Genomic DNA, 55311 nt, shown 5'->3' with positions numbered 1-55311 from the left:
TTCTTTCCATTCGCCAAATTTTTCGGCAAAATAGATACGTACAACCGTTCCAGTTGCTTGTGTGCTAAGATAGTGGCGCAACTTGCCATACCGAACATTTAACGCTTCTTGAGCGTCTAAATTAAGTGTTCCAGTCATGTTATCCCCTTGCTTGCTTACATAGCCACTTTTCGCGATTTCATCACGTAAAGCTTGCATTTCAGTTTCTAGCTCTGATTGCGTATTCTGTGCGTTCAAAATAGCATCATTAATATCAGCAATTGCAGTGTCATATTTTTGGTTCATGTCTTGTATGGCTTGCTGAAGGGCATCGAAATCGCTTACCCAAGTTTCTGCCTCAACCGAATTTTCAGCAGGATCTGATTCAACTCTATACTGGAACCGAGCCATTTTAGAAATTTCAGTTCCGTCACTGCTGACGATGTTAAATCTTGCTGTTGTGTAGTCACCTGGCACCTTGGTAGCTTGCATCGGAAATGTATAGCTAAATGTCCCATTTTTCAACCCTTCTTCAGTCGAGGTAACGTTAGTACTATCAAATATAAATTCCTTCGTTCGCGGGAAATTTGCAAAGAAACTTATGGGATAGCCTGTCAAGTCAACAGTCGTTCCCTTCTGTATCACTGTGACGAGTATTCGTAAACTCCTGTTATCGCCTTGCATCATTTCAATAGCGGGGTAGTAGTATTGTCGTTTATCTAAATCTAATGTGATTTCAATTTCCCTTAACATTCCTTTTCACCTCGTCCAATTCTTGTTTTAACTCTTGTACCGCTCTCCATAGATAAGCAGTTGTTTTGTAATTATCCACCCCGTTACCTTCATCAGACAACATACCGCGTGGGGACTGTTCTGCTATGAATCCAATTTGTTTATTAGAATCATTTTTATATTTAAATTCATAGATTGGCGTTTCTAGAATAATTTCAAGTGCAGAGGTTTTATAAAAATCTGCTTCTGTAATGGGCTTTATATCCTCTTTCGCTTTTTCAGTTGATTGCTGAATAAATCCCTTAGCGCGGATATTTCCATATGTGTAATTTAGCGGGTCTGCTCCGCTGTTTGGTAGCCCTTTTTTATCAACCACGCGAACCTCTCCGCCGCTTGACGTGTCAACCCCGATGTAAAAGCCTGCCAGCCCCCAGCCGTTTCGGTCGTAAGACGGAACTGAAATTCCGTGACTTGTAACAATTTCATCAGACACACCCCCAACTTGGCGACCTTGGTTGTCCAAGATGTAATACCCGCCGTAATCCATGATTAATTTACCTATCACGCCACCGCTCGCATTTCTCAACTCAAAACTTAGATTATCACCGTTGACCGTGAATTGACTCTCCCCTTGTTTTATCCAATCCCCCGGTGGGTTAGGAACAATCTTGTCAACAATCGCACTGAATTCATCAGCTTGAATTCTTGATGATGTAATATTTACAGATTCAATATCAATTGACTTGAGTGTCCCAACTGCGATTAAATCGGCGACAATTTTCCCGTCCTGTGTTAGACCAATCGTATATTCTCCGTTGTACCCTGAGCTCGAATGTCCAAGTCCTGCCTGATTAAAACGCCAGAGGTTAACCGCTGTATCTATACTCTCCGTATCCATGATAAGCAGTTCTCCGGGCTTCTCTTTCGGACGTATAATCAAATTCCCGCCCTGATTACCTGTAATCTGGTCTGTTAAATCATCTACATACATTTGTAAACGGTTATTTCCTGCATCTATTTCATCTTTTGTGGCTAAACCAGCTGTTACGGTTGATTTAAAATCTGATTTTATGGAACCTAAAATACAGTTAATATATTCGCCTTTCAAACTATCCATGGTGAACTCAACCATGCGAGAAGTGATATTAGTATTTAAATCCTCATGAAATGCAGATAAGGTATCTCCGATAAAAACCTTATTCATATTTTGAAAGTTCTTATATTCCTCTGTCTGACCCAAATCTTGAAAACTGATATCTAAATCCAGTTTTGGTTTATCGATTTCACTGCCAGTAAAATAATTTTTCGCCGCGTTTCTCAAACTCATCTCATCTACAACAGATTGTTCTGATGAAAAATCAACCTCAACCGCATTAATCTCATCACCTGTTTTATAATCAGGGGAATAAATATAATTCTCTTTTAGTGAAATCACTGTCTCGTTATCATTATCCGATTTAATAGCATAAGGTAGAATGGCGTTAACCATATCTAATGTATCCACATTGACGTTTAATCCCGTCATATTTTTTTTAAAAGCAATAGAAACCCCGCTATCAGTACCTCTTTTTGCCAGCATGGAAATTTTATTCGTTGTTCGTTCAATTTCACCTCTCCAAGTATCTAAAATCGACCCCTCTACACCAGCTATGCACGACAAGGCACTTTTAAACCTTAACAATGTGCTATTTTGTGTGGCAATATCCGAATAAAATTGAATATGCGTAGCTTCAAGTAACGACTCTTTCAATTGATTCATGGCTGTTGTGCAAGATACATTTTCTACTTTAAATTCCTTTACCATTCGTTTGCGTAAAACATTCGTCTGATGAGAAGCTTTGACAATAAACGTGTCTTCAAACATATTCTTTTCTACTGAATCAATCTCGAATGGATTAAATCCGCGTTTTTCATCTACAAATGCATAAATAAAACGTCCATTTAACAGCTCGGGCGCTAATTTTCCGTTCACGGGGTATTCTAATTCTAATTCAAATTCAGCATTTAAGACTTCATGCACTTCACATCGTACGCTTTCAGCTAAAGAACCTATACCTGCATGGAGAAATTGCTTTTCATTGCTTTCATATAGCAATGGTATATTCATATGACTTCCCCCCATCTTGGTGTTAATTTAGCTGATGTGACATTTCCCATCCATGATATAGTGTTTTGCCCTATTTTAAGTTCAGGAAATTGACTTTTGCTATAGTACTTGGAATTGATAGAGAGATATTGATCATCTATAATTTGATAAACTTCTTTAACTTCGCTATCGATACCATATTCACCATTTAATAGTCCTTTAAAGACAAATTCATTCCCATTAATCAAGAAAGTAATATCTCCAGCGCCCACAAATTCAATAAGAGGCTGAGATATGATTGTGCCTGCATTGTAATACTGACTTGGATTATTGAATGATTGGGGGTAAATACCTGATAAATCAAATTTGATAGGTGAACATTTCACTTTTGCGGTAAATGGAACTCCTTCTATATATTGTGTTTGGTACGAAAGATTAATTTCTGTAAATTTAACAGAATAATAATACCTTTCGTCAAAATAAAACTTGGCCAACTCATATGTGGATGTCCTCAATTGGGAACTTATCCAGTTATATTCCTCAATGGCTTGTTCCGGATTGGTTGCTTTCAAGAATAAAGAGAGTGTGAACTCAATAGGCAAATAGGTATTATCCCATTTGGTTAATGGGAGGTTTCGACCAGGTATAGAAATTTCCGTTTCATTTCTTTCTGCTTTTGCAATTTCAGGTCTTTCCTGAATATAAACTCGATGTTCGTAAAAATTTATGTTATTGAAAATAAACTCACCACTCCTCAAAGTGTCACACCTCCTAAGTTACTGTCTTTGCGTCTTGTTTGGTCAACAAGCACCTTCTGCATTTCTTTCTTAAGCAGTGCAATCATTTGCTTATCGATATTTCCGTTTACATTGAAAGTAAATTCATAGTTATCACCACTTTGGGGCATCGTTTCAGCAATCATTTTACCAATCGCGCCCAAATTTTTAGAGTTTAACGGTAGTACAGCTTCATTTCCGGCTTCGCCTCCCGCCATGACGGAACTTCCGTTCATACCGAACGCGGTAGGTTTTGTCAGGATGCCTCCTTTTGCGAACCAGTCTACTGATAGTTTGGGCACAGTCATATCTTTTAAGCTGAATTTACCTTTAAGACTAAAATGCGGTAATTTCGGCATTTTGATTTTCGGAAATTTAAGGTTAAGCCCTTTGAAAAAAGCTTTTATGCCGTCTAGAATAGACTTTATTTTATCTTTCGCTTTTCCTATCGGATCAGTCATGAATTCTTGAATGGATTTAAATTTCCCTTTGACCCAGTTCACAATGCCGCCTATGATGCTAAAAAAGAATTCTCCTAAATTGTTCAACTGACCCACTACATAATCGACTCCGATTTTTATTAAGCTTTTAACTGCATTCCACAAGCTCGTCCAAATTTTACGAACCCCTTTACCCATGCGCTCCCAGTCGCCAGTAAAGAGTCCTGCAAATACGTCAATAATTCCACTTATAACCCCTATAGCCGCTTTAATAACCGTAACAATAACGTTCCAAGTGGCTTTTAAAACTGTCCCTATCACTTTCCAAAAAACAGACCAAACTGGTTGTAACCATGAAATAAAAGAAGCTATTTTCTTCCATATAGCATTAAGAGCCGCTATGATAGTTGGACCATACTCTTTCCAAAATTTCTGCAATTCATTAGCTATAGCATCTAATCCGGGCTTTATTGCCGCCCACATCGTTGAAAAAACACCTACGATGGAATTCCATACATTTATCCAAAATTGGCGAAAACCCTCAACGTTATCCCACAAGTACTTGAATCCTGCAACTAACGCTACTATTGCCACAACAATTGCTGCTACAATAGCAACGATTGGAAGTGCGGCTGCTACAAGACCTGCTATACTTACTTCGGCAGCTAGTGCCGCTGCCTGTAGCGCCATAAAAACAGGTAAGAGCGTACCTACCACGACAACCAAAGCCCCTAGGGCTAATAAAACCGTTCTCAGAGGTGCAGGCAAAGCACTGAAAGCTTCTGCAATCATTTTAACGATGTCAACGAGAGGCATAAGTGCTTTTAGGATATCAGTACCAATAGGAATTAGGGCTGATTTTAGTTCGTTCCATGCTTGCGCTAGTTTTTGAGTGTCATTTGCTTTTGTTAATTCAGCCGCCGATCCTTTCACGTCATCGTAGCTTCCTTTTACTCCTTTTACGGACTTAGATACTCCTCCCATTGCTTCCATGACTTTTACGCCAGCGTCTTCACCCATAGAACCAAAAATCGCTGAAATAGCTGCAGCTTTTTCTTGTTCAGTTTTAAGCTTCGAAACTTCGCCGACAAGTGCCTTAAATATATCTTTATTACTAGCTCCTGATTTTTTCATTTTCTGGAAGTTTTTTTCAAAGCTTCCGCCCATTTCAGAAACTGCTTTTTCGATTGAGCCATCAGCGATTCGAATTCCAAATTCTTTTATGAGATCATTTACTTTGTCAAGATTATAAGCTCCGCCCTTCAAGCCAGAGTCTAAAATCTCAAACATCTCTTTAGCGGAGTATCCATTTTCTTCAAACAGCGTGGCATATTCAGCCAAATTGTCGCCGAGTTCGTCTGTTTTATTTAGTCCATGTTGAGCCCCAACCGTCATTAAATCGAAAGACTCCTCTGCACTCATTCCGTAAGTTGTCATGAGTGCATTTGCTCCTCTGAGGGATTCAGTCATGTCAGAGTCGAATGTTTTAGAAAAAGCAACAGCTTTCTTTGTTACGTCATCAAGCGATTCTCCATTTAGCCCCCGAAGCTGGTTACGTGTTTGTATCATCATCTCAGAAGCTTCTTCGTATGAATCAACTAGACCTGTGTTATATAGATCCGTGATTTTATCTTTTGTTTCGGCTGCTTCTTTCCCGGTCAATGCAAAGCTTTTATTATACCGCCCTGCTGCTGACTCCAAATCTGTTGCAGCTTCTAACGCATTTTCACCAAAATCAAGAAGTTTATCTGACACCGCAGAAGCTTGTTCAGAGGCTTCCATGAGGTTGCCTGTGTCAAGCTTATCTCCCATAGCTTCTAAAGCGTCAGCCGTCTTGTCCGATTGAGTTGATAGCCCACGTAGGTCGCTCTCAACATTCTGAATGCCTGCGCCGTCGTCGATCGTATCAAGTGCATTTTTCATTTTGCCGATATCCACATCCGTACCAAGCGCAGCACGACCAATTTTATTGATTGCCTGTTCAAGTTGTTCCGAGGTCGCTGTTCCCGCCTTAATTGCCGTTGTCAGCCGTCCGCCCAAAACATCCGCGTAATCATCTACGTTCGAACCTGTAGCTTCAAATAGCGTATTTATTCGCTTCGTATTTTGCGCAAGATTTTCTTGCTCTGCTTGGACCTTCGAAAGCTGCCCTTTGTACCCATTCAGTGCCCCTTCTGTGTACTCAATCTCTCGCTTAAATGCACGATACTGCTCTTCTCCGATTTCGCCCGCATTAAATTGCGCTTCGACTTGACTCTCTGCCTGCTTCAGTTGTCCAAGTTTTTGTGTTGTTGCCTCAATCTGCTTTGTCAAAAGTTGCTGTTGTTGTGCAAGAGCTTCCACATTTCCCGGATTGAACTTTAAGAGTTTTTCTACGTCACGGAGTTCGGTCGTGAGCTTTGAGGATTGCTGATTAACCCCTTTAAGTGCGTTGTTCAATCCCTTTGTTTCACCATTTAGCTCAATTGTAATTCCTTGAATTCTTCCTTTTGCCAAATCATCTCACCCCTTTTCTAAAACGCATCAAAATCAGCTTGTTTAGCCTTACGCGCTTTTTTCTTTTTATCAGGATTTTGTGCTTCCTCATATTCTGCAAAATAATCTAAACATGAACCTAGTGTCATCATGTCTAATTCATCTACACCCAAACCAACCTGTTTACAGATATAAAAAAACGCCTCGGACGTAAGTGGTTCGTCACTCGCATCTTGAGACGTATCTGTTACTTTTTTTTCGTTTGAATGCTCGCAGAAAGTAAATCTTCAATTTCTGGCAAAATATCCATAATTGGGAATGTATCGAATGAATCAAGCCATTCAATCGGTTCTGGTATTTCAGGGTCAGCTGTTTTTGCAAGTACCCAAACGAAATTATAAATTACTTCAAAATCAAGCAATGATAAATCTTCTGCGTTCAACTCATCTAAATTATCATTTTTATTTGACCTCATTGGCTCAATAGCTTTGGTCATCTTAAGCAATTCACTAAAATAGTCTTTTCCAAATTGTTGCTTATACCGAAGTACTGTAGCACCAGTTGATTTCAGGCGAACGTCTACATTATCGATTTTAATTGTTTTTTCCATGTTGATTCCTCCTCAAAAAAGAGAGCCTAGAAATTCTAGGCTCCTGCTGGTGTCTTCTCATATACTTTTGCATACCAAGCGTTATAGACTGTATCTGATACACCTGACGAAGTACGCGTCTTAACCGTTTTATCCGTTGAACGTGGACTTGCTGAGAATGTTAACTCATTTGTATTCGGTTCAGTGGAATCCGTTTTCGTAGACGACGCAACAGTCGGGCGGCTCGCTGTACAATTGTATAGAACATGGCGCACTGATTTAATATCCCCGTCGAATTCGAACAGCAATGCAAACGATTTTGGTTTGGAATTAGATTTTTCGTGAATAACTCCATCTACAGAATCTAATTCCTCACCTAAACAATCTGTCGCAAAATCTTCTGTGATGTTAGCGATGGTAAGTGTGCCTTCATACCCTTGGTTGTTAGGTGCTTGATAATACACGATATTATCAGCATAAAATTTCACCATATCCCCTTGCGGTTCAATTGAAATTTCAACGCCTCCTTTCAACGGCTTCGGTACGTCATAAGTAATTACTCCATTTGTCTCTGTGAATGTTGCATAATGTACATTTTCTAATCCAAATTGCACTTTGTTTTCTTGAGTTTCTGGCATTTAAATCATCCTCACATAATAATATTTCACAAACATTTTTTCGTCATCAATCCAAATAGTTTCAGATGAGTTGAAAGGTAGTTTGTTTACCAATAGTATTTCTTCCAACAGGTGCTCTGTAGTAATATCTTTCTTTGATGAATAAAACTCGATAGTATAATCATTTACGTTCTTATAAATCGTGTTATCCGCCATGAAATTATCACTTTCAGATTCTAAATAGGTGATATAAGGAAGTTCAGGGATTGGCGTCCTGTCTGTCTCAGTGAAATGGTTATAAGCCACAGGTAAATGTGTTTGGTCAAGAATTTGTTTAAGATTCATCGTTTTACCACTCTTTCTGTTTCTTCAATAAATTCCTGAATTGCTTCTTGCTCAACTGGTTCGATATGCTTAACACCTTGCACTCGACCCCCGCCTCGTTTGGCGTGACCAAATTCTAAGAGATGAGTCTTTCCCGCATCAGTAGCATTATAGATAACTTGACCTTTTGCTGTTTTTTTCATTCGCCAGCCTCTCGAATAGCTTCCTTTTTTCTTCGGACTTCGCTGTTTTAATTTCTGAATAGCATTCGTTGCTACTTGTTTTTTTACTTTTTCAAGGTCATCTTCTACTTCATGCGTATAATTCTTTAACGCGTCAGCAATTGCATTATTTAATTGCGATACTTTAACCATGTCGGCTCACCTCTCCCCTAGGTCACGTTCACAGGTCAATTCTAAATGCTCCATGTCAATCAAGTAAGTGCGAATAACTTTATATTTGAGATTTTCAAATATAACTAAAGTTTCGTTACTATACTCATACGGGTGAATGTTAACGACAAGAGATGGTTTGAATCCGCTGGAACTTGCTTCATAGAATTCCTGACGAGTTACATTTTTCTTCTCGCATAAAATTCTTATTTCACTAGTTTCAGGGGTTTGGTTCCCAACCTCGTCCATTGTCATTGTGGTAGACACTAAGGTAATTTCATCATTCCAGTTCATTTGCTGTTACCTCTCGATACTGGATAATGAGATTATGCAAACGATACTGCAAATGTCGTGGCATATTTTCAACGTCCCGATTGTTATAACGCCATGATGCATAGTCAACTACAAACATGAGATGATTGGGGTCATTTTCCATTAAAGCGATTCCTTTTTCATCTTGAAGCTCTCTGATTACACCTTTCACAATTGAGGTAAGGTAGGAATCCCGTATATTTGTCGAGATTCCTTCTCTTGCCTTAACAAGTTCTAATACAGAGTTTTCGAACATGCAATATCACTCCTCAACTTGTTTAATAAGAGGTTCGTTCCGTTTATTATTTCTAGAAGAGAGTTCTTGAATTCGTTCTTTTTTTCCTTGTCCTTTTCGCGGATACTTATTGTCTTTACGGTACACATGGTTACCATCTTTTAAATCCGTAAAATCTTTCAAAACAACATACTTCATTCAAATCACGCTCCTGCTGGTGTAGTGGTGTAAGTCAAGAAATACCCTGCTTTTTCATCAGCTTTTTTCACATCAAAACGAGTACCAACTTGTAAATATTGACCGTAAATTTCATTATCTACCCAGCGCGCCGTGATATCCACACGGTCAGCAAAGAGTACCGCACGTCCCAAATCTCCTAAGAACGCATGCGCTTCACCTTGTGCGCCCAGAAGCTCATCTTCCACGACCTCTACTTTATAGCCAAATAGAACTTTTCCGCTCGGAGATGTGATATCTTGTTGTAAGATATATTGTCCATTCGCATCTTTCAAGGTATCAATCCACTGCAAGAAACTTTGTGAAACTACCACTTGACGTTGATATGAGGTATCTAAGTCTACGTTTAGAATTTTTTTAATGTCGTCTGTAGTCGCCACACTTTTCGCTGCAAAAGTTTTAAGCACTTCGGAAATTGCGAAATTTGTTGTATTCATTTTTTGTTCCATTGCGTTCTGACTAACAATTGCAATTAAATCAGTTGCGGCATCGTCAATAGACTCTTGAGAAATTGGAATAGCACCTCGGTAAGTAACTACTTCCCACGCGATTTGACTAAATTCAGGTTTAGCAAGTTCTGGATTCGCCGCCAGTTCCGCAACTGAATTCAAGCGAGATGTTGCTCGTTTTAAAATTGGATAAGAGCCAGACGCTGTACTGACTTTTGTCTTTGTGACGAATTGTGATAAATCCGTTACTGTTTTAACTTCTTTTTCGGGTGTGTAGATAATTTCTTCTGGGATAACAACTCCAGCTTCTAATGATGTCAACCCCGCACGCGTCTGCCCTTTCGTACGAATAAATTTATCTACTGCGCTTCGTACTTCATTTTCTTTATAACCTTTCATACGTTCTTCATCTCCTTCTTTCGGTTGCGGTTCATTGCTTGATTTATCGTTTAAAGCAGTCAACTCGTCTTCTAATTTTTTAATTTCCTCATTTAGTTCATCACGTTCTTTTTCAAGCTTTTCTTTTTCCGCCTCTAAATCATCAACATTTTTATCAACTGTATCTACTTCCTCGTCTGTCTTAGCTTCTTCCAAAGCACGTGTTAACTCGGTTTCGCGTTCTGTTATTTTTTTAAAACGGGTCTCCATTTCATTCAGTTCACTTCGTTTCGAATCAATCTTTTTTTGAATCATCAATTGTTTTAATGCCATTTTCCAATCTCTCCTTTAATTGTTTTTTTCGAGCTTCTAATTTTCTTTGTTTGTGCCTATTAACGTCATTATGGCGTGCCTCGACACCTGTATCAGAATACGCAGGGAATGTACATACCGAAACTTCATGTAACTCCACTTCTTGCAATGACCATTTCACAGAACCATCATCACGCCATTCCTCAACTTCTTTGATGATGTTAAATCCGAAAGAGCACTGACTAACATCTCCGCGTTTTACGCGTTCATATAAATTCAAAGCATCTGAATCAAATTCATTTACTTTAATACGCCCCCACAATCCTTTTTCATCTGTTCGTAGCTCCAAAGTTCCAGAAGTATTACGACCAAGCACAAGTGCCGTGTCATGATTAATCAGTGCGCGCACATCGTTTTCTAAGGAATTATCAAATGCATTTGGTAATATTTCTTCAAAAGCACCGGGGAATAATTCCGTCTCAGAATTAAAAACAGCGAAATAGCCTTCGATGACTTTTTCGCTTTCTTCTGATTCATTCGTATTCAATTCTGCTCGTTGATTAAAGATTTTACGTGCTTCAAATCGACTCGTCATTTTCATTCTCACCTCCTTCGAGTTTTTTCTGGTCTTTTAATTTTTCCGAAGGAATATAATTTTCTAAAGCAAGTAACTCTTCCATGTCTTCACGAGGCGCCATTCCAATCCAATCACGGAGTTCATTCCTTCCCATCGCAATACGGTCAACCATCGCTCCACCTGCATTTACTAATTCCGTAATGTCGTAGGCGTATAGGCTACGAGGGTTCAATTTGAAATAACGAGACGGGCTAATTAATAAATCGCGAGTCAGAGTTTGCGATATAATATTCGCAATCGACATAATACGTGTATTAATGAAATTGTTATATTCTTCCTTGTTAAACTCACCAACTCCAACAAAAAAAGCAGGTACTCCCAAGAGTCCCGCTACCGTTTTTTTATCAATATTAACTGCATCGTTGATTGCAATATCTGTTAAACTTAGAGGTTTAACCTGTTCGATTTCAAGCATATCAGCGGGAACAATCCATGGTTTACCTTCTTCCGAACGTTTTAAGTACATATCTTCAATTTTATTTTTACCCTCTTCTGATGCTAATTCAGCGGCGTTGGCATCCACTTTGACAACAATGTTAGGCATAAACTTGCTACTCATAAATGCTTTTTTAGTCGCAGTAGCTTGACTTAGATTATCCACAAGTGATTTTAACGCTATTCTATATCCTGTTCCGATAAAAGGATATTCAGGGTCAGGGTTAATAACAAAATGCACAAATTCATTAGGTTGATAAGTCGTATCCTTGTAATTCATTACATATTTATCATGATTGACTTCAAAGTTAATTAGATTCGGATTTAACGGTTTCAGTTCAGCAATAATCCCATTTTGAAATTGAGGTAAAACAACCGCATTCCCGTCACCATACAGTAATAGATTAGCGACTATATTATAAATCCATGACTTACGAGTCATCTTAGAATAGGGGTTGATATCAATTTTTTGAGAAAGAGCATCGCGTATTCGAATATCCCCATTTTCCGTATTCTCCATTAGATGAATGGTCATATTAGACACTAAATCGGCTATTTTATCAATTGCAATTTTCACCTCTGGGTTGTCGGAAAGCTTAGTGTAACCCGCTGGTATTTTAAAATCATAAGCATTTCCGTTCCAAACAAATCCATACGTACACTCACGTTTTTTTTGCCATGGAACTCTTAATCTTCGTTTCATTTGTTCACCTCCCTCAGTTTGAATTCAACCATTTGCTTGCTACTGCGCTCATTTGAATGTCTTCAAGCATCTGAACAGCCCCAAATACAGCCGCATCAAATAAATCAATGCGCTGTGTTCCACCATCACCGTCCGCTTTTTCGTATTGAATCATGTCATCTGTTTTTTCAATGGCTCGGACGTTTTGCACACAGTATTCAAATGACTGGTTATGACAGTAGTACAAATGACCATCTTTTGCTTTTGTTTCAATTCGTCTGAAACCTTCTGATTTTTTATAAAAATATTGCGGTTGATCCACAATTTTAATTCCACTTTTTTTCATCAAATAGAAAAACTCACGACCGAATTTTTTATCGAAACCAACAAGCTTAATATCAAATCCCTTTGCCTTCATTTCTTTAAACCAATTCACGATGACTGCAAAATTAGTCGTTGGTGTATTTGTCATCGTCAGAACCCCATCATCTTGCCAACCAAACAACGGAATGTTATCTTCGTCTGCTTTTTGAGTTGCCATGACAACTGGGAAAAAGGCATGAGTAATCACAATATCCACCTCAACGTCTTCTTTTGTCGTATATTTACCGTAAAGCGCTGCCGCTGTTAAGTCATGAAGCTTTGCCAAATCGGCACCACCGTACCATTTAATAGGCAGTTTAGCTAACTCCTCAAGTGACCAATTGTATTTCTTATCAGATGCCTTAAATTCATCGATATTGAAGTAAGCTTTCATGGCACTTGTATAAATATTAAGCGACTTTGAAAGAAAATCTTTACGCTGTTGTGGGTCATTTTGCGCTTGAAGACTATCATTTATCATATCCTGCGGACGAATCGTAACATTATAGTTCGGATTTGCCTTTTCGTGCTGAACAGGGTCTGTATAATCCACTTCGCCTTTTTCATTTTCGTCAGCTTTTGCAATAAATACGAAATATGACTCATCTGTTACCGTTTCGTCTAAAATCTTTTTACAGTATTGTAAGCGCTGATAGCAAAACGAACTCATATTATCGCCTGCCGTAGTAATTCCAATCATCAACTTGTTTGTATAAGCCTTCATAGCTTCTTTAATGATGTTGTATTGTTTCGGCGTTTTATATGCATGTAATTCATCTGCTATTCCCACATTACAGTTGAGAGAGTCCTGCCGGTCAGGGTTCGCCGCAAGAGCTTTGATGTATAAAGAGCCATCCCCCAAGTCACCAGAAATACTATGCTCTTGGTTATTATCTAAAATTCGGAAAGAGCTTTCTTCACCCATTTCACGTATGTTGAAATTGATAAAATTAAAGCTTTGCAAAGACTGTTCTAATGCTGCCCCTACGATATAAATTTTAGAACCAGACTTCCTTTCTAATAAAGCTAGTGCCCATGATAGTGCAGCGACGAAACGAGTCTTCCCATTTTTTCGTGGCACAAAAATAAACGCCTCTTTGAAGCGTCTAATGATAGTTCCTTTTATATAAAATCCTAATAGAGAATAGATGATAAATTTTTGCCAATGCTCTAATAAAAATGGTGTTCCTCGAAGTGGATTTCCATCTAATTTTTCCCCTTGATCATGAACGAAAGTCCTTTCAATAATTCCGATAACGAATTCTGCATCTTTAGGGTCAAATTCATATTCTTTATTTTTTAAGTCCTTTTTAAACCGTTTTGCTGCCTGTTTGATTTCTTTTCCTGCAATCTTTTTACCACTTGAAACATGGTTAATATAATCCATGACACATTCGTAATTAGGAAAATCTTTTACGCTCATCGCATTTCACTCAATATGTCCGCCAAACTGGACTGTTTTTTATTTTCGGTGGTAATGTTTTCGATTGCTCGTGGATTCAGGCAAAGTCGGTCAGAATAGGCGATAATATCTTTCCGCAAGTTTTCAAGAGTTGCTACTATAGCAGATTTTTTTGTCCCTCCTGCCGCGGTTGGCGATTCATATTGATAATTAGACTCTATAAACTTTTGTTGCGCATCATCATATTGTGCTAACAAATCGCAATAAATCGTAATTAAATTATCGTATTCCGTTTTATAAACGCCTAAACCTTTCATGTCGTTAATCACGCGTTCTTTAATAGTCTGCGATTCAAATGCTACAAGGCTTTCATCTGCCATAGCAACTCCTCCTTTCAAAAAAGTTTTCTCACAATTATGCTATTGGAAAAAGTCCCCACCCTCGGTATCCCCAAGGCTTTATTTTAATAATCATGGTAGGGGGGATTGTAATAATTTTCAAACTCCCTTCGACACTTTTCTTGCCAATACAAACCTTTTTCAGTTAATTCATGTGAATTTCTTTTGTGCATTGAATTGTGTGCTCGATGTGTAACAGGTAATAAGTTCCAGTCTTCAAATGCTAACTCTGGATACTCTTCTACTGTATAGATATGATGAACCACTTCGGCTGGTTCGGTGCGACCATACCGCCTGGACTCTTGACATAAGTAGTTATATCGTTTGAATACACGTTCGCGTTTGCGTTCCCATTTCGGAGATAAGTATAAAGGGTTAGTCATTGTTTCGTACCTCGCATAATAAAAAAGCCCCGCGTTAGTACAGGACTTTCTTAATTTATATTATTTTTTGTGGGACACTTCTTCGAGAGGTGTTAGGTATTGACGTTTTTTACTAGAAAAAAGACCCATGCGCCAACATGAGTCCAATACAAAATGTCACCACCAGAGTAACACCTGTACAACATAATATAAAGAACAGCCAATCATGAGTAGGTTGTAGTTGGGTGATTGACTGTTCTTTATGAAAATTACTTCATACTAGCATAATATCACGTTTTTTATAGTCAAACGGGTCACAATCGGGTCAATTATTTTTAATAACCTAATCGTTCAGCTATTTTATAAATAATATCGCGACGTTTTCTTTTCGCTGTGCTTTCACTCATATTTAATTTACTGGCGATCCATACCCATGTTGGTTTGCTTCTGTCCCAATAACGAAAATGGATTAACTGCTTATCTTCATCACTTAATTTATTTAACACTGATTCAAGCGTAAAAATGACTCTTTGCCTACGTTCGATTTGTTTATCCATTTGTAGTAGCAACGCCCGTTGTTCTGTTGGGTTATTTATCTGCCCTGCAGAACCCCCTCCTATATTTTCATCAGAATATTCTTGAAACGTAGAACCCAATACAACATTAACACGCAACTGTTCTAGTTCTTTTTTTGTATCATGATAATACCGTATCTCATCTTCAATACTTTTATATTGCGCTGGTCTAAGTCGTTTACTCATTCATTATCACTCCTCCACAATTCGTATTGCATCTTCAACACTTCGAGCTACTCCGCACAAGGCAGGTTTATTCTGCATCACTTCTTGAAAGTGATGTTGCTCTTTTCGAAGTTGTCCTTTTTCATTTTTCACCTCAATAAAAAATATCTTCCCATCAGTCCCGCGGAATCCGAATAAATCAGGGAATCCTTTCGGTAGTCCAGTATCGAATATCCGACCGTTTGGTAATTTAGCCTTTCCAACGTTGGCTCTGAATACATAATGCCCACGGTTTGCTAATCCAAGACGAATAGAATTTTGAATATCACGTTCTGCTGTCATTTTTTCAACTCCTTTTTCGATTATATACGAAAACGCTTTATCGCATTAAAGAAAATACATCCTTTTTGTATACGAAATTTTAAAAACGGTTAAAAAGGTGATGGGTTGCGCATACTTGGCGCATAGTTGATTGCAAGGTATGCACCCTCTTAACCCATTGATATTACTTACTTTATTAATACTTTTTTATCTCTGGTGCATAGTTAGTAGTAAAATAGTAAAAGTAGTATAAGGAAATAAAATATATAAAGGTTTTAGAAAATTGAGGTCAACTCTGCACCTCTGCTATTATTTATCAGCGAAATCGATTGATACTCTAAGTTTCGTAGAGTATGCATAGTTGAGAGTAACTATCCACCTTAAAAATTAAAGCTTAGATTAAAATATTCACTATTTAATGTGATACCTTCATATTTAAATCCTGTATTTGCTCTTTTCTTGCTAAATTTTAGAGTGATTTCTTTCCCGAACTTCGTGTTACTCATGACATATTGTCCGTTATTTTTCGCCCAATCCCGATAGGTTTCATAAAGCACCTTTGCTTTGATGTTTTTATCCTCTCCAACCTCACAACAATCCTCAATAAAAGCCGTGATAACGTCCATTTCTGACTTATATTCAGCACTTGCCTGCTTGACTGCTTTTGGCAATCCTAAACCTTCTGTTTGCCATTTCAAGCACCCTTCTACTGCCCAGTTCAGTATGCCAGTTAGTTCAGACCGCAATTTATATTTCAATTGCTTATCTACTTTATAATCAGGTATTTTCACAATAAATGGGATTAGATGCAATCTGCGCCATATCCCATCATCACGACCACGAATAATTGGTTTGTGATTCGTTGCCATCCAAATTTTAAATTCAGGTGTGAATTCAAATTCGTTCTTATAAAGATGACGTGCGGTCACTTTGTCACCGCCAGTTAATTGTTTGACGAGACCTTCATCTAGTCTCACACCCTCATTTGGCTCTGTGGTTGTCACAAATCGGGCACTTTGTAAGCGTGCAATATCACTATTTGCATTACTGGTTTGTTGTTTGACCATAATCGTCTGCGGCTGAATATTAGTGGCGTATGTCCCGAAAATGTCATTGATGATGTCAAGAAAGACGCTCTTACCATTACGACCATTTCCATATAAAATAAACATGACTTGTTCTTGCGTACTACCTGTGAGCGAATAGCCAACTGCTTTTTGAATATATCGAATTAGCTCTTCATCGTTATTAAAAATATCCTTTAAAAACTGTTCCCACAGCGGTGCGTCGATTTTATCGGTGTATTCAACTAGACTGATTTTAGTAAACATCTGTGTACGATCATGTTCTTTCAATTGACCTGTTCGTAAATTGACGAAACCATTTTGTGAATTGAAATAATACGGGTTCGTGTCGAATTGTTCTGGCAAAACAGGCAATAAATGTTCGGATTCTTTAATCATATTTGTTTTTCCTTTATTACTTCTTGTCGCTTTCAAATGTTTCATAAAGGCTTTTTCTTCGTCAGAATCTCCTTCCATGTAGGCGAAATCCTTCTTCATATTTTGAATGACAGTATCCGCAAGTGCTTTTACTCTCCCTGTGTTGTCAAACATCCATAGTTTAGAGTTGTAATAATACCAGCCTTTATTCACGTAGGAGTATCTCAATAGATTCTGAAATTCATCACGAAACCGTTCTGCATTCCCTGTGTCATCTTGCGAGTATAACTTACGCGTTTTACCAGTATTTGCGATTTTTATTTCAAAATCAGTGATAGGATTACTAGGCGTATAGACATTTTGGCATTCAGCAATAGCCTTATTGAGTGTTCTCTCTCCATATGTGGATGCCCCGCGCTTTGTATCCCACTTTGTACGCATCAAACCACTTGTGCGGAATATTTCGTCCATTTTTACATAATCGGCACCCGTCCAGAAAGCGAGCATATTTGCAAACGCTAAATCTGCATCTGATTGAGAAGTATATAAACCTTCCCAGAAGCCCTCGTACAACGTTTTAAAAGGTACACCTTGTTGACTACTGTATGCCTTTTGAATAATCTCACTGGCAGGCAAATCTACGCCTGCATGTTCATGAGAAACAGTTTGCAATTCGTTCGTCCCGATATATTTAGAATGTAAATATTGAATTGCTTGAGTAGACTCATTAACAGTTTCATAATTATCAACGACTTGACCTGTCATAACAAAAAACCGACCATGATTATACATCTCTACATTGTTTTTCCTTCTGCCACCATTAGGAAAATCACCTTTTGAAATGATATGGATACCTGTCCCACTCACAGAATACTCTGTATAGCTGGAAAGGGTCTGAATAAATTCGGCTACAATGTTGTCTGTGTTTCCTAGCCTATAATCTTCTATTTCATTTTCAATATCATCAATATCGACACCAAAGTAAGGTTCTTTAAAATAAAAGCCTAACCCATCGAATTGGTATTTTTCTAAAGAGGCAAGGGCGGTTTCAAAATCCGCCCAAGTTCCCTCGTCTACACTGTTCCCGTTGCCACCAGTATTGGCATTTTTAGGGATTTTTTTATGCTTGTGTCGTTTCTCATCCCAAACAAGCTGATAAGCGCACCATTGTTTTAACTGTTTTAATTCATCAGGTATCCGTTCATACATTTCTGTGCACTCCTATCGTTTAAAATGGAAGGTCTTCATCTTTGATATTGATTGGATTATTACCACTTTCGTCCTTCTTAAATTGATGATTTAAAACACCTTGTACATTGCTTGGTTGCCAAGCCTTTACATTCGTATTTTCATACGTTTTACCATTGTATTCAGATTGTTCATTTTTTACCGTTACACGGCATGTTTTCATTGAAAAATCTTGTAAAAGTTCATTGATGCTGTTATATTCTTTGCCGTTTTCAAGTTGCAACGCTTTTCCAATTGTATTAAATGATTTTGGGTTGTATTGATTCGTTTGTTTTGACATCCAAATTTTATGGAAAATATGTGCATTTTGATATTTTTGCTCAACATCATTCCGTACAATTAAATCAAGTTCCACATACTCGGCTCCACTTGGTGTTGCATCTTCTTTACCATTATTAATCACAATTTCATACGTACCATCTTGAATTTTTCCTTCGTAAATATTATTAGTATCTAATTTGAACATTTCGATTCCTTCTTTCATTTTTTTATATAAATCCTCGCGCTTTTCCTTGATGATATGCCCACCCACGCTTATAATTATGCGTTTTAGCATAGTCATATAGTTCTTTCATACTTTTACAATCTTCTGGTGTTCTGAAATCCAATTTAAATGTTTGTTCGTCGATTTCTTTCAATTCTGCCGATTCGTCTATTTCAATCGCTTTTACTTCAACTTTAAACACAGCTCCACAATGCGGGCATGTCTTCTCTGATTGCAAAACGGTCATAAAACATCCCTTGCATATTTTGACTGGCGCTTCTGCTTTTGTTTGGTTGCTTCCTTTTTTTGGTTCTAAACTCCATGTTCGCTCCATGTCAGGTAATCCAAAGCGGTTCACATTCCCCACATGGTCAATGATGATAGATGTTTTATCTGGTCTATATCGCATGCCACGCATGGATTGTTGAATGTAAAGAGAGAGTGATTGAGTTGGTCTGAGCATGATGACTGTTGAACAGTCAGGCACATCGAATCCTTCACCGATTAAATCGAGGTTGCACAATACTTTGATTTCACCATCACGGAACTTTTGAATAATTTCATCCCTTACCAATTTAGGTGTTTTACCATCAATATGTTCAGATGGTATATTTGCCTCTTGAAAACTTGCTGCCATTTTCTTACTTTGATAAATCGAACTCGCATAGAGTATCGCTTGTTCGCCATCTGCTAATTTCTTATAGTGTGCAATCACATCACCCCATATTTTGCGCTCTGTGAACTGGTTATCTAATTCGGTAAGGTCATAATCACCCGTATGCTTTACACGTAGCTGGAAAGTTTCCATGACTTCCGGCGCAAAGTATTTATATGGAGATAAAAATTGATGTTCAATTAACCATTTTGCTGTTACCTCTTCAATCAAAATATCGTTAATATCTCCTAACCCACCACCATTCAAACGGACAGGAGTTGCAGTAAATCCAACTACAGGTGCATGAAAGTGCTGGATAATCTTCTTGTAGCTATTTGCTAGTATGTGATGGCTTTCATCAATGACAATTAAATCAGGTTCAAATGTTTTTTCTAAACGCCTCACAATAGTTTGAACCATGCTTAGCGTGACAAAATTCATATCCACATCATTTTTTAAAAGTGTCTGGCGTATTTGATCGATTAGTTCTTTTCGATGGACAATAAACAGTACTTGTTTTTTGTTATGCGTTGTCATGCGTATAATTTCGGATAAAATGACAGATTTACCAGCCCCACAAGGAGCCACTACACAAGGACAACGATAACCGTTTTTAAGCGCTTCACGAGTTTTACTCACCATTTTTTGCTGATAATTACGGAGTTGGAGCATCTGCATCGCCAATTTTAAAAATTTCTTCTTGAAGAGCGAATTCACGGTTATCTAACTGGTTCTTTGCAAATGTGCCATTACTTTCAGCAAGTAAATATCCTCTTGCTCCAGATTCTGTATTCCGAACCAGTCGACCTACAAGTGGTATAATGCCCATTATATGATTCACAACTTTATCTCGAATATCCGGTAAAAATTGATTATATATTTGTCCATTTTCTAAGGTAATTTGTCGTGTATTTTCCCACGCTGTGTATATCGTGTTTATATTTGAAATATTATTGAAACTAGAAATCAAGTCAATTAGATGTGTATCAAATTTCCCATAATGTTGTAATTCTGGTTGTCCTGACTTTGTGTCACGACCATGGAACATGAGCCATAACTTTTGATAGTGACTTAAGTTATCGATGACAATATTTTGATATTCTTCACTATGTGCTTTTGCATATCCATAAAAATCAGCCATATTTTGAACAGGGTTTTTTGGATCTAAAACAGCAATTGTAATGTTAGGTAAGCCACTTAATACACTTGATGTACCATCACAATCCAATAGTAGTGTTTTACCAGTTACATACTGAACTGTAGAGGTCTTACCTGCTCCTGGTTTTGCATATAGTAGCATTTTCCAATTCTCACTTCGTTTCATATCTTCTGATTGTATAAACTCCATATTCTCATCACCCTATCTTAATAGTTTGCGTATCAATGATTTCAGCGCCTGGCACGGTTTCTTTTTCCTTAATCGCATTTTTAATAGCGACTTTATCAGGTTCACCGGGTTTATACCGTATAAATTTATCTGGTAATTGGCTAAAATCATATACATTAATTTTTGTATTATTCCGAATCATTAGAGGATATTTGATATCATTTATCTTCTTAATACCTGCTTTGTTTAAAGAAAATAATAAATATTCTTTGGTTCGGTTTTGCCTTGATTGAATCGATTTTTTTAACATTTGAAGGCGTTTAATTTCATTGTCCAATGTGGAAATATCATCATCCCATGTTAAAATTAACTTTGCGATATTGATTGCTTTTTCCTGAAGTGGTTCTTTGATAGCTTGCAATGTATCCTCAAAAACTTCTTCTTCGACTGAATCGGTTAATTGGTACAACTGTTCATATTTAGCACTCAACTCATGCAGTTTCATTGTTTTCACCTTCTTTCAAAAAGGCGGTAATAGACACATTATCATTATTGGAATCAAACCATGCAATCTTCCCACTTTTTACAAATTGAGGATTGCCTATTTTTTTTGAGAAGTTATAAGCTTCATCTATCGTACATTCGTGCTTATAAAAATGGATTGTATCCGCTTGTCGCATAATGTGTAATATATCTGAACCACTTAAAGCTTTTTTATTCACTTTCACTTGCATTTCTGGGATGTTAAACTTTGAAAAACCGCTGATATCTTGTAACGTTAATGTCCCATCAACTTTAGCTATAACTTTATATGTTTCGCCATCTATACAAAATTCTTCTACACCAGTCCGGTCTTGAATTTCCACTAGATCATCACATTTAATCATGATGCAATGCCTCCAATTCATTTAACTGCTCCCATAGATAATCTGAAAATTGATTCGCCTTCATTGCTAAAGTACGTAAATCATTTTCGCTATTCAAAATGGCATTACGAAAATCATTACCTGCGCGAGTAACTTTATTAGTTGTTAGGTTTAAAATGGTTTGTTGGTTTGAATTCATTCGTTTTCCCCCTCTTCACAATCCTCACACCAACGAGGGTAACCCGACGCTTCACCGTCTACCAATGTACCGCAATGCTCGCACAGGGTGCCGTCTAAATGCATGTCTGCTATTTCTCCCATCTATTCCGCCTCCAACAATTCTGGATTTTGCCATTTATTCCCAACAACTTCTGCAGAATGTCTTATACGATGTAAAATCCATCTTCCGGCACACAGCTCCATATACTCGGTATAATGAACCTCGGCATTCTCACTACCACCAAATTCACGTTCAACGCGCACAATATCCCCTTCAAAAATCTTCTTGCCGTTTTTGTCGTGCAAGCCTGTGAATTGCATCAACTCGATGCTATCTATACAAGGATAAAATCCGTGCGCTTTCCCGTGCTCGTCTCGACTTTCTAAGTAACCTAAATGACCGCCGTCGTCAAAGGTTAGTTCTTTAACTGTTTGTAACGTTCCAGATTCGTCATGCCAAACTCTAAACTCAATCTCTCTCATTTTCTAGATCCTCCTCTTTTACGATTATCACGCGCCCTTTTGCCCACTCTTTTTTTAGTTTGCCCAACGTCTCATCGTCAACGTCCGTTATTTTTAGCATAAATTCATGCCCTTCTTTGAGCTTATATTCTCGTAGACGACCCCTAAATCCCTCATTTTCCTCTGCTAAAGCTAATGCTCGCTTCACTAAGACAAATGTGAAAGACATGTATATCAGCAAGATTGACAATACACCTACTATCTGAACCCAAGTCAATGTTATCATTCCGTCACTTCCTTCTCCTTGTGATCATTAATAATTTTCTCTAGTAAGAGACAAGATTCAAGATCACTACCTTCTAAAATTTTCAACTCGTGAGCTTCATAAGCTATTGTTGATGAATTTAGTATTTTAACAAAATAAAAGTCGTCATAAAACTTTGTGATTATTCCTTTCCTGCCACACCAACCATCGTCTGGGTTAATCACTCGTACTCTATCGCCTATTTTCATTGTCTAATTCCTCCATTTCACATTTCATACAGTCACGTTTTCAGCGCTTGCACCGCGCAATTCTATTTTTTTGTTGCACGCAGTACAATTTACATAATAGCCTCCACAGCCCGTTCTCAATCTGTAGTTGGACCACTGAATTTCGTCTTCAAATTCCAATTCTTCTTCGCAATAAGGGCACTCTAGTGTAATATGAGATGGTATATAGTGTATTTTATATGCCGCTTCTTTTAGTTCGGCTTTCATTCCGCACGCTCCTCTAATTTTCTCCCGCAAATTGGGCAGTAGTTTATTTTTGTACGACCTCGGACGTCTCCGCGTAGTATTAGTTCATCTGCGATGATGTCTAATTCAAAATAATTATCTAAATGGTTGTCATCACTAGTAAAAGAATGCATTAGAAAGTCACTGAATTCCCCTTTGCAATATTTACAGTTTTTCACTAGTCGTCCTCCTCCACCGGTACCGCAAACTGCCAGAATCTTTTATCGATTTCGTTTATTTCTGACTTGGTAAATTTGGTGCGGGCGCTATAACTTATTTTGTCACTAAACCAAATCCCACTTGACGAACTCATATTCAAATACGCTTGATGTTTTTCCACAAACGGCAATTTCACATAATAAAGTGGCTCTTTCTCGACTTCGTAGCCGTTACGAATTGCACTTATGAGCGTAATAATATTTTCATTTTTAATCACTTCTTTTTCTGTATTGTTTAAAGGACGCTTATTTGTCAACTTTAATATTGCGGCATCACGTATCATCAAATCTACGTCACCATTGAAACGCGAGATTAATGATTCTATATAGTTAGCTACGTATTGTGGAATCCTCACTTTTTCAAGCGACTCGACAAGTTCGCAACTTTCGGGATAATAGAAAAAAGGAGCACCATTGATTCCGAACGAACCATTGTCATATACGTATTTAACAATCCCTTCCCATTCAAATTCTTTATGTTTCACCCTGTCGCCGATTTTGAATTTTTTTATCTCATAGTCGATGATTGGAACATCTGAGTACACATGTTCATAGAATTCTCGTTTGTCTTTGCCTAAAACATTGTTCTCCACAGAGATTACAGTATGTTCTTTAGCATATCCCCAAACATTAACTTTAGTCGGCAATTCCTTACCGTACCACTTACACCCTCGCGCCTCAAGCTCTCGCATTAAAGCATTATATTTTTCTTGTGTGTCGACTGCAATTAATTTCATTTTGTTTCCTCCTTTTTAAAAATCACGATTGCGCTTGGAAAAGGGGCAGAATTTAACACTTCTCCTTTTAACTCAAATTTCACACGACCTTTTAAAAATCGAATATCTGCCGCAAAAGGAAAGATATACTCATGCCATGCTTTTGTATCCGTTCGAGCGGGAATGAGTAACACAACTTGCTTGTTGTAGTCCTGTTTGCTCTCAATATAAGCTTTTTCAATGAATTTCGAGAGCTGTTTCCCATACGGCGGATTACAGAATACCGACCCGCGCCATTTTTGATTTAAAGCGTCATTCTCTTCTGAATACCACACATCGCATTTATGATTGTTTGCATTAGCCGCGGCATCTAACGTGAATTGAAATTCTCGGTTTAAATCGTCAAATAGCGCTTTTGGCGTTTCCCAGATATGGTTTTTGCTACTGAAATGCAACTCGGTTTTCATTCACTCACCTCTTTCTTAATGCCTAAACCCATCATTCCAATATTCATCAACAATCATAGGGTTTTCTGTTTCTTGATTCATTTGCCTTTCACCCCAAGCCGTGATAAACTATGTTCAGAAATAATTTTATTGATGCTCTTTCGTTGCCGCGAAGGAGCTTTTTTCATGCATGAACGATGACCTAACATATATGCCACACTGTGGGAAATGAACAATATTAATCCGATTTCGAAAAACGATTGAATAACTTTGACAATATCCACAGTTAGACCTCCTTGCACACAAATTTTTTAAGCAACCATTCATTTGCTTTTACCGCATCAAATGCCCACGGTTCATGTGGTTCTTTATCTTCCCAATTACTAAAATCTTTGATTTCTGGAAAATGATTTATATTGTTATACCACCACGATTTACTTCTCGGGCTAGCCGCTGAAAATTTTTCCATATTCCATACGCCATATATTTGGATTTCGAATGGTTGTTTTGTTTTTCTCGGTCTTGCCATGTTACCCCCTCCTATCTGATTTTATAGTCGCGAATGACTTCCAAGATGAATAAATTGACCGCTTTTCCGGTATTGTATCCGTCTAGCGACTGTTGTACCCACACTCGGCTCTTGCCATAAGCACTTGCTAAATCGTGAACAGATACTTGATTTTCTTTCATGAAATCTTTAATAAGATTTCGTCCGTTTTCGATGTTGCTCACTGTTTTCAGTCCTTTCCTTTAAACTAATACGAGTTGTGATTCTGAAATAAACTTATTAATAAAATATATTTGACCTTTACCTGTAACTTTAGGTGTTCTCGTAATACGCGTACTTCCATCTCCGTTTACAATAGAACGTTCTTTGATTTCCATAATATCGAGATCCATTGACTTTTGAGTTGGCATGTTGTAACTCTCGCTTTTTTTAGCAATCAAGTAACCATTTTTTCTCAACCATTTAAACAAACGATTTTGCCCAATTTCTACACCATTTTGATTAATCAGCTTAGCTAGCTCTCCTACTAAAATAGAGGTATGGCTTCCTTTTACTGCATCTGCAAAAAGCGCTTTAGGTTGCATCTTCGTGTTTTTAAGTTTCAAAAGTTGATTTTCCTCTTCTAAATCTGCCGCTAGTCGCAAAGCTTCTGCACGTGTTTGCGGAATTTGGAAATTATTTTGCTTGATATGTTGTTCCATTTGGTTAAAAGCTTCGATATATTTAAGTTTAAATTGAAGAGCTTTCTTGCCTGTGAACCCCATCGCAAGTAAAGTGAATCCGTCACGGTTCATGTAAATTACTTTCCGTTCTCTCCCATACGTATCAGGTTCGGCTGTTTCAAAAAACATCTCCTCAAAATTGAGGACATCTTCTCTCAATGCCTGAATATCCCGTAGTATGTTATCATGGCGCTTCTCAAATCCTTCTGCCACAATCAAACTACTTGTAACGGCTTCTTGGTTTTTCATAATAACTAATTCGCTCATTTTTTTACTTCCTTTCTATGGTATAATTTTCAGTGAATGGAGGTGAAATTACATAATGAATACTTCTGGATTTTCTGAATTAGAAAGACACAAACTCGGTTGTTTAAAGAGTTATTTCGCAGAATTACACTCTAAAACTGTTAATTTGTACGAAAGAATATCAGTTGAAGGTACTAGGAACGTTATTCTTTTACAATTAAAAATGGCAGAAATTGAAAATTTACATCGTTCGATCTCTCAGCTTTTGGATTTTGAGGTTGAATTACATCACTACGAATTTAGTTCTTTATTACATTTTTGGGAAAACATGTATCACGAATTATTTCAAGTTGCAGAAAATGATGACCATAATTTATCATGGCTAAGCTCTAGATATACAAGCTATATTGAGCAGTCTACCTTAGTTGATGAAATGTTGAGTCTCCAATTAAAAAAATAAGTAAAGTTGGTCAGAATTCCAATTTAGGAATTTTGGCCAATTCTCTCTATAGCCTTATCAATAATTATCCATGCTGTTTCCTGATAGACCTTCCATCTCAAACTTTTCAAATTTTTGATGGCATCTTTTTTATCTTTAGAATCAGATAAAACTTCTTTAACAAGAATCTCAATCGTCTTTTCTACTTCGAACGAAGCCTCGTTTATTTTTGTGTGTAGCTTCATCATTTCCATTTCCCTCATCTCCTTTCCTATATTGTGTAAGCAAATTTGATAGAAAGTGTTGACAAAAATTGTAAAAACGGATACTATATATACATAGTTAAATAAGCACATAAAACTACCTATAATTACGTTTGGCGACGGTATTTCAGGTGAAATTTTAATGCTGTTTTTCTATCAAATTTGCTTACAAGATAATAATAATCCGTTTTTACAATAATGTCAACACAAAAATGTAAAAATAGATACTTTTATTTGTTTGCATTAAGGAGAATTATTGAAATGACTACCTTTGAGCGAATAAAAAAATTAGCTGACAACCAAAAAATAAGTATAAAGGAACTCTCTTTAAAGCTAGGGTTTGGAGAGAACACAATATACAAATGGCAAAAATCGAAAGCTAAAGGTGAAGACTTAGCCAAGGTTGCTAATTACTTCAACGTATCAACTGATTACTTACTATGCAGAACAGACGACCCAACACCAGGCAATCTACAAGATACGAAAATGTTTTTCCGCATGAACACAGAGGGGTTAACAGAACAAGATAAAGAAGAGCTAGAACAAGATTTAAAAGACTTCATGGAACTTCGCAGAAAGAGATATATGGATAAAAAGAACGGGAAGTGAATGTATGGATGCCAAGGAAGTTGCAGCCGTTGTAACCAGTAACTATATGATGAAAACGAATACAAAACTACATGGTTATATGGTAGAGAATTGTTTTAGGGATATTTTTTATCAACAAAATGTGGATTATATCTATAAAGATATGCACGAAAAAAGATTAGGTATTATCATGAAAGATGAAATGGGTATTACTATTGGTGTAAATAGCAAATTTCCATCGAGGAAAACATTTTCCACAGCGCATGAAATAGGGCATTTATTTTTAGATTTACCAAATCATGAAATTTCAACTTTTTCTGATGATATTCAATCATTAGAGCAAAAGACAAATAATCTGCAGATAGAAAGAAACGCTAATACTTTTGCTTCTTATCTAATTTGTCCTGAAAAGGTATTGGAGTATTATTTCCAAGAAGGTGTTAGTTTCTTTGATATTGCACTTCTCTTGAAAATGAGTTTTGAATCTTTAAAGTGGCGAATCTATCATTACATACAAAATCACTTCAATTATTATAAAAATAAAATTTTGCAGATTGTAGAAAATTTTTTCGAATTAAGTAAACGTGATAGACAAAAATTGTCTTACTTATATAACGAGGTGCTTAAGGTAGATTTTTCAATACATGCAAGGAATAAAAAGTTATTGAATGAATTTCAATGATATAACCACATCTGTGTTTATATAAATAAAACATAAGAGGAGCATACAGACATGGAGTTTTTAGGATTATTAGGATTTATAGCGTTTGTGACGGGAATCATTTGGTTAATAGTTTCAGCAATAAGGAAGACAACGAAAAAGATTCCGTTAATTATTTTAATCGTAGGTATTGTGACTTTCTTTGGATCGTTAACAACATGGGAAAAGGAGACTACAAAAGAAATAACAGCAAAAGAAACTACAAGTAACAAAGACAAAGCTAAAAAAAACATAAATAAAAAGGCTGGTATGACGACAACAGAGGTTCCCTATGATATAAGTAAGCTTAAAAAATATTTAACAGAGAATGATTTTGAAGCGTTTATCACCAGTTACAATGAAATACCTAATTCGAATGGCTACAGGACAGAAGCTTGGGATAAAATAAATAAAACATCTACAACTGCAACAGGGACTTTAATGGAAAGTGAGAATACAACCTTATACTTATACATTGGGGATTATTCGGGGCAAACTCGGGATTCTGTTAATAGTGAAGAAGGTAAGAAGAAAAGCGAGGCGTACAATGTACTTGTTGCTGAATTAAACGATTACGATAAGGCGAATGAACTTCACGTCGGGGATAAAATTACTGTATCCGGGAGTCTGGAATCAAGAGGTGACAAAAAGCTTAATTATAATTGGAAGGTATACAATGCAACTATAGTACAGTAATGTAACCTATTTACACATGATTAGAGTGAGTAAATTTCAACATATAAACACTAATGTGATTATATAAATACATAACATAAGAGGAGAATGAAAATGAAGCTTGAAATAAAAAAACCTACACATGTTGTTATCGAAATTTCGCGAGATAACATAAATATTGAACGTATTGGTAAACTTAATATCACCCAACACAGCGGGCAGCAATACAAAACTTTTAACATCAAAAATATCACTTCTATTGAATTAAAAGCCCCGTCATTCTTATCTTTCGGACTAATTCGTTTCTCTATACCGGGAGAGGATACTATTAGAATTGCTAATATGGATCCAAAAACTATCCAATTTACAAAAAAAGATTACAACAACATTTTAGCCTTGAAAAAACAAATAGAATCTATTCAAAATCAATAACCCTCCTAACAAACTATTTCCTTAGTTTGTTGCACCTTGAAAACGAACATACATTCTATAAAGGAGGTTCTAAATGAAAATCATAAAAAATTCTAAAGGCTATACCACAACGATAGGGATCAAAAAAAACGGAAAATGGACAACGAAACGAGTCACAGAAGCAACGAAACCCAAATTACGTATGACAGTTGCTAAGTTATTAGAGGTTTCGAACAGAAACGAAATGCCTATCGATGACTATAAACTATTTGAGTTCATCGAGTTATTTTATGATACCTTTAAGGTAAATACTATTGGGGTATCTACACAAAATTCTTATGAAAATGCTTTTCGTGAAATAAAGGAATATTTTGGTAATATTAAATTACAAAAAATAACGCCTATTGATTATCAAAAATTCATTAATACACTGGGAGAGAGTCTTGCGAAAAGCACTGTGGAAACAAGAAATAAAAAAATACGCGCTATGTTTAATAAAGCAGTCCAACTGGGATATATGCGTACAAATCCCACGCATGGTGTAGTATTAGCCGGAAAAGATGTCGCGAGTTTAAAACTACAATTCATTGATACGTCTCTTGTCTCCCCTCTTATAGAAGAACTAACTGAGTTTTTTTCCATATCAAGAGCTGTTAATTTTATAGCACTACAAACGGGGATGCGGTTTGGGGAAATAGTGGGGTTAACATGGTATGATGTGGATTTAGAAAATAAATTTATCAATGTAAAAAGTGCTTGGGACTATAAAGGTACTCAAACTTTTGTTTCTACAAAGGGCAAAGACAGACGAAAAATATTTATCGACAGTTCTACAGTTGAATATTTAGCTAGCTATAAAAAATGGCATGAAAAATTCATGCAAAAAAATGACATTCAAAATAAATATTTATTATTATTCTGTTCCCGTAACAATGTACCAGTGGACAATCAGTCGTGCAATAAGGTGCTTAAGAAGTGTTTTAATAAAATTAGTAACGAGGACATTACTTTGCATAAATTACGCCATACACACACTGTACAGTGCCTAGAAAGCGGAATGGATATTATCTATGTATCAGAACGTTTAGGGCATGCTGATATTAATACAACTTTAAAATACTATACACACATTAGTTCACATATTCGAGCAATCAATGAAAAAAGAACGCAAGAATATTTTAAACGTACAATCAAACTACCTAAAATGTAAAAAAAATGTAAAAAATAAAAGGAAATGATAGGAAATGATAGGAAACTAAAAAACTTCCGAATCAGTCAAAACACTTGATGCAACAAGCATTTCCAACGATTCAGAAGTTTTGTAAAAACCTTTAAAAACGTCCTGAGAGGGATTCGAACCCCCGACCGACGGCTTAGAAGGCCGTTGCTCTATCCAGCTGAGCTATCAGGACAAATGGCTAATTTTTCAACAGCCAAGTACCATTTTATTTCGATTTCATTCGTTTGTCAATGGTTTTATGCAAGTTCGCTTATATTTTTGCAAAAAGAGAACTTTTTCAAGCCTTCAAAAGCGGAAAAACTTGCGTCAGCTCCGTCAGCTCCTGATCATCTTCGTCCATGAATTTTACGCAAATTCCTTCAGGAACACTTTCGATTAAAGCATAGGTTTTCACGCGAATTTGACCTCGCGGCAAAGAAATACTGCCAGGGTTTAAAATGAGCGTCTGGTCAATGAGTTCAGCGCCCAACTCGTGTGAGTGGCCAAAAAAGACAAAGTCAGCATCAAGCTCACGCGCCCGGTAGCGTAAGTTCATTAACGTCATTTTAATATTGTATAAATGACCGTGCGTCACAAAAATACGGTACTCGCCGACCTCGATAACGAGGTCATTAGGAAAGTCAGCGCCAAAATCGCAGTTTCCACGTACCGTCTGAAAGCCTTGAATAGCAGGATCATCCTTTTCAAGTTCAGAGTCACCACAATGAATCATAGCATCCACTTTGTTTTCATATTTTTCCTTTAAACGAAGCAGGCAGTCATGTTCATGATGACTGTCGCTAACTACTACTAATTTCATAAAATGTATATCCTCCCCATGTGCTACTGCTTTCTATTTTCTCACTTTTTATCAATTTTTTCTAGTACTTTTTCAATATTCGCACCAAGATTTTTAATTGCATTCGCACGATGGCTAATTTGGTTCTTTTCAGCAGGCGTTAAATTTGCCATCGTCACACCGCGTTCAGGTAGGAAAAACAATGGATCATAGCCAAACCCGTTTTTTCCAGAAAGCGCTTGTGCAATTTTCCCTTGGCAATCACCTTCATAATAATCAACCTCGCCGTCTGGTGTGGCAAGAGCTAGTGTGCAGTGGAATCTTGCCGTACGCTTTTCATCTGGCGTGTCTCCGAGCTCGCGTAAGAGCTTTTCATTATTCTTGGCATCATTATGTGCCTCGCCAGCATAACGCGCAGAATAGACGCCCGGGGCGCCGTCTAGTGCATCTACAATTAACCCCGAATCATCAGCTAGCACCGTTTGATTTAAAATTTTCGCTACCGTCGTCGCCTTTAAAGCAGCATTTTCCGCAAAAGTCGTACCCGTTTCTTCGATTTCACCAATTTCTGGAAAATCTTTCAGCGTTAAAATTTCCACATCATATTTTTCTAAAATCCCACGAAATTCCTGTGCTTTTCCAACATTTCCCGTTGCAATTACTAATTTTCGCATCTCTTTACTCCCCTTTTATAAGCGCCGTAATATCCGCACCTAATTGTTCTTTTTGTAGCTCAACAAGCTCCGCAATCCCTTTCCGCCCTAAGCGAAGAAGTTCACTTAGTTCCTCGTCAGAAAAAGTCGCCTCCTCGCCAGTTCCTTGTAGCTCAACAAACCGCCCTGCACCCGTCATAATCACGTTCATATCAACGTTTGCAGCGCTATCCTCCACATAATTTAAGTCTAAAACCGCTTCCTCTTCATCTAAAATGCCCACACTTGTAGCGGCAAGAAAATCTTGAATCGGAAATGAGTCAAATGATTTCTCCGTATGTAACCGATAAACCGCAAGCGTCATCGCGATAAAAGCGCCAGTAATAGAAGCCGTACGCGTACCTCCGTCCGCTTGGATCACATCGCAGTCGAGCCAAATTGTTCGCTCCCCTAGCGCGTCCAAATTGACAACAGCACGTAATGCGCGGCCGATCAGGCGTTGGATTTCCATCGTCCGTCCGCTCACTTTTCCTTTGGATGATTCGCGAATGTTTCTTGAACCTGTCGCCCGTGGCAGCATGGCGTATTCAGCTGAAATCCAACCTTTTCCTTCACCACGCATAAACGGCGGAACTTTTTCTTCAATGCTCGCGTTACAAATGACCTTCGTATTTCCAGCTGAAATTAAAACCGAACCTTCCGGATGCATGATGTAGTCTTTTTCTATCTTAATCTCACGCAATTCTTCATTATTTCTACCATCAAATCTCATTTTTACACCTGATTTCCTTATTTTTCCCCAAGAGTGATGTGTTCGACATCCATTTGAGGTAGTTTTAGCCAGTCGTTTGCGATATTATGGAAAATTTTGACCGAACCTGTTGTATAAAAACGGTGATCGGTTTCGCCGCCTCTTCGTTCGAGCAAATCATGATAATCGAGCAGTGCGCTCACTTCGCTGGCCGTTTCCTCACCAGAATTAATGACCGCAACGCCTTCGCCCATCACGTTTTCAATAAGCGGCTTTAAAAGCGGATAATGCGTGCAGCCCAAAATAAGCGAATCAATTTTTGTGCTTTTTAGCGGCAAAAGTGACTCTGCAACAATTTTTTTCGCGATAGCGCTTTTATATTCGCCCGATTCCACAATCGAAACAAATTTTGGACATGCAAGTGAATCCACTTTGACTTGATTATTCAGTCCCTTCAAAGCGTTTGGATACGCCATGCTTTGAACGGTTCCAACCGTCCCGAGTACACCAATATGATTGTTGCGCGATGCTTTAAGCGCCGCCCTAGAACCAGGCTGAATAACACCAATGACAGGTATATCTAATTTCATGCGAATATCTTTTAACGCCGCAGCAGTTGCCGTATTACAAGCAATCACTAACATTTTGATCTTTCGCTCCACTAAAAAATTCGTCATTTCCCAAGTGAATTTTAATACTTCTTCTGTATCACGCGGACCATACGGACAACGTGCTGTATCACCTAAATAATAAATGTTTTCATGAGGAAGTTGCTTTAACACTTCTTTTACTACGGTTAAGCCCCCAACCCCCGAATCAATAAATCCTATTGCTCGTTTCACGGTCTCGCCTCAATTTCTATTTTAAATCTATACGTTTCCATTTTCTTATTTTTTCCCACTTTTAGCAAGTATTTTACAAAAATTATCCTTCTCTCTTTCCAATTGGGGCTACTTTTAGTTATAATAGTGAAGAAGAAAGTGGGGTATTCACAATGACAGAAGAAATTCATGAAGACGTTCAGTCGCAAATTCCAAGCTTCGGCCTTGAATTGTTGCGAGACCATCTTATTCCTGAACTACTAGGCGAGGAAACACCACATATCCTCTACTGGGCCGGAAAAGATTTAGCAAGAAAATTTCCTTTAGCTTCTCTTGATGAAATAAGCGCATTTTTTAAAAAGGCTTCTTTCGGCGAACTTACGCTTACGAAAGAGAAAAAAGACGAGTTACGGATTACTTTAAGCGGTGAGCAGGTCGAAAAGCGCTTTTTAGCGGAAGGAAATCCTACTTTTAAACTAGAAGCAGGGTTTTTAGCGGAACAAATTCAAAGTCAGCGAGGCTTCTACGCAGAAGCTTACGATGAAATCAACGCGCGGAAAAAAGAGGCGCTCCTAATTGTGAAATGGGACCGGAAAGAAACGACCGATAACGAGGAAAACTATTAAAAATCAGGTAGCACGTCATGTTTAAAAGCTGACGACTACCTGATTTTTTTATGTGTATAATTTGAAAATGTTGCAACAACCATCATAAAAGTTATTGCACAAACTATTTCTTTATCGATTTTACTTTTTAAAACTCATATTGCGTATTTCTACAACTTTCTAAACTACCTTACTAGAATAGCAACAGTCGATTCAGAAACTTTAATACTTGCACTATCATACGCAATGATGGAAACGATATCTGTCATCGAAGTAATTTGCGGGCGAGCGTAATATGAATAGTTTCCTGCTGTAACTGGAACTTTGCTTAAAGTAACTCCATTTACTTTTAACGCCACATACCTTACATTGCCCGTATATGTTCCAGATACATATTTATCTTGGTCTATTGTATAATCGTTTGCTGTAATGGTGCAAGTTGTACTCCCAGAATTGTATAATTTTACTTCCTCTCTCGCAATGACAGTACCTTTTGAGTCATAACCAATGACATACACTTTATCTGTAGTTCCATTCGTAATATTTGGTCGTGCGTAATATCGATACTTCCCATCTGTTGCAACTGGAACTTTACTTAGCGTAGCTCCGTTTACCTCTAAAGAAACATATTGCACATCACCCGTATACGTTCCAGATACATATTTATCTTGGTTTACCGTATAATCATATGCGCTAATGCTACCTGTTGAACTATTTGTATCGTTTAATGCAACTTTTGTTTTCGAAACTTCAGCACCACTTGAATCATAACCAATCATATACATTTGATCTGTATTTGCATCTGTCTCCGTTAATCTGGCATAGTACTGATAGCTACCGCCTGTAACTGGAACTTTACTTCGTTTAACTCCTTTTACTTCTAATGCAACATACTTTACATCACCTGTATACGTTCCTGTTACATATCTATCTTGGTTTATCATATAAGGATTTACTGTAAGGGTACTCGTTATGTCACTACCTGTTTCTGTGCCAAGTAATGTAACTTTCTCTCTTGCAATTTGGGCATTTTTCGCGTCATAAGCAATGATGTACACTTGATCTGTATTTACATCTGACTCCGTTAGTCTGGCATAGTATTCATAGCTACCACCTGTAACTGGCATTTTACTTCGTTCAATGCCCTTTACTTCTAATGCAACATACTTTATATCGCCCGTATACGTCCCTGTTATGTATCTATCTTGGTCTACTGTATAAGGATTTACTGTAATAGCCCCTCCTGTCACAGTATCTGTGCTGCGTAACGTGACTTTCGTGCGTGCTAATTGTTGATTAGAAGAATCAAGCCCAACTAGATACACGTCTTGGTTTACGTCAGTAATCTCAGGCCGCGCATAATATTCAAAGCTTCCAGCCACGGGAATAGTCGCTTTTCTAAGACCATCTACTTCTAAATAAACCCTTGTCACAGCACCTGTAGCCTCTGCTTGAATACGACTATCTGTACCAACATAAAAGTCTTGGTTGACAATGATTGTGCCTGCAGCATTCGTATTTGTTTCCGTGTCAACGTTTACAACCTCTTGATTAGTTTCTGTCGCTAACACATCGTGTGGTAAAGTAGTCATAACTGTTGCAACAAACACTGTAGCTGCAATAATACTAACACTTAACTTTCTTAACTTAGCTTTTTTGTTCTTCATATTTATCTTCTCCCTTGTTTAAGATAGTCATTTAACAGCTGCCTTTAAATCTAAAAACATGTATATCTTAAAAAAAACTTTTCACAGTATACCGTTATTGATTTTATATGCTTTAGCACACCGTTTAGCCTCGCTTGTTATTTATGATTATCTTTTCTAAATAATTAAAACTTCGTTTGGATGCTCCTCCTTTGATGGGAATTATGACGAATGTGTTTTGAAATATCAAAATACACATAATCATGATACCATCAAAGAAACACACGAAATGGATATTAAAATAGTTTTCCTTACATATTTTATGTATAAAATGTTACGTTTATTTTTTTAAAAGTATATTATTTATGTAATCAAGCCAGCGGAAAATAGAAAATTTCCTTTAGCTTCTTTTTCGGAAAAAGAAGACTTTGTTAATTGTGAAATGGGACCAAAAAAATAAAAGCATAAAACCAGACATAATCCCATTTTTAAAATGGAGTTCACTGGTTCTATGCTTTTTTGTTGCTTGATTATCTTACCGCGACTGGTGATTCAGCAATAAGACTGCCTGCATTATTATATGCAAGGACTGAAACTACATCTGTTGTCGAAGTGATTTGTGGACGTGCATAATACGTATAGTTCCCGTCTACAACCGGAATTCTACTTAAAATCGTTCCGTTCACTCTCAAAGTAATGTATTTTACATTCCCTGTATACGTTCCAACCACATATTTATCTTGATTTAATATGTAGTTATATGCTGTAATAGTGCCATCTAGTTCACTATTCGTCCCGGACAATGTCACTTTGACTCTTGAAACTTCATTGCCTTCTGAGTTATAGCCAATAACATATACTTGATCCGTATTGGCATTCGTAATATTTGGCCGCGCATAATATTGGAAACTACCATCTGTTGCAACTGGAATACTGTAAAGAACCGTGCCGTTCACTGAAAGACCTACTTTTTTGATATCTCCTGTATACGTTCCTTTCACATAAGCATCCGCCCCAACAATAAAATTCTTAGGAGAAACTGTACCTGTTCTTATTTGTCCATCTTTTAAGGTTACTTTTGTGCGTGCTAACTGCTCATTAGAAGCATTAAGTCCAACTAAATAGACATCTTGATTTACGTGAGTAATGACATTCTTGGCATAGTACTCAAAGCTACTCGCCACAGGAATAGTTGATTTTCTCACACCATCTACTTCTAGATAAACTTTTGTCACATCTCCAGTAACTTCCGCTTGAATTCGGCTATCCACGCCAACAAGATAATCCTTTTTGACGCTGACTGTACCAGTAGATGTCTGAGTTTGTACTACAGTTGTGCTTGCACTTGACGTTTTACCATTTGCTGTTGCCGTTGCAATAATAACCGTATTCGCAGCTTGTTTTTGTATCGTTAATACATACACACCATCAGAAGCCACTCGACCTCTTGCTAACACCACACCACTTTGATTTTTCAATTCAATATCTGCATTTGGCTCTGCTGTCCCTTCTGCCCTTACTGAATCTGTTGTTAATGACTTAATGGTTGTTGGTGCAATGCTTTCGCGTTTAACCGTTGTGGATGCACTTTCGGTTTTACCACTTACCGTCGCTGTAGCTGTAATAATTGTTCCCTCAGTTTGCTTTGGAATGGTCAAACTGTAGTAGCCATCTGTCGCAACTTTGCCTCTCGCAAGGATAATACCACTTTGGTTTTTCAATTCAATATCTGCATTTGGTTCCGCGGTTCCTTCTGCCCTTACTGAATCCGTTGTTATCGCTTCAATGGTTGTTGGTGCCATACGTTCTCGCACAACTGTTGTGGACGCGCTTTCGGTTTGCCCCTTTGCCGTCACAGTAGCTGTAATAATTGTTCCTTCTAATTGTTTGGGAATCGCTAAATTATACCTACCGTCAGAACCTACGCTTCCAACTGCCAGTTGCGTCCCGCTTTGATTTTTAATGCTAATTATAGTGTTAGGTTCAGCTGTTCCTTCCACCCTCGTCGAATCAGTTGTAAGCTTATTAATTGTAGTAAAAGCAAGATCTGCCTCTTTCACAATGATAGAATCTACACTAAGAGCAATGGTTGATTGATTATTTACTATTTCACGATAAGCTAATGATATTTTTATTTTAGTACCTGCTGCTTGTTTTGGAATAACAAATGCAAATGTACCGTTAGTATTGACTGTACCACTCGCAATTTGGTTCTCGGAATCATTCACTGAAATAACAATATCTGCTCCTGGCGTCGCTGTCCCACTTATTACGTTTGAGTTTGGGGTAACAGGATACGTTTCAAATGGAATACGGTCAGTATAAACGACCGTTGCATCAGCACTCGAAGTATTGCCATCTTTAGTTGCTGTCACTGTCATGACCGTATTAGCTGCTTGTTCCGCAATGCTAATTCTATATCCGCCTTCAAAATCTGCGCGTCCTGTCCCAATTTGGACACCATTGTTAGTAACCGTAATGGCTGAACCAGGTTCTGCAAAACCTTTAGCGATTGTTGATTTTGTAGTGGCACCTCCCCAAATTGTTGTAGTTCCGATGGCAGCGTTTACATTTTTAACAACTTGATTACCCACTCCTTCCTGATTCGCTTCAATCGCTACCGCATTATAAGGTATTGTCGTTAGAATAGTTGATGCAATAACAGTGGACAAAACGGTACTAATGCTCAATTTCCTTAACTTAGATTTTTTGCTAGTCATGTTTGCACTCTCCCTTTTTCTTAGTTAAGACAATCTTCCAAATTAACATAACTAATCGCCTTTTTACAATCTAGAAAATATGTAAGTTCACTTTGATTTAAAGTGAGGTTGGGTGGTACTCAAGAAGTCCCCCCATTGATTATTCATAAGTTTTACATACTCTGACGAACCGTTTAGATTATTTTGTTTTTTCTTGATTGCCTTTTTCTGAACAGCTAAAAATTCGCGCAGTTGTCCCTCCTTTGCTATAAAGTATAACTGTTTATTTAAACTAAAATATAAACAGTTATACTCATAATAACATCAAAAAATATACAAATAGGCTAGTAAAATAGTTTTTTAAACGAAAAATATGTATATTTTATGACATTTACAGAGAATATATGAATCTTTCTTAATCTATTTGCTCTATAATAGAGTTTTAAAGAATTAAAAAAAGTAGAAAATATTTTCTACTTTTTTTCGTATTCTTCCAGCAATAAACCGTACACAACATAATCAACAAAGCGACCATTGATAAATTTTGCCTCTTTCAAAATTCCTTCTTTTCTAAAGCCTAATTTTTCAGGTAAGGACTGGCTCTTCTCATTATTAGATGCAATTTTCATTTCAATTCTATGTAACTTAAGCGTGTGGAAGCCATAATCAATTAAAAAGCGTAGCGACTTAATCATCAGGCCTTGGCCTTGAAACGGTTCAGCTAACCAATAACCTATTTCGCCACTCTGGTTGACTTTATCCATTGTATGAAAACTGATAGAGCCGACGAGTTTTCCTTCGTATTCCATCATAAATAAAGTTGGCACTTCTTCATTAACGTTCATTTGATACGCTATATTACGCGCGGTATCGCTTTTTGTTTCAGCTTTATCGCTGACCGTCAGCCAGTTTCTTAAATAACTTTTGGCCGATTTAATCAGTTCAAAATAGTCGTCTACATCATTTTTAGTTAAAACGCGAATGGTAAGTTTCTCATCAATTTGATGTTTGAACATTGGTTTTCCACCTTTCAGCCGCTATTTTAGTTGATGGCGCTTGATTTTGCCAGATGCGGTTTTGGGTAGCTCGGGCGTGATGTGGAAGGCTTTCGGAATTTTATAGGCGGCCAGTTTGGTCTTTAATGCTTCTACTAGGTGCGGCTCGCTGAACGTGGGTAAGACGACGAGGTGTGCGACTGGCACTTCGCCCCATTTGACGTCTTTTTTTCCAACAACAGCGGCTTCTAAGACGTGTTTGTCACTCAAAATGGCGTGTTCAACTTCTGTTGGGTAGATGTTTTCGCCGCCGGATATAATCAAGTCACCCTTGCGCTCTGCTACAAATAGGAAGCCTTCTTCGTCCACGTGGCCGATATCTCCGGTACGAAAGAATTCGTTTTGTGTGGCTTCGTCTGTCGCAGCCGGGTTGTTCAGATAGCCCTTGAAAACAGTTGGCCCACGCAGCCAGATTTCTCCGTCAACGTCCGCCTCATTAGCCTTTTCAATATGCAATTCCGAGGGGAACAAGATGCGGCCTGAGGAGCCGATTTTACGTTTCGCATCGGCCGGGTTTAGCGCAACAATTTGTGACGCCGTTTCGGTCATGCCATATGACTGAACAATTGGAATGCGGCGTGCAAAACAGGTTTCTAGCATGTCTTTTCGAACGGCACTTCCGCCGAGCAAAACAACACGCACGTTTTCGTGGAAAGCCGCCGAACTGTGGGCAAGTAGCCGTTCAATCATTGTCAGAACGACTGAAACATGCGTCACGTCCCCGCTCATTAGTAGTTTCGTGACGCGCACCACATCAAATTTTTCTTCCAAAAAAACTGGAATTCCGTAAATGACCGAGCGCATCAAAATCGACAGGCCACTAATGTGAAAAATTGGCACCACACAAAGCCACGCGTCCGAACGTGGATTCACGCCAAAATTTAGTGCTGAAGCTGTCGCGCTGAAGAAATGGTTCCCGTAAGTTTGCAGAACGCCTTTCGGGTTTCCCGTCGTGCCAGAGGTGTACATAACCGATGCTATGTCATCAAAATCATTTTTTGTGGCAGAAAAATCTCGTGCGATTTGCGCAGCTACTTCCGAAAATGCGTGACGCGCACCGTCTAAATCCACCGAAAAATCAGCAAAGGCATCATCAAAAAGCGTACAAATGGCGCCGCTATCCAAAATCTCAAAATTCATTTCAGAAGCCGTCAACCGATTGTTCAAAAAAACCGGAATGGCGCCAAGCAATTGGAGAGCGTGAATCATCAAAAAAGTTTCCTTGTTGTTTTTTCCAAGAAGCGCCACAAAATCGCCCGGTTTAATGTTCAGGCTGGCCAGTTTTCCAGCGTTACAAAATGCATCCCCTGCCACCTCTTCAAACGAATATTTTTCTCCGCGGAAAACAAGCGCAGTTTCATGTGGCGAAACCTGCGCTCGTTGTAATAACCAGTTCATCATGGGAATTTCGGGAATTGATCGAAGTCAGGGTCGCGTTTTTCCTTGAAGGCGTCGCGGCCTTCTTTCGCTTCATCTGTCGTATAGTAAAGAAGTGTTGCGTCCCCTGCGAGTTGTTGAATTCCCGCCAAACCATCTGTATCGGCATTAAATGCCGCTTTAATAAAGCGCAAAGCTGTCGGACTTTTCTTAAGCATTTCTTCTGCCCAAGCGACCGTTTCATTTTCCAGTTCAGAAACGGGTACGACCGTATTAATCCAGCCCATTTCAAGCGCTTCCTCGGCCGTATATTGGCGGCACATAAACCAAACTTCCTTCGCTTTTTTATGCCCGATAACGCGCGCTAAGTACCCAGAGCCATACCCCGCGTCAAAGCTTCCTACGTTCGGTCCAGTTTGACCAAACTTCGCATTGTCAGCAGCAATTGTAATGTCACAAACAAGTTGCAACACATTTCCGCCGCCAATTGACCATCCTGCAACCATTGCAATAACTGGTTTTGGAATGATACGAATGAGACGCTGTAAGTCGAGCACGTTTAAACGTGGAATTTGGTCATCGCCAACATAACCGCCGTGCCCGCGCACTTTCTGATCTCCCCCAGAACAAAACGCTTTGTCGCCTTCACCAGTTAAAATGATGACACCAATTTTTTCATCATCGCGAGCCAAATTAAACGCATCAATCATTTCCATCACCGTTTTAGGCGTAAATGCATTATGTACATGCGGACGATTAATCGTTACTTTCGCAATTCCGTTATGCGACTCATATTTAATTTCCTCAAACACTTTCTCCGTTTTCCATTCAATCATAGAAAAAACCTCCTAAAAATGGTCATTTAACCAGTTATTTATCATTTTCGATACTTCTTCGGGTGCCTCAAGATGAACCGCATGCCCCGCATCTTTCACGGAAACGTACGTCGCATTAGGCAGTAAACTCTGCACTTCCTTGGCAATACGGCAAAACTTTTTATCAAGTTCACCCGCTATAAGCAAAACCGGTATATCAAGCTCTGCCAAATCCGCCCAGTAAGAAGGCAATTCACCTGTCCCAACACCAGCTAAACTGTATATAAGCCCTGTTCCCGCTTGACTCAAACGCTCGTCACGAATTTGTTCTTGCTTATCCGCAGCTAACGACTTTTGCGAAGCAAACAAAGGCAAATTTTCCCAGTAAGCCACAAATTCCGGCACACCTTTTTCGGTAATAAATTGCGCCAAGTCCGCGTCACGGTGCCGCCGAGTTGCGCGCTCCTCATCCGTCTTGAGTCCCGGCGAACCACTTATCATAACAAGCCCGCCGTATTTTGCCTTGTTCCGCATAGTAAGCGCCAGTGCAATTCGTGCGCCCATCGAATAGCCAACTAAAACCGTAGGCTTGTCCGCTCTAACAAGCGCGTTTAATGCGGCTTCCGTTGCCTCAAGCGAATAATCATCTGGAACAGCCGAATAAGATGCGCCGTGCCCGGGCAAATCCGGCAAAATTAAATTCGCCCCGCCTAGTTCCAGCTGTCCAAATGTTTTATGTGTCCCCGTAAAACCGTGTAGCAACATCATATCAAGCTTGGCATGACGATTTATAAAACTTAAAAAGAGCTTCATTTTTTCAGGTCACGCTCCACTTGGACCGCTATTTTCTCAAAAAGAGCTTGGTGATGTGCCACATTTTCATGGCGATTTGTGCGCACTTCAATGATGTCTAACCCTTTGTTATAAGCGGCTTTGTCGAGTGCATCTTCCAAATCACTTAATCGTGTAATTTCATCATAGCCCGCGCCATAAAGTGCTGCCGTATAGCGAAAATCAAGGTTTGTGGATGTGCCAAATAGCGACTCAAAATATTTCGGCGTCTTCGCCTGAGGAAGAAACGAGAAAATCCCGCCGCCATCGTTGTTCACCACAATAATCGTCAAGTTCAAGTTGTATTTTTTGGCCATCAGTAGGCCGTTCATATCATGATAAAAAGATAAATCGCCGATAAGCAAATACATCGGTTGAACAATCGTACTCGCACCAAGGGCGGCCGAAACAACACCATCAATGCCGTTTGCTCCGCGGTTTGCAAGCATCTTCACCCGCTTATCCGTCTGCATGAAATACGTGTCCACATCCCGAATCGGCATGCTGTTCCCAATAAACAAACCCGACTGATCCGGCAGATGCTCCCGCAGCACACTCACAATTTGCCCTTCCTCCAAGCCAGCTGTTTCTTTTATATGGGAAGAAAGCACGTTTTGCGCAGACGCGTTTAGTTTGTGCCACACAGAAAGCCAATTCTCCGGAGCCTCAAACTCCGCCTGAGTCATCTCCTCAAGTAGGAAACGCTCATCGCAATGAATCATATCCGTTACACCCTTCACCGGGTCCCGCCAAGCCGCCCCAGGATCAACAACGAAAGTCCGCACATCGAATGATTCTAGCCAAATTTTCAGTGACTTCGATACCGGCATCGCCCCAAAACGAACGACCATTTCAGGTGCCATCGCCGAACAAAACGCCTCGTTTTTTAGCAGTGCATCATATTGATCCACCACAACCGTATCTTTTTCGCCGTATGAACGAAGACCAGACAGCGGATCCGCCAAGATTGGCCAACCCAATTTTCGCGCCGCCTGAACTAATTTTCCTTCCAAATTCTTCTTATCAAGCGGTCCCGCAATGATGATCCCTTTTTTCCCAGAACAATCTGCGAACATTTTATCTAGCGCTTCCTGCTCTAAAACTTCATGCGTATAATAAATCCGCACGTGATGTTTCTTCTTACCCGTCTGTGTAAACGGCGAAGGATCTAAAATCGGCGTTAATGGTTCCCGTAGTGGGAAGTTCAAATGTACTGGTCCCCGCGGCGTTTTGAGCGCAATATCAACTGAACGACTACCGTGCCATTTCGCATAGCGTAGCATCTCATCTGTTCCTTCTGGTATCGCCATATCGACCATATCTTTCACGTGGGTGCCAAACAACTGAATTTGATCCATTGCTTGCGGCGCCCCAACATTTCGCAGTTCATGCGGTCTATCTGCCGTTAAAACAATGAGCGGAATTTGGGATAAATTCGCTTCTGCCACTGCCGGAAAATAATTGGCCGCAGCCGTTCCACTTGTGCAGAGTAGGACAACCGGATTTTTCGAAGCTTTTGCGATGCCAAGAGCGAAAAAACCAGCCGAACGTTCGTCCACATGAACATGAATTTTAAGCGTCGGGTGTTCCGCCATTAAAAGCGCAATTGGAGTTGATCTTGATCCTGGGCTAATAACAGCTTCTTTGACACCTGCTTGAATTAATTCTTCGATAAAAGCAGTTAAATATGCGGTCATTGTTTCTTGGTGACTCATTCGACATTGCCTCCTAAAACACGTAACATCGGTTGAAATTTGACTTTTGTTTCTTGTAATTCTTCTTCTGGAACGGAATCAGACACAATCCCGCAACCTGCGTAAAGCACGCCAAGCGAGTCAATGACTAGCGCTGAACGAATTGCTACAGCGAATTCGCCATCAAAATCCGTGTCAATAAACCCAATTGGTCCACCGTAAAAACCACGGTCACTTGTTTCCTTCATACGAATAATCGCCCGCGCTAAATTTTTAGGTGAACCGCCAAGCGCCGGCGTCGGATGCAGCGCCCGCAAAATTTGCAGAATATTTACATCATCACGCTTTTTCGCATGAACATTCATATAAAGATGTTGGATATCCCGATTTTTTAAAAGAACCGGTTCACTGGAAATCGTTAAGTCATCTGCAAATTGTTGTAAGGTTTCTTCAATCATTTCCACAACATAATGATGTTCTCGTAAATTTTTCGCATCTTTCAATAAAGCATTCCCGAGTTTATCATCTTGTTCTGCCGTTTCGCCGCGTTTGGCCGACCCTGCTACACAAGAAGAGTGGATTTTATCATCAGAAACCGCTACTAATCGTTCTGGCGTAGCACCAAAGAACAATGCAGCACCTTTTTCCATCACAAAAAAGTAGCTATTTTCTTGTGTATCCATCATTTTTTGAAGAACTGCACCACTATCAATTTGTTTGCTAAAACGCAAGCCCATTCTTCTGGATAACACCACTTTATGTAAGTCTTCCGAATCTTTTAGCAGCGCAATAATATCACGCGCATTTTCCAAAAATTCATCCGTTTCTAATTCCTTAGCTGTAATGAGCGAATTCACTTCCATATCTGGACGTTTCGCTTCCATAATTTTTTCCCACTGACCTTTTACGGCTTCCAATTTTTTAAGCTCATCGTCAGGATAAACGACTAAGTTAACCGTTAAAAAAACTTTCTCGCTCTTTTTCGTCAACATAAATAGTGGCAAGTAAAATAATCCATCTTTAAAAGCTTGCCATTCTTTATCTGTTTCGCGTTCTGGATCAAATTTGAACCCACCAAAATAAAGCGGCCCTGTCTCTTTTTCAGTCGCGTTGGTCACCGTTCTTAATTTTAAAGCCTTTAGTTTATCTTCTAAACCAGAAAAAGCATCCTTTGCTTTATCCGCAGCTAAATATTGTTCGGTTACACCAAAGCCAGCCAGTGTTAGCGTCATCTCAGGATTTTGCCAAAAGAAACGCTCGCCAGAAAAGGCATCTTTTGCTTTTTGATACAAAATATGCGGTGCCAAATCTTGTGAGTATTCAGTTACCCAACTCAGAAGAGCAGGTTTATCTTTTGTTGCATGACGTTTCGCTTGTTCAAATAAAGCAAGAGGTAATGTAATTCCCATTTTTTTCATCGCTCCTTTACTAACACTCCTTCTATTATATCAAAAATAAAATCTTCCTGCTCATTTTGCGATTTTGGCTTTATTCATTGACGAAACTCACTATTTTCCCTAAAATGAAGAAAGGATATTTTAAAAAAGGAGCGAATAAAATGGCAGCGCAGGAAAGACAAGTTCTAGCCAGACAATCTGGTTTTAAAAAATGGTGGATGCTACTTCGGCCCCACACTCTAGTTGCCTCTTTTGTGCCCGTATTTTTAGGTACATCCGTTGCAATGCTCTACTCAAATCTTCATTTCACACGTTTTCTCGTGATGCTTGTTGCATGCTTTTTCATTCAAACATCAGCAAACTTGTTCAATGAATATTACGACTATAAAAAAGGGCACGATGATGAACACTCGGTTGGAAACGGCGGAGCCATCGTAAGAAATGGTATACGCCCGGGATTCATTCTTTTTCTAGCGATTACCCTTTACATACTTTCCATTCTAGGCGGCGTTTATTTATCGATGGAACTAAACTGGTATGTTGGCTTGCTCGGCGCAATTTGCATGCTCGTTGGCTACTTATACACTGGCGGCCCGTATCCAATCGCTTACACCCCTTTTGGTGAAATTATGGCCGGATTTTTCATGGGTGGCGTCATAACTTTCATATCATTTTACATTCAGGCGGAATTTATTGGCACACAAATCGTTTATATCTCCATTCCAATCATGGTTCTCGTAGGCAATTTATTACTCGCAAACAGCATCCGTGATTTAGACCCAGATAAAGCAAATGGGCGCTTGACACTTGCCATCTTACTTGGAAGAAGAAACGCCACAATTTTGTTCGCCCTCGCCTATGTTTTCGCTTATGCTTTTGAAATCTCGCTTATTTTCTGGGCAGGTGCGCCGTACTGGACCCTACTCATTTTAATAAGTGCTCCAGAAGCGATTCGTTCCGTCAGACGTTTCATCGGCAGAACGGAACCAATCACTATGATACCGGCAATGAAATCCACATCGAAAGCCATTACGATTTTTGGTATCGTACTCGCGATTAGTTACTTACTAAGTTTGCTTCAAATGAATTTATTTTAAAAATAGGTCAGAAAATCATTTCGCGATTTTCTGACCTTTCGTTTAGCGCAAAAAACAGGCTGCATTTATACGACATGCACCTGTTTTTTTGATTTTGCATATTCCAATAATTCGAGCGATAAATCGTAGCGTAAAAACGGCGTAATAATGTAAATTCCGTTAAAATGCGTACGAATCGCATCAATGATTTCTTTTGAGATTAGCATGCCTTCTTCGTTGCCACGACCCGCTTTTTCTGCCTCGCGCATTCGTTCACGGACTTCATTTGTCAGCCTGATACCTGGAACTTCGTTGTGCAAAAATTCCGCATTTCGGCTTGATAGAAGTGGCATGACGCCAACAAAGATGGGGACGGAGATTTCTGCCGCATCAAGCGCCTCTTTTAAGATGGCGGCCTTCTCCACATCGTAAATGGGCTGTGTAATGATGTAGTCCGCGCCGTATTCCACTTTTCGCTGAATCAAACGGACCGCTTTTTCCACATTGAGAACGTTCGGGTTGAACGCAGCTGCGACGTTGAAACGCGCCTTTTCCTTGAGCGACTTGCCTGTATAAGAAATTCCATCATTGAACTTTTTAATGAGTTGAATGAGCTCAACCGACCGTAAATCAAAAACAGAGGAAGCACCCGGAAAATCGCCCACTTTCGTTGGATCGCCTGTCACAGCGAGAACATCATGCAAGCCAAGCTTATGGAAACCCATGATGTGCGAATGCATGCCTACGAGATTGTGATCACGTGTTGTTAAATGAATGAGCGGCTTAATATTGTGCTCGTGCTTTAAGATCGAAGCAATCGCCATGTTGCTAATGCGCGGCGTCGCAAGCGAGTTATCGGAAATCGTAATCGCATCAGCTCCAGCCGCATCGAGCGCCTTTGCGCCTTCAAAAAATTGCACCGTATCAAACGTCCGCGGCGGATCGAGTTCGACTAGCACCGTGCACTCATTCTTCACTTTATCCACTAAACGAACACCTTCATGCGTGTCTGGCTCTTCAGGAACAAGTTCAATGATGGGACGAACTTCCTTTGTTCGAACTGGTTTAGTTGACCGAAGTCCCGCCCGGAACGCCCGAATATGGTCTGGTGTCGTCCCGCAACAACCACCAATGATGCGTGCGCCCTGCTTGCGGAAAATTTCACCATATTCCTCAAAATAATCCGTTTCCGCTTGATAAATGATTTTTCCTTCCTGCATTTCAGGTAGACTAGCATTCGGATATGCTGCCAAATAGGCGTTATCTAGGAGTGGCACCGTTTCAAGCGCGCGTGCCATATGATAAGGACCAAGCCGACAATTCACGCCTACAACATCTGCGCCTAGATTTGCCAATTCCTGCAAAACATCAGGTAGCTTCTCCCCGTTTTGAAGTAGCCCCGGTTCATGCATCGAAACATTCGCTACAACTGGCAAATCTGTATTTTCCCGTACAATTTTTAATACGGTTTTGAGCTCGTTAGGATCATAAAATGTTTCAAGAAGAATCGCATCCACGCCCTCCAGCAAAAAACAATACAACTGTTCCCGAAAACTACGTTTGATTTCTTCAAGTGGAGCCTGTTCCACTTTTGAATCACTAGCCCCGTTAATGCCGCCAATCGTTCCAAAAACATAAGTCCCTGTGCCACTGGTCGCTTTTTTCGCCAACCTAATAGCCGCCTGATTTATCCGTTTAATTTCATCTTCTAAGCCGTAACGCTTCAGCTTTATATAGTTTGCGCCGTACGTATTCGTTTGGATAATATCCGCGCCCGCTTCAATGTAAGCGCGGTGAATAGCAAGTACGTCATCTGGGTGCGTCACATTTAATTCTTCAAACGAACGGTCTACACCGTACGAATAAAGCAAAGTTCCCATTGCCCCGTCTGCAATTAAAACTTTCTCACTTAAATCTTTACGCAAATTCATGGCCGTACCGCCTCCTTAGAAGCGCATTCGAACGCCGTTTTGAGATCGTTCACCAAATCGTCCGCGTCTTCAATGCCAACTGAAATGCGCAACAGCTCATCAGTTAAGCCGTATGATTCCCGCAGTTCTCGCGGAATATCCGCATGTGTTTGCGTAGCAGGATACGTAATTAAACTTTCAACGCCGCCTAAACTTTCAGCAAAAGTAAAAAGCGAAACACTTCTAAGTAGCGGTGAAATAAGCGCGGCATTTTCAATATAAAAGCTAATCATGCCACCGCGCCCTGGATACTTCACTTCTTTGACTAAAGCATGGTTTTCGAGAAACTGAACGACGCGTTTAGCATTTCTTTCATGCTCTCTAATGCGTAGTGGTAGCGTTTTAAGCCCGCGAATTAAAAGCCACGAATCAAATGGTGACAGCACTTCGCCCGTTTCATTTAAAGCCGTCGCATAAAACTCACCGAGCTCATCACTTCGCACAATGACTGCTCCCGCCAGAACATCATTATGACCGCCTAAATATTTCGTAGCGCTGTGAATGACAATATCTGCCCCGAGATTTAACGGCTGCTGCAAAATGGGCGTATAAAAAGTGTTATCCACAATGAGCAAAAGCTGATGCGCGCTCGCAAATTGTGCCACTTTTTCAATATCCACTTCCTGCATAAGCGGATTTGTCGGCGTTTCAATAAAAATCGCTTTCGTATTCGGCTGTAAAAGCCCGTCAAGCTCATCAAACACTTTTCCGTCCCAATATGAAAATGCAATCGCATACTGCCGTTCAAGCGTCCCAAAATAGCGAAAAGTCCCGCCGTACAAATCTTGCAAACTAATAATGTGGTCACCCGTTTTAAACCTTTTAAAAACAAGCTGAACCGCGCTCATACCAGAACTTGTAGCAAAACCATATTTCCCGTCTTCAAGTTCTGCGAGCGCCTCCTGTAAAACATCGCGCGTCGGGTTTGCCGTCCGCGTATAATCGTACCCAGTACCCACCCCAATATCCGTATGGCGGTAAGCCGTTGAGAAATAGAGTGGCATGTTGACCGCACCAGTTTTCTCACATTTTTTATTACCAATTTGTGCTGAAATCGTCTGCTTACTTAATTTTCCCATCGAGCTTCCCCCGTTCTCTATTTTTCTAAAATGGTATAGGCCTCGCGAATTTCCTTTGTAGCGGAAACCATATCACGAAGCGCGGCAACCGTTTCTTCTTCCTTCCGCGTTTTAAGCCCACAATCCGGATTAATCCAGAAATTTTGAACTGGAATCACGCGAAGCGCGCGCTCAATATTCGTTTTAATTTCAGTCGTACTTGGAACGCGTGGGCTATGAATATCATAAACACCAAGCCCAATTTCCTTATCGTAATGATACGCTTCAAACGTGGAAATAATTTCCCCGTGACTACGCGACGTTTCAATTGAGATAACATCGGCGTCTAGCGCACTAATCGCATCGATAATGTCATCAAAATCCGAGTAGCACATATGCGTATGAATTTGCGTTTCGTCCGCGACACCGGAAGTCGTTAGCTTGAAAGCATAAACCGCATCGTTCAAGTATTTTTCCCATCTCGAACGCTTCAGCGGCAACCCTTCGCGGAGCGCCGGCTCATCAACCTGAATCACGCGAATCCCATTTTCCTCTAATGCAAGAACTTCCTTCCTAAGAGCAAGCCCCACTTGGTTGAAAACATCGCTTCTTGGAATATCGTCTCGCACAAAGCTCCAATTGATGATGGTTACGGGGGCGGTCAGCATCCCCTTCACAGGACGATTCGTGAGTGACTGGGCAAATTTGCTTTCCTTCACCGTAATATTTTCCGTAAAAGCCACATCCCCGTAAATAAGTGGCGGACGCACCGCACGCGAGCCATATGACTGCACCCAACCAAATTTCGTCGCCTGGAAGCCTGCTAATTTTTGTCCAAAATACTCGACCATATCCGTCCGTTCAAATTCACCGTGCACAAGAACATCAAGGTCCAGATCCTCTTGAATGCGAATCCAGCGTTCCGTTTCCTGTTCAATGTATGTTTCGTACTCCGCTTTCGTAATATCCCCTTTTAGGAAAGCCGCGCGTTTTTTGCGAACTTCAGGCGACTGCGGGAAACTCCCAATTGTTGTCGTCGGTAAAAGCGGCAAATTCAGCCATTCGTGCTGGGCTTTAATCCGCGTTTCAAATGGGCTTTTTCGTTCAGCAGAAATGCTACTAAGCTCTGAAAGCTCCGTTTGAACCGCCTTGTTATTCCGATGTTCCGAACGATTCAATTCCGAAACGGCAAGCTCTGCTTTTTCAAGCTCGCTAGACACCGCCTCCGCTCCGTCTGAAACAGCTTTCGCGAGAAGAACGACTTCATCCAATTTTTCATCCGCAAAAGAAAGACCATCGTACAGCACTTTATCCAAATTTGGCTCGCTTTTTTTCGTCACCGGAACATGCAGTAGCGAACTCGCCGGCTGTACAATCAGTTTGTCCTTTTGCACAAGTCGCGTTAAAATTTCAAGCTCCGCACGTTTCGCCTGAACATCCGCCCGCCAAACATTGCGCCCATCAATGATTCCCGCCGCCAAATATTTATTATCTGGAAAACCAAATTTTTGAATTCTCTCAAGCGTCTCACCATGGTCGTGAACGAAATCCAGTCCAATCGCATCCACCGGCAATTTTACAACCGCCTCATACGCGTCCACACTTTCAAAATACGTTTGCAAAATCAATTTCGCATGTGGCGCCGCCGCGCGTAATTCCGCGTACACCTCTTCAAAAAGTGCTACTTCTTCTTTTGCTAAACTCGTCGCAAGAATTGGTTCGTCTAGTTGAATCCATTTCGCGCCCGCCGCATCTAGCTCTTCAATAATCGTTTTATAAAGCGGTAAGAACTTCTGAACTAAACTCGCGAAATCATTTTTATCGGCACCTTTTCCAAGTTTCAAATAAGTAATTGGCCCAATGATGACCGGCTTTCCATCAATACCTAGCTCCTTTTTCGCTTCTAAATAAGCTTTTAGCGCCCTATTCTCTAAGAGTTTCGGCTCCACATCGTCAAGCTCTGGAACGATGTAATGGTAATTCGTGTTGAACCATTTCGTCATCTCAGAAGCAACCGCCGTATCGTTCCCGCGCGCGATGTCAAAATATGTACGTAGCGACACCTCGTTCGTAAAGTTCCCAAAACGCTTCGGAATCACACCAAACGCCACACTCAAATCAAGCACATGGTCGTACAATGTAAAATCATTGACCGGAATAAGCTCAATCCCTTTTTCTTTCTGCTTGTTTAAAGCAGCCAATCGAATCGCCTTTGTTTCAGAAAGAAGTGTATCTTCTGAAATTTTGTTATTCCAAAAATTTTCTAACGATTTTTTCCATTCGCGATTCTCTCCAAGACGTGGATACCCTAAATTTGAACTAAGTACTTTTACCATTTACCTCATCCTCTCTTTTTTATGACGCGAAAAAGCCTCCCTAGATAGAGAGGCTAAAATAATTCGAAAATAAACGAAAAATTAGTTCTCTCTTATCTTTCAAAGCAACATGCTTTGCAGGATTTAGCACCTTTTCAAAAAACTTGAAAGGTTGCCGGGTTTCATCGGGCCAGTCCCTCTACCACTCGTTATAAGAGTTTCATATTTAATTTACATATCAAATGTATTGAAATCATAATACCAAAAATAAATCTATGCTGTCAATCTTTTTTTTGAAAATAATAAAATTCCTCCCAAAATAAGAAGCAGAGCAATCGTAAAATAAAAGCTCCTCGGGCCGACCATAGTAATCAAAGCCCCCGTTACACTCGGCCCCAAAATACTCCCCACACTAAAACACATCCCCACCAAAATATTTCCAGCAGGAAGAAGATCAAGCGGCGTCAAATCCGTCATATATGAAAGCCCAAGTGAATAAAGCGATCCCACAAGTATCCCGAGCACAAAGAAAATCACAATAAAAAGCACACTACTCGAAACAAATGCTGTTAGGAAGAAAACGAGACCACCTAAAAACGTTAAAATCGGCAACACGCGCCCGCGCCCCATCCGATCACTAAAAATCCCAATTGGAACCTGAAACAAAATCGTCCCTACCGAGAAAGCAGAAATAATAAACGTAATCATATACGTTTCAATCCCAAATCTAAGCCCCACAATTGGGAAAGTCGCGTTTAAACCCGTCTCCAAAACACCATATAAAAAGGGTGGTATCATCGCTACCCAAGCAATTTTCATCACATCAGAAAAACGCTTCATACTATCGAAAAAAGAAATTTTGCGAATTTCCGTCCCTTCCGAAATAAATTCATTTTTCAGCGTCAAAATTAATCCCCACGCCAAGAGAACTAACACACCGGAAATATAAAATGGCAAATTAGGACTTACATCCATCAAATTCACAAGCTGCGGTCCAACCGCAAATCCAAGTGAAAAAAACAAGCCATAAATCGCCATATTCCTGCCACGTTTGCTCGGTTCCGTCGTAGCTCCAATCCAAGTTTGCGACGAAAAATGTAGCATATGATCCCCCACACCAATAACAAGACGCAGCAAAAACCAAAAATACAAATTAAACCACATCGGGAACAAAAATAGCGCCACCGCAACTAATCCCCCGCCAACCACAATAATCGGCTTAAATCCAAATTTATGTAGCGGCGCTTCAATAAATGGCGACACCAACAAAACGCCAATATAAATCCCCGTCGCATGAAATCCATTCACACCCGAACTAATCCCCATTCCTTCAAAAATAATCGCAATCAGCGGCAACAAAAGCCCTTGTGATAGCCCCGAAATTGCCACTATAACCGTCAAAATCCAAAACTTCCTCCTATTTCGCATCCAATCCAGCCCTCCAATTTCCAACCAAAATAAGAACAATGCAGAGGCATTGTTCTTATACTTATAATGATGACCCGTACGGGATTCGAACCCGTGTTACCGCCGTGAAAGGGCGGTGTCTTAACCGCTTGACCAACGGGCCTTACTGGCGGAGAAGGAGGGATTTGAACCCTCGCGCCGCGTTAACGACCTACACCCTTAGCAGGGGCGCCTCTTCAGCCACTTGAGTACTTCTCCAGTATAAAATATAAACTCCACAGGCAGGACTCGAACCTGCGACCGATCGGTTAACAGCCGATTGCTCTACCAACTGAGCTACTGTGGAATAAAATGGGCCTAAATGGACTCGAACCATCGACCTCACGCTTATCAGGCGTGCGCTCTAACCAGCTGAGCTATAGGCCCAAAAAAGCGGGTGAGGAGAATCGAACTCCCGACAACAGCTTGGAAGGCTGTGGTTTTACCACTAAACTACACCCGCATAATACACATAAAAGTGGCTTGGGACAGAATCGAACTGCCGACACCTTGAGCTTCAATCAAGTGCTCTACCAACTGAGCTACCAAGCCAAATGGCGGTCCCGACGGGATTTGAACCCGCGATCTCCTGCGTGACAGGCAGGCATGTTAACCCCTACACCACGGAACCACGATTGCGGGGACAGGATTTGAACCTGCGACCTTCGGGTTATGAGCCCGACGAGCTACCAGACTGCTCCACCCCGCGATAATAATATTAAATTGGCCCACTTAGTCACAAATAAAAAACGGAGGAAGAGGGATTCGAACCCCCGCGAGCTTTTACACCCCTGTCGGTTTTCAAGACCGATCCCTTCAGCCAGACTTGGGTATTCCTCCACGATATAATAATAAAAAGTGCTAAGTGGACCTTGCAGGACTCGAACCTGCGACCGGACGGTTATGAGCCGTCTGCTCTAACCAACTGAGCTAAAGGTCCAAATTTTAAAGATAGCGGCGGAGGGAATCGAACCCACGACCTCTCGGGTATGAACCGAACGCTCTAGCCAGCTGAGCTACGCCGCCACATTAATAAAGATTTAATTTAAAATTTGGTGGAGCCTAGCGGGATCGAACCGCTGACCTCCTGCGTGCAAAGCAGGCGCTCTCCCAGCTGAGCTAAGGCCCCAAATTATAGAATTTAATAATGGTCGGGAAGACAGGATTTGAACCTGCGACCCCTTGGTCCCAAACCAAGTGCTCTACCAAGCTGAGCTACTTCCCGTAAAATAAGCGCGCCCAGAAGGAGTCGAACCTCCAACCGCCTGATTCGTAGTCAGGTACTCTATCCAGTTGAGCTATGGGCGCAATATAGAAATGGTGCCGAGGACCGGAATCGAACCGGTACGGGTATCACTACCCGCAGGATTTTAAGTCCTGTGCGTCTGCCAGTTCCGCCACCCCGGCATAAAATAAACTCAGATTGGAGCGGAAGACGGGGTTCGAACCCGCGACCCCCACCTTGGCAAGGTGATGTTCTACCACTGAACTACTTCCGCATAAATATAAGTGCGGGTGAAGGGACTTGAACCCCCACGCCTCGCGGCGCCAGATCCTAAATCTGGTGCGTCTGCCAATTCCGCCACACCCGCAAAGAGTGAGCCGTGCAGGGTTCGAACCTGCGACCCTCTGATTAAAAGTCAGATGCTCTACCAACTGAGCTAACGGCTCTTTATACTAATGTATGTAAGACTGATTAAGAAAAAGATGGTGCCGGCTGCAAGAGTCGAACTCGCGACCTACTGATTACAAATCAGTTGCTCTACCAACTGAGCTAAGCCGGCATAAAATGGTGGAGGTTAACGGGATCGAACCGCTGACCCTCTGCTTGTAAGGCAGATGCTCTCCCAGCTGAGCTAAACCTCCAAAATCATTGCCCGGCAGCGACCTACTCTCACAGGGGGAAGCCCCCAACTACCATCGGCGCAGAGAAGCTTAACTACCGTGTTCGGGATGGGAACGGGTGTGACCTTCTCGCCATAACTACCAGACAATGAAA

The 55311-nt window shown here is 39.7% G+C and carries 61 protein-coding genes, 21 tRNA genes, 1 rRNA gene and 1 riboswitch (1 of these 84 only partly in view); of the genes, 8 read left to right on the top strand and 75 right to left on the bottom strand.

From position 1 onward, the window contains the following. The 36 genes from BN1609_RS06540 to BN1609_RS06360 all read right to left on the bottom strand — a co-directional run. On the bottom strand, nucleotides 1-732 hold the 5' portion of the coding sequence (locus BN1609_RS06540; protein ID WP_088840682.1) for a BppU family phage baseplate upper protein. It extends 921 nt beyond the left edge of the window; only the first 732 of its 1653 coding nucleotides appear in the window; it begins with the start codon at nucleotides 730-732; its stop codon lies off the left edge, out of view. Continuing rightward, nucleotides 716-2818: a phage tail spike protein gene (locus BN1609_RS06535; protein ID WP_255377326.1), complete on the bottom strand. Its 2103-nt coding sequence runs from the start codon at nucleotides 2816-2818 to the stop codon at nucleotides 716-718. Before BN1609_RS06535 ends, BN1609_RS06540 begins: the two co-directional genes overlap by 17 nt. After that, nucleotides 2815-3555: a hypothetical protein gene (locus BN1609_RS06530; RefSeq protein WP_088840680.1), complete on the bottom strand. Its 741-nt coding sequence runs from the start codon at nucleotides 3553-3555 to the stop codon at nucleotides 2815-2817. The genes BN1609_RS06535 and BN1609_RS06530 overlap by 4 nt, the downstream gene beginning before the upstream one ends. After that, nucleotides 3552-6509, bottom strand: a complete 2958-nt coding sequence (locus BN1609_RS06525; protein WP_088840679.1) for a phage tail tape measure protein — start codon at nucleotides 6507-6509, stop codon at nucleotides 3552-3554. The genes BN1609_RS06530 and BN1609_RS06525 overlap by 4 nt, the downstream gene beginning before the upstream one ends. 226 nt (nucleotides 6510-6735) lie before the next feature. After that, on the bottom strand, nucleotides 6736-7098 hold the full coding sequence (locus tag BN1609_RS06515; protein ID WP_088825657.1) for a hypothetical protein: 363 nt from the start codon (nucleotides 7096-7098) through the stop codon (nucleotides 6736-6738). A gap of 35 nt (nucleotides 7099-7133) precedes the next feature. Continuing rightward, nucleotides 7134-7715 (bottom strand): major tail protein, encoded by a 582-nt coding sequence (locus tag BN1609_RS06510; protein WP_088840678.1) that lies wholly within the window; start codon nucleotides 7713-7715, stop codon nucleotides 7134-7136. Further along, nucleotides 7716-8039, bottom strand: a complete 324-nt coding sequence (locus BN1609_RS06505; protein WP_088825659.1) for a hypothetical protein — start codon at nucleotides 8037-8039, stop codon at nucleotides 7716-7718. Beyond that, the gene (locus BN1609_RS06500) at nucleotides 8036-8392 is read right to left on the bottom strand and encodes an HK97 gp10 family phage protein (protein ID WP_088840677.1); all 357 of its coding nucleotides are present in this window, start codon (nucleotides 8390-8392) and stop codon (nucleotides 8036-8038) included. Before BN1609_RS06500 ends, BN1609_RS06505 begins: the two co-directional genes overlap by 4 nt. Nucleotides 8393-8398: 6 nt before the next feature. Next, nucleotides 8399-8704, bottom strand: a complete 306-nt coding sequence (locus BN1609_RS06495) for a phage head closure protein (RefSeq protein ID WP_088825661.1) — start codon at nucleotides 8702-8704, stop codon at nucleotides 8399-8401. Continuing rightward, complete coding sequence (locus BN1609_RS06490; RefSeq protein ID WP_088825662.1) at nucleotides 8691-8978, bottom strand: phage head-tail connector protein; 288 nt, start codon at nucleotides 8976-8978, stop codon at nucleotides 8691-8693. The genes BN1609_RS06495 and BN1609_RS06490 overlap by 14 nt, the downstream gene beginning before the upstream one ends. Before the next feature lie 6 nt (nucleotides 8979-8984). Next, nucleotides 8985-9155: a hypothetical protein gene (locus tag BN1609_RS13975; protein ID WP_162859618.1), complete on the bottom strand. Its 171-nt coding sequence runs from the start codon at nucleotides 9153-9155 to the stop codon at nucleotides 8985-8987. A 5-nt stretch (nucleotides 9156-9160) separates the two neighbouring features. Then, nucleotides 9161-10354, bottom strand: a complete 1194-nt coding sequence (locus BN1609_RS06485; RefSeq protein ID WP_088825663.1) for a phage major capsid protein — start codon at nucleotides 10352-10354, stop codon at nucleotides 9161-9163. Then, on the bottom strand, nucleotides 10317-10934 hold the full coding sequence (locus BN1609_RS06480; RefSeq protein ID WP_369821886.1) for an HK97 family phage prohead protease: 618 nt from the start codon (nucleotides 10932-10934) through the stop codon (nucleotides 10317-10319). The genes BN1609_RS06485 and BN1609_RS06480 overlap by 38 nt, the downstream gene beginning before the upstream one ends. Then, nucleotides 10912-12108, bottom strand: coding sequence for a phage portal protein (locus tag BN1609_RS06475; RefSeq protein ID WP_088825664.1), 1197 nt, complete (start codon nucleotides 12106-12108; stop codon nucleotides 10912-10914). The genes BN1609_RS06480 and BN1609_RS06475 overlap by 23 nt, the downstream gene beginning before the upstream one ends. Nucleotides 12109-12121: 13 nt before the next feature. Then, nucleotides 12122-13873, bottom strand: a complete 1752-nt coding sequence (locus BN1609_RS06470) for a terminase large subunit (protein ID WP_088840676.1) — start codon at nucleotides 13871-13873, stop codon at nucleotides 12122-12124. Then, nucleotides 13870-14232, bottom strand: coding sequence for a P27 family phage terminase small subunit (locus tag BN1609_RS06465; protein ID WP_088825666.1), 363 nt, complete (start codon nucleotides 14230-14232; stop codon nucleotides 13870-13872). Before BN1609_RS06465 ends, BN1609_RS06470 begins: the two co-directional genes overlap by 4 nt. 715 nt (nucleotides 14233-14947) lie before the next feature. Beyond that, nucleotides 14948-15373: a DUF722 domain-containing protein gene (locus BN1609_RS06455; protein WP_088840674.1), complete on the bottom strand. Its 426-nt coding sequence runs from the start codon at nucleotides 15371-15373 to the stop codon at nucleotides 14948-14950. A gap of 6 nt (nucleotides 15374-15379) precedes the next feature. After that, complete coding sequence (locus BN1609_RS06450; protein WP_088840673.1) at nucleotides 15380-15694, bottom strand: VRR-NUC domain-containing protein; 315 nt, start codon at nucleotides 15692-15694, stop codon at nucleotides 15380-15382. A gap of 359 nt (nucleotides 15695-16053) precedes the next feature. After that, complete coding sequence (locus tag BN1609_RS06445; protein ID WP_088840672.1) at nucleotides 16054-18324, bottom strand: phage/plasmid primase, P4 family; 2271 nt, start codon at nucleotides 18322-18324, stop codon at nucleotides 16054-16056. Between the two features lie 19 nt (nucleotides 18325-18343). Next, nucleotides 18344-18829 carry a DUF669 domain-containing protein gene (locus BN1609_RS06440; protein ID WP_088825672.1) on the bottom strand — a complete coding sequence of 162 codons (486 nt, stop codon included), beginning with the start codon at nucleotides 18827-18829 and terminating at the stop codon, nucleotides 18344-18346. A 22-nt stretch (nucleotides 18830-18851) separates the two neighbouring features. Next, complete coding sequence (locus BN1609_RS06435) at nucleotides 18852-20180, bottom strand: DEAD/DEAH box helicase (protein WP_255377334.1); 1329 nt, start codon at nucleotides 20178-20180, stop codon at nucleotides 18852-18854. Next, nucleotides 20158-20850: an AAA family ATPase gene (locus BN1609_RS06430; protein WP_088825674.1), complete on the bottom strand. Its 693-nt coding sequence runs from the start codon at nucleotides 20848-20850 to the stop codon at nucleotides 20158-20160. Before BN1609_RS06430 ends, BN1609_RS06435 begins: the two co-directional genes overlap by 23 nt. 7 nt (nucleotides 20851-20857) lie before the next feature. After that, nucleotides 20858-21334 carry a siphovirus Gp157 family protein gene (locus BN1609_RS06425; protein WP_088825675.1) on the bottom strand — a complete coding sequence of 159 codons (477 nt, stop codon included), beginning with the start codon at nucleotides 21332-21334 and terminating at the stop codon, nucleotides 20858-20860. Further along, a complete protein-coding gene (locus tag BN1609_RS06420) occupies nucleotides 21321-21716 on the bottom strand; it encodes a hypothetical protein (RefSeq protein WP_088840670.1) in 396 nt (131 codons plus the stop codon). The genes BN1609_RS06425 and BN1609_RS06420 overlap by 14 nt, the downstream gene beginning before the upstream one ends. Next, the gene (locus BN1609_RS06415; RefSeq protein ID WP_088840669.1) at nucleotides 21709-21894 is read right to left on the bottom strand and encodes a hypothetical protein; all 186 of its coding nucleotides are present in this window, start codon (nucleotides 21892-21894) and stop codon (nucleotides 21709-21711) included. Before BN1609_RS06415 ends, BN1609_RS06420 begins: the two co-directional genes overlap by 8 nt. A gap of 122 nt (nucleotides 21895-22016) precedes the next feature. Further along, nucleotides 22017-22397, bottom strand: a complete 381-nt coding sequence (locus BN1609_RS06410) for a YopX family protein (protein WP_088840668.1) — start codon at nucleotides 22395-22397, stop codon at nucleotides 22017-22019. After that, entirely contained in the window at nucleotides 22384-22662 is a 279-nt protein-coding gene (locus tag BN1609_RS06405; protein WP_088840667.1) for a hypothetical protein, read from the bottom strand. Before BN1609_RS06405 ends, BN1609_RS06410 begins: the two co-directional genes overlap by 14 nt. Further along, nucleotides 22659-22889, bottom strand: coding sequence for a hypothetical protein (locus BN1609_RS06400; RefSeq protein ID WP_088840666.1), 231 nt, complete (start codon nucleotides 22887-22889; stop codon nucleotides 22659-22661). The genes BN1609_RS06405 and BN1609_RS06400 overlap by 4 nt, the downstream gene beginning before the upstream one ends. 24 nt (nucleotides 22890-22913) lie before the next feature. Beyond that, a complete protein-coding gene (locus tag BN1609_RS06395) occupies nucleotides 22914-23135 on the bottom strand; it encodes a hypothetical protein (protein ID WP_088815467.1) in 222 nt (73 codons plus the stop codon). Next, nucleotides 23132-23332 (bottom strand): hypothetical protein, encoded by a 201-nt coding sequence (locus BN1609_RS06390; RefSeq protein ID WP_088825681.1) that lies wholly within the window; start codon nucleotides 23330-23332, stop codon nucleotides 23132-23134. The genes BN1609_RS06395 and BN1609_RS06390 overlap by 4 nt, the downstream gene beginning before the upstream one ends. Next, nucleotides 23332-24108: a DUF1642 domain-containing protein gene (locus tag BN1609_RS06385; protein ID WP_088840665.1), complete on the bottom strand. Its 777-nt coding sequence runs from the start codon at nucleotides 24106-24108 to the stop codon at nucleotides 23332-23334. Before BN1609_RS06385 ends, BN1609_RS06390 begins: the two co-directional genes overlap by 1 nt. Next, complete coding sequence (locus tag BN1609_RS06380) at nucleotides 24105-24554, bottom strand: DNA N-6-adenine-methyltransferase (protein WP_088840664.1); 450 nt, start codon at nucleotides 24552-24554, stop codon at nucleotides 24105-24107. Before BN1609_RS06380 ends, BN1609_RS06385 begins: the two co-directional genes overlap by 4 nt. A 77-nt stretch (nucleotides 24555-24631) precedes the next feature. Continuing rightward, the gene (locus BN1609_RS06375; RefSeq protein WP_088825683.1) at nucleotides 24632-24817 is read right to left on the bottom strand and encodes a hypothetical protein; all 186 of its coding nucleotides are present in this window, start codon (nucleotides 24815-24817) and stop codon (nucleotides 24632-24634) included. 2 nt (nucleotides 24818-24819) lie between these two features. Beyond that, complete coding sequence (locus BN1609_RS06370) at nucleotides 24820-25062, bottom strand: hypothetical protein (protein WP_088840663.1); 243 nt, start codon at nucleotides 25060-25062, stop codon at nucleotides 24820-24822. Nucleotides 25063-25073: 11 nt separating this feature from the next. Continuing rightward, on the bottom strand, nucleotides 25074-25265 hold the full coding sequence (locus BN1609_RS06365; protein WP_088825685.1) for a hypothetical protein: 192 nt from the start codon (nucleotides 25263-25265) through the stop codon (nucleotides 25074-25076). An 18-nt stretch (nucleotides 25266-25283) separates the two neighbouring features. Then, complete coding sequence (locus tag BN1609_RS06360; RefSeq protein WP_088840662.1) at nucleotides 25284-26030, bottom strand: Rha family transcriptional regulator; 747 nt, start codon at nucleotides 26028-26030, stop codon at nucleotides 25284-25286. Between the two features lie 55 nt (nucleotides 26031-26085). On the opposite strand from BN1609_RS06360, the gene BN1609_RS06355 reads away from it, so the two are divergent. Then, on the top strand, nucleotides 26086-26469 hold the full coding sequence (locus tag BN1609_RS06355; RefSeq protein ID WP_088840661.1) for a hypothetical protein: 384 nt from the start codon (nucleotides 26086-26088) through the stop codon (nucleotides 26467-26469). A 23-nt stretch (nucleotides 26470-26492) separates the two neighbouring features. Here BN1609_RS06355 and BN1609_RS06350 read toward each other — a convergent pair whose 3' ends face one another. Continuing rightward, entirely contained in the window at nucleotides 26493-26702 is a 210-nt protein-coding gene (locus tag BN1609_RS06350) for a hypothetical protein (RefSeq protein ID WP_088840660.1), read from the bottom strand. A gap of 270 nt (nucleotides 26703-26972) precedes the next feature. Here BN1609_RS06350 and BN1609_RS06345 point away from each other — a divergent pair, with 270 nt between their 5' ends. The 5 genes from BN1609_RS06345 (at nucleotide 26973) to BN1609_RS06325 (ending at nucleotide 30295) form a co-directional block, all read left to right on the top strand. Continuing rightward, on the top strand, nucleotides 26973-27320 hold the full coding sequence (locus tag BN1609_RS06345) for a helix-turn-helix domain-containing protein (protein WP_088825687.1): 348 nt from the start codon (nucleotides 26973-26975) through the stop codon (nucleotides 27318-27320). A gap of 4 nt (nucleotides 27321-27324) precedes the next feature. After that, nucleotides 27325-27981, top strand: coding sequence for an ImmA/IrrE family metallo-endopeptidase (locus tag BN1609_RS06340; RefSeq protein ID WP_088840659.1), 657 nt, complete (start codon nucleotides 27325-27327; stop codon nucleotides 27979-27981). Between the two features lie 51 nt (nucleotides 27982-28032). Next, the gene (locus BN1609_RS06335) at nucleotides 28033-28695 is read left to right on the top strand and encodes a hypothetical protein (protein WP_088840658.1); all 663 of its coding nucleotides are present in this window, start codon (nucleotides 28033-28035) and stop codon (nucleotides 28693-28695) included. Between the two features lie 93 nt (nucleotides 28696-28788). Continuing rightward, entirely contained in the window at nucleotides 28789-29106 is a 318-nt protein-coding gene (locus tag BN1609_RS06330; protein ID WP_088840657.1) for a hypothetical protein, read from the top strand. Nucleotides 29107-29179: 73 nt separating this feature from the next. Further along, nucleotides 29180-30295, top strand: a complete 1116-nt coding sequence (locus BN1609_RS06325; RefSeq protein ID WP_088840656.1) for a site-specific integrase — start codon at nucleotides 29180-29182, stop codon at nucleotides 30293-30295. Between the two features lie 128 nt (nucleotides 30296-30423). On the opposite strand, the gene BN1609_RS06320 is transcribed toward BN1609_RS06325, so the two are convergent. From BN1609_RS06320 to racE, 5 genes are all read right to left on the bottom strand, one after another. Beyond that, nucleotides 30424-30497 (bottom strand) — tRNA-Arg (locus BN1609_RS06320). Between the two features lie 105 nt (nucleotides 30498-30602). Beyond that, a complete protein-coding gene (locus tag BN1609_RS06315) occupies nucleotides 30603-31124 on the bottom strand; it encodes a metallophosphoesterase (RefSeq protein WP_088809867.1) in 522 nt (173 codons plus the stop codon). A gap of 41 nt (nucleotides 31125-31165) precedes the next feature. Continuing rightward, nucleotides 31166-31777: an XTP/dITP diphosphatase gene (locus tag BN1609_RS06310; protein WP_088809866.1), complete on the bottom strand. Its 612-nt coding sequence runs from the start codon at nucleotides 31775-31777 to the stop codon at nucleotides 31166-31168. A 4-nt stretch (nucleotides 31778-31781) separates the two neighbouring features. Next, nucleotides 31782-32528, bottom strand: a complete 747-nt coding sequence (rph, locus tag BN1609_RS06305; protein ID WP_088815889.1) for a ribonuclease PH — start codon at nucleotides 32526-32528, stop codon at nucleotides 31782-31784. Between the two features lie 17 nt (nucleotides 32529-32545). Further along, nucleotides 32546-33349, bottom strand: a complete 804-nt coding sequence (racE, locus tag BN1609_RS06300; protein WP_088809864.1) for a glutamate racemase — start codon at nucleotides 33347-33349, stop codon at nucleotides 32546-32548. Between the two features lie 152 nt (nucleotides 33350-33501). On the opposite strand from racE, the gene BN1609_RS06295 reads away from it, so the two are divergent. Then, nucleotides 33502-33954 (top strand): YslB family protein, encoded by a 453-nt coding sequence (locus BN1609_RS06295; protein WP_088809863.1) that lies wholly within the window; start codon nucleotides 33502-33504, stop codon nucleotides 33952-33954. Nucleotides 33955-34118: 164 nt separating this feature from the next. Here the strand turns inward: BN1609_RS06295 and BN1609_RS06290 are convergent, their stop codons facing one another. The 8 genes from BN1609_RS06290 to BN1609_RS06255 form a co-directional block, all read right to left on the bottom strand. Continuing rightward, the gene (locus BN1609_RS06290; protein ID WP_088840655.1) at nucleotides 34119-35600 is read right to left on the bottom strand and encodes an immunoglobulin-like domain-containing protein; all 1482 of its coding nucleotides are present in this window, start codon (nucleotides 35598-35600) and stop codon (nucleotides 34119-34121) included. Nucleotides 35601-36109: 509 nt separating this feature from the next. Next, nucleotides 36110-38299, bottom strand: a complete 2190-nt coding sequence (locus BN1609_RS06285; RefSeq protein WP_088840654.1) for an immunoglobulin-like domain-containing protein — start codon at nucleotides 38297-38299, stop codon at nucleotides 36110-36112. Between the two features lie 452 nt (nucleotides 38300-38751). After that, a complete protein-coding gene (locus tag BN1609_RS06280) occupies nucleotides 38752-39294 on the bottom strand; it encodes a GNAT family N-acetyltransferase (RefSeq protein WP_088809859.1) in 543 nt (180 codons plus the stop codon). Nucleotides 39295-39315: 21 nt separating this feature from the next. After that, complete coding sequence (locus BN1609_RS06275; protein WP_088840653.1) at nucleotides 39316-40734, bottom strand: o-succinylbenzoate--CoA ligase; 1419 nt, start codon at nucleotides 40732-40734, stop codon at nucleotides 39316-39318. Next, complete coding sequence (menB, locus tag BN1609_RS06270) at nucleotides 40731-41546, bottom strand: 1,4-dihydroxy-2-naphthoyl-CoA synthase (protein ID WP_088809857.1); 816 nt, start codon at nucleotides 41544-41546, stop codon at nucleotides 40731-40733. Before menB ends, BN1609_RS06275 begins: the two co-directional genes overlap by 4 nt. A gap of 12 nt (nucleotides 41547-41558) precedes the next feature. Beyond that, nucleotides 41559-42338 carry a 2-succinyl-6-hydroxy-2,4-cyclohexadiene-1-carboxylate synthase gene (gene menH / locus BN1609_RS06265; protein WP_088840652.1) on the bottom strand — a complete coding sequence of 260 codons (780 nt, stop codon included), beginning with the start codon at nucleotides 42336-42338 and terminating at the stop codon, nucleotides 41559-41561. Further along, a complete protein-coding gene (gene menD / locus BN1609_RS06260) occupies nucleotides 42335-44071 on the bottom strand; it encodes a 2-succinyl-5-enolpyruvyl-6-hydroxy-3-cyclohexene-1-carboxylic-acid synthase (RefSeq protein ID WP_088840651.1) in 1737 nt (578 codons plus the stop codon). Before menD ends, menH begins: the two co-directional genes overlap by 4 nt. Beyond that, nucleotides 44068-45459: an isochorismate synthase MenF gene (locus BN1609_RS06255; RefSeq protein WP_088809854.1), complete on the bottom strand. Its 1392-nt coding sequence runs from the start codon at nucleotides 45457-45459 to the stop codon at nucleotides 44068-44070. Before BN1609_RS06255 ends, menD begins: the two co-directional genes overlap by 4 nt. 149 nt (nucleotides 45460-45608) lie before the next feature. Here BN1609_RS06255 and BN1609_RS06250 point away from each other — a divergent pair, with 149 nt between their 5' ends. Further along, nucleotides 45609-46544 (top strand): 1,4-dihydroxy-2-naphthoate polyprenyltransferase, encoded by a 936-nt coding sequence (locus BN1609_RS06250; RefSeq protein ID WP_088825695.1) that lies wholly within the window; start codon nucleotides 45609-45611, stop codon nucleotides 46542-46544. A gap of 65 nt (nucleotides 46545-46609) precedes the next feature. On the opposite strand, the gene BN1609_RS06245 is transcribed toward BN1609_RS06250, so the two are convergent. From BN1609_RS06245 to rrf, 25 genes are all read right to left on the bottom strand, one after another. Beyond that, on the bottom strand, nucleotides 46610-48454 hold the full coding sequence (locus tag BN1609_RS06245) for a bifunctional homocysteine S-methyltransferase/methylenetetrahydrofolate reductase (protein ID WP_088840650.1): 1845 nt from the start codon (nucleotides 48452-48454) through the stop codon (nucleotides 46610-46612). After that, the gene (locus BN1609_RS06240; protein ID WP_088840649.1) at nucleotides 48451-49572 is read right to left on the bottom strand and encodes a PLP-dependent transferase; all 1122 of its coding nucleotides are present in this window, start codon (nucleotides 49570-49572) and stop codon (nucleotides 48451-48453) included. Before BN1609_RS06240 ends, BN1609_RS06245 begins: the two co-directional genes overlap by 4 nt. Nucleotides 49573-49589: 17 nt before the next feature. Continuing rightward, nucleotides 49590-51887, bottom strand: a complete 2298-nt coding sequence (metE, locus tag BN1609_RS06235) for a 5-methyltetrahydropteroyltriglutamate--homocysteine S-methyltransferase (protein WP_088809850.1) — start codon at nucleotides 51885-51887, stop codon at nucleotides 49590-49592. Between the two features lie 89 nt (nucleotides 51888-51976). Then, a riboswitch (SAM riboswitch) is annotated at nucleotides 51977-52084 on the bottom strand. A 55-nt stretch (nucleotides 52085-52139) separates the two neighbouring features. Continuing rightward, a complete protein-coding gene (locus BN1609_RS06230; RefSeq protein WP_088840648.1) occupies nucleotides 52140-53294 on the bottom strand; it encodes an MFS transporter in 1155 nt (384 codons plus the stop codon). 70 nt (nucleotides 53295-53364) lie between these two features. Next, nucleotides 53365-53436 (bottom strand) — tRNA-Glu (locus BN1609_RS06225). Between the two features lie 4 nt (nucleotides 53437-53440). Then, nucleotides 53441-53531: transfer RNA gene (locus tag BN1609_RS06220), tRNA-Ser, on the bottom strand. A 15-nt stretch (nucleotides 53532-53546) separates the two neighbouring features. After that, nucleotides 53547-53619 (bottom strand) — tRNA-Asn (locus tag BN1609_RS06215). Between the two features lie 6 nt (nucleotides 53620-53625). Beyond that, nucleotides 53626-53699: transfer RNA gene (locus BN1609_RS06210), tRNA-Ile, on the bottom strand. 5 nt (nucleotides 53700-53704) lie between these two features. Beyond that, a tRNA-Gly gene (locus tag BN1609_RS06205) sits at nucleotides 53705-53775 on the bottom strand. Between the two features lie 16 nt (nucleotides 53776-53791). Further along, nucleotides 53792-53864, bottom strand: a tRNA-Phe gene (locus tag BN1609_RS06200). Between the two features lie 3 nt (nucleotides 53865-53867). Beyond that, nucleotides 53868-53943 (bottom strand) — tRNA-Asp (locus BN1609_RS06195). Between the two features lie 4 nt (nucleotides 53944-53947). Then, a tRNA-Met gene (locus tag BN1609_RS06190) sits at nucleotides 53948-54021 on the bottom strand. A 41-nt stretch (nucleotides 54022-54062) separates the two neighbouring features. After that, nucleotides 54063-54152 (bottom strand) — tRNA-Ser (locus BN1609_RS06185). Between the two features lie 26 nt (nucleotides 54153-54178). Then, nucleotides 54179-54252 (bottom strand) — tRNA-Ile (locus BN1609_RS06180). A gap of 12 nt (nucleotides 54253-54264) precedes the next feature. After that, a tRNA-Met gene (locus tag BN1609_RS06175) sits at nucleotides 54265-54338 on the bottom strand. Nucleotides 54339-54365: 27 nt separating this feature from the next. Next, nucleotides 54366-54441 (bottom strand) — tRNA-Ala (locus BN1609_RS06170). 19 nt (nucleotides 54442-54460) lie between these two features. Continuing rightward, a tRNA-Pro gene (locus BN1609_RS06165) sits at nucleotides 54461-54537 on the bottom strand. 9 nt (nucleotides 54538-54546) lie between these two features. Continuing rightward, nucleotides 54547-54620: transfer RNA gene (locus BN1609_RS06160), tRNA-Arg, on the bottom strand. Nucleotides 54621-54630: 10 nt separating this feature from the next. After that, a tRNA-Leu gene (locus tag BN1609_RS06155) sits at nucleotides 54631-54719 on the bottom strand. 17 nt (nucleotides 54720-54736) lie between these two features. Beyond that, a tRNA-Gly gene (locus BN1609_RS06150) sits at nucleotides 54737-54811 on the bottom strand. 11 nt (nucleotides 54812-54822) lie between these two features. After that, nucleotides 54823-54904, bottom strand: a tRNA-Leu gene (locus BN1609_RS06145). A gap of 6 nt (nucleotides 54905-54910) precedes the next feature. Beyond that, nucleotides 54911-54983: transfer RNA gene (locus BN1609_RS06140), tRNA-Lys, on the bottom strand. 37 nt (nucleotides 54984-55020) lie between these two features. Next, nucleotides 55021-55096 (bottom strand) — tRNA-Thr (locus tag BN1609_RS06135). 6 nt (nucleotides 55097-55102) lie between these two features. Continuing rightward, nucleotides 55103-55178, bottom strand: a tRNA-Val gene (locus BN1609_RS06130). A 9-nt stretch (nucleotides 55179-55187) separates the two neighbouring features. Beyond that, nucleotides 55188-55303 (bottom strand): 5S ribosomal RNA (gene rrf / locus BN1609_RS06125). Nucleotides 55304-55311: the final 8 nt, after the last annotated feature.

Source organism: Listeria sp. ILCC797, assembly GCF_900186185.1.
Classification (GTDB): domain Bacteria; phylum Bacillota; class Bacilli; order Lactobacillales; family Listeriaceae; genus Listeria; species Listeria goaensis.
The sequence above is the reverse complement of the archived record's forward strand: the minus strand, read 5'-3'. Positions and strand labels throughout refer to the sequence as shown.

Excerpts from the sequence above, each read along its gene's own strand:
- BN1609_RS06325 (WP_088840656.1), top strand. The coding sequence starts at position 29,180 with ATGAAAATCATAAAAAATTCTAAAGGCTATACCACAACGATAGGGATC.
- BN1609_RS06385 (WP_088840665.1), bottom strand. The coding sequence starts at position 24,108 with ATGAAATTAATTGCAGTCGACACACAAGAAAAATATAATGCTTTAATG.
- BN1609_RS06405 (WP_088840667.1), bottom strand. The coding sequence starts at position 22,662 with ATGATAACATTGACTTGGGTTCAGATAGTAGGTGTATTGTCAATCTTG.
- BN1609_RS06395 (WP_088815467.1), bottom strand. The coding sequence starts at position 23,135 with ATGAAAGCCGAACTAAAAGAAGCGGCATATAAAATACACTATATACCA.
- BN1609_RS06510 (WP_088840678.1), bottom strand. The coding sequence starts at position 7,715 with ATGCCAGAAACTCAAGAAAACAAAGTGCAATTTGGATTAGAAAATGTA.
- BN1609_RS06515 (WP_088825657.1), bottom strand. The coding sequence starts at position 7,098 with ATGGAAAAAACAATTAAAATCGATAATGTAGACGTTCGCCTGAAATCA.
- BN1609_RS06370 (WP_088840663.1), bottom strand. The coding sequence starts at position 25,062 with ATGGCAAGACCGAGAAAAACAAAACAACCATTCGAAATCCAAATATAT.
- BN1609_RS06505 (WP_088825659.1), bottom strand. The coding sequence starts at position 8,039 with ATGAATCTTAAACAAATTCTTGACCAAACACATTTACCTGTGGCTTAT.
- BN1609_RS06435 (WP_255377334.1), bottom strand. The coding sequence starts at position 20,180 with ATGCAGATGCTCCAACTCCGTAATTATCAGCAAAAAATGGTGAGTAAA.
- BN1609_RS06535 (WP_255377326.1), bottom strand. The coding sequence starts at position 2,818 with ATGAATATACCATTGCTATATGAAAGCAATGAAAAGCAATTTCTCCAT.
- BN1609_RS06410 (WP_088840668.1), bottom strand. The coding sequence starts at position 22,397 with ATGAGAGAGATTGAGTTTAGAGTTTGGCATGACGAATCTGGAACGTTA.
- BN1609_RS06315 (WP_088809867.1), bottom strand. The coding sequence starts at position 31,124 with ATGAAATTAGTAGTAGTTAGCGACAGTCATCATGAACATGACTGCCTG.
- menH (WP_088840652.1), bottom strand. The coding sequence starts at position 42,338 with ATGAAGCTCTTTTTAAGTTTTATAAATCGTCATGCCAAGCTTGATATG.
- BN1609_RS06355 (WP_088840661.1), top strand. The coding sequence starts at position 26,086 with ATGAATACTTCTGGATTTTCTGAATTAGAAAGACACAAACTCGGTTGT.
- BN1609_RS06380 (WP_088840664.1), bottom strand. The coding sequence starts at position 24,554 with ATGAAAACCGAGTTGCATTTCAGTAGCAAAAACCATATCTGGGAAACG.
- BN1609_RS06425 (WP_088825675.1), bottom strand. The coding sequence starts at position 21,334 with ATGAAACTGCATGAGTTGAGTGCTAAATATGAACAGTTGTACCAATTA.
- BN1609_RS06285 (WP_088840654.1), bottom strand. The coding sequence starts at position 38,299 with ATGACTAGCAAAAAATCTAAGTTAAGGAAATTGAGCATTAGTACCGTT.
- BN1609_RS06255 (WP_088809854.1), bottom strand. The coding sequence starts at position 45,459 with ATGGGAATTACATTACCTCTTGCTTTATTTGAACAAGCGAAACGTCAT.
- BN1609_RS06445 (WP_088840672.1), bottom strand. The coding sequence starts at position 18,324 with ATGTATGAACGGATACCTGATGAATTAAAACAGTTAAAACAATGGTGC.
- BN1609_RS06415 (WP_088840669.1), bottom strand. The coding sequence starts at position 21,894 with ATGAATTCAAACCAACAAACCATTTTAAACCTAACAACTAATAAAGTT.
- BN1609_RS06495 (WP_088825661.1), bottom strand. The coding sequence starts at position 8,704 with ATGAACTGGAATGATGAAATTACCTTAGTGTCTACCACAATGACAATG.
- BN1609_RS06295 (WP_088809863.1), top strand. The coding sequence starts at position 33,502 with ATGACAGAAGAAATTCATGAAGACGTTCAGTCGCAAATTCCAAGCTTC.
- BN1609_RS06290 (WP_088840655.1), bottom strand. The coding sequence starts at position 35,600 with ATGAAGAACAAAAAAGCTAAGTTAAGAAAGTTAAGTGTTAGTATTATT.
- BN1609_RS06465 (WP_088825666.1), bottom strand. The coding sequence starts at position 14,232 with ATGGCAGATGAAAGCCTTGTAGCATTTGAATCGCAGACTATTAAAGAA.
- BN1609_RS06275 (WP_088840653.1), bottom strand. The coding sequence starts at position 40,734 with ATGATGAACTGGTTATTACAACGAGCGCAGGTTTCGCCACATGAAACT.
- BN1609_RS13975 (WP_162859618.1), bottom strand. The coding sequence starts at position 9,155 with ATGAAGTATGTTGTTTTGAAAGATTTTACGGATTTAAAAGATGGTAAC.
- metE (WP_088809850.1), bottom strand. The coding sequence starts at position 51,887 with ATGGTAAAAGTACTTAGTTCAAATTTAGGGTATCCACGTCTTGGAGAG.
- rph (WP_088815889.1), bottom strand. The coding sequence starts at position 32,528 with ATGAGATTTGATGGTAGAAATAATGAAGAATTGCGTGAGATTAAGATA.
- BN1609_RS06430 (WP_088825674.1), bottom strand. The coding sequence starts at position 20,850 with ATGGAGTTTATACAATCAGAAGATATGAAACGAAGTGAGAATTGGAAA.
- BN1609_RS06440 (WP_088825672.1), bottom strand. The coding sequence starts at position 18,829 with ATGTTCAAATTAGATACTAATAATATTTACGAAGGAAAAATTCAAGAT.
- BN1609_RS06500 (WP_088840677.1), bottom strand. The coding sequence starts at position 8,392 with ATGGTTAAAGTATCGCAATTAAATAATGCAATTGCTGACGCGTTAAAG.
- BN1609_RS06470 (WP_088840676.1), bottom strand. The coding sequence starts at position 13,873 with ATGAGCGTAAAAGATTTTCCTAATTACGAATGTGTCATGGATTATATT.
- BN1609_RS06360 (WP_088840662.1), bottom strand. The coding sequence starts at position 26,030 with ATGAGCGAATTAGTTATTATGAAAAACCAAGAAGCCGTTACAAGTAGT.
- BN1609_RS06420 (WP_088840670.1), bottom strand. The coding sequence starts at position 21,716 with ATGATTAAATGTGATGATCTAGTGGAAATTCAAGACCGGACTGGTGTA.
- BN1609_RS06450 (WP_088840673.1), bottom strand. The coding sequence starts at position 15,694 with ATGACAGCAGAACGTGATATTCAAAATTCTATTCGTCTTGGATTAGCA.
- BN1609_RS06400 (WP_088840666.1), bottom strand. The coding sequence starts at position 22,889 with ATGAAAATAGGCGATAGAGTACGAGTGATTAACCCAGACGATGGTTGG.
- menB (WP_088809857.1), bottom strand. The coding sequence starts at position 41,546 with ATGATTGAATGGAAAACGGAGAAAGTGTTTGAGGAAATTAAATATGAG.
- BN1609_RS06340 (WP_088840659.1), top strand. The coding sequence starts at position 27,325 with ATGGATGCCAAGGAAGTTGCAGCCGTTGTAACCAGTAACTATATGATG.
- BN1609_RS06335 (WP_088840658.1), top strand. The coding sequence starts at position 28,033 with ATGGAGTTTTTAGGATTATTAGGATTTATAGCGTTTGTGACGGGAATC.
- BN1609_RS06240 (WP_088840649.1), bottom strand. The coding sequence starts at position 49,572 with ATGGGAAAATTAAGTAAGCAGACGATTTCAGCACAAATTGGTAATAAA.
- BN1609_RS06485 (WP_088825663.1), bottom strand. The coding sequence starts at position 10,354 with ATGGCATTAAAACAATTGATGATTCAAAAAAAGATTGATTCGAAACGA.
- BN1609_RS06475 (WP_088825664.1), bottom strand. The coding sequence starts at position 12,108 with ATGAAACGAAGATTAAGAGTTCCATGGCAAAAAAAACGTGAGTGTACG.
- BN1609_RS06245 (WP_088840650.1), bottom strand. The coding sequence starts at position 48,454 with ATGAATTTGCGTAAAGATTTAAGTGAGAAAGTTTTAATTGCAGACGGG.
- BN1609_RS06250 (WP_088825695.1), top strand. The coding sequence starts at position 45,609 with ATGGCAGCGCAGGAAAGACAAGTTCTAGCCAGACAATCTGGTTTTAAA.
- BN1609_RS06345 (WP_088825687.1), top strand. The coding sequence starts at position 26,973 with ATGACTACCTTTGAGCGAATAAAAAAATTAGCTGACAACCAAAAAATA.
- BN1609_RS06350 (WP_088840660.1), bottom strand. The coding sequence starts at position 26,702 with ATGGAAATGATGAAGCTACACACAAAAATAAACGAGGCTTCGTTCGAA.
- menD (WP_088840651.1), bottom strand. The coding sequence starts at position 44,071 with ATGAGTCACCAAGAAACAATGACCGCATATTTAACTGCTTTTATCGAA.
- BN1609_RS06330 (WP_088840657.1), top strand. The coding sequence starts at position 28,789 with ATGAAGCTTGAAATAAAAAAACCTACACATGTTGTTATCGAAATTTCG.
- BN1609_RS06310 (WP_088809866.1), bottom strand. The coding sequence starts at position 31,777 with ATGCGAAAATTAGTAATTGCAACGGGAAATGTTGGAAAAGCACAGGAA.
- BN1609_RS06480 (WP_369821886.1), bottom strand. The coding sequence starts at position 10,934 with ATGAAAATGACGAGTCGATTTGAAGCACGTAAAATCTTTAATCAACGA.
- BN1609_RS06455 (WP_088840674.1), bottom strand. The coding sequence starts at position 15,373 with ATGAGTAAACGACTTAGACCAGCGCAATATAAAAGTATTGAAGATGAG.
- BN1609_RS06280 (WP_088809859.1), bottom strand. The coding sequence starts at position 39,294 with ATGTTCAAACATCAAATTGATGAGAAACTTACCATTCGCGTTTTAACT.
- BN1609_RS06230 (WP_088840648.1), bottom strand. The coding sequence starts at position 53,294 with ATGCGAAATAGGAGGAAGTTTTGGATTTTGACGGTTATAGTGGCAATT.
- BN1609_RS06490 (WP_088825662.1), bottom strand. The coding sequence starts at position 8,978 with ATGTTCGAAAACTCTGTATTAGAACTTGTTAAGGCAAGAGAAGGAATC.